Genomic DNA, 57,671 nt, shown 5'->3' with positions numbered 1-57,671 from the left:
TGTAGTCGGGGGCGGGCAGGGCGCGCCGGTCGACCTTGCCGTTGGCGGTCACGGGGAGGGCGTCGAGGACGACCACGGCGGCCGGGAGCATGTAGCTGGGCAGGCTGTCGGCGACGGCGGCGCGCAGCTCGGCGGGGGTGGCCCCGCCGGTGGCGTAGACCACCAGGCGCTTGTCGCCGGGCCGGTCCTCGCGGACCACGGCGAAGGCCTGGCCGACGGTCGGGAGGGCGGTGAACGCGCCCTCGACCTCGCCGAGTTCGATCCGGAAGCCGCGGATCTTCACCTGGTCGTCGGCCCGGCCGAGGAACTCCAGCACGCCGTCGGCGGTCCAGCGGACCAGGTCGCCGGTGCGGTACATCCGGCTACCCGGTTCGCCGAACGGGCAGGCCACGAAGCGCTCGGAGGTCAGCGCGGGGCGGCCGACGTAGCCGCGGGCCAGGCCCTCGCCGGCGATGTACAGCTCCCCGGCCACGCCGGCCGGCACCGGCCGCAGCGCGGTGTCCAGCACGTACGGCCGGGTGTTGTTCAGCGGGCTGCCGATCGGCACCACGGCGGGGACGGGCTCGCCCGGGCGCATGGTGAAGACGGTCTTGATGGCGGTGGTCTCGGTGGGCGCGTACACCGCGAGCACGTCGGTGTCCGGGCAGGCCCGGTGGATCCGGCGGACGGACTCCGGCGGGACGACGTCGCCGCCGGTCCACACCTGGCGCACGTCGCGGAAGGCGGCCGGGTTCTCGTCGGCCATCAGCCGCAGCAGGCCGGACGGGGCCTGGACCAGGGTCACCCGATGGGTGGTGACGGTCTCGGCGAGGCGGCGGATGTCCAGCTCGCCGGGCTCGGCGAGGACGATCGCCCCGCCGGTGACCAGCGGCGCCCAGATCTCGGTGGTGGAGGCGTCGAAGGCGGTGGGCGAGTGCAGCAGCACCCGCTCGTGGTGGCCGGCCCGGAAGTGCGGGTTGCCGAGCAGGTCGACCACGTTGCGGTGGGTGACGGCGACGCCCTTGGGCACCCCGGTCGAGCCGGAGGTGTACATCACGTAGACCAGCTGGCCGGGCAGCACCGGCACGGCCGGGTTGTCCGCCGCGGGGGCCTCGTCGAGCAGCGTCCCGGTGACCTCGACGGTGGCGAAGCCGCCGGTGGCGAGCACCGGGTGGCCCCGGTGGGCCGGGTCGACGAGCAGCAGGCCGGTGCGGGTGTCGGCGAGGATGTGCTGGAGCCGGTCCAGCGGGTAGCGGTCGTCCAGCGGGACGTACGTGCCGCCCGCCTTGGCGATCGCGAGGACGGCGGTGAGCAGCCCGGCGGAGCGCTCCATCAGTACCGCGACCGGCTGTTCGGTGCTCAGCCCGCGCTCCAGCAGCAGGGCGGCGAGCCGGTTGGCGCGGTCGTTCAGCTCGGCGTAGTCGAGCCGCTCGGTGTCGGAGACCAGGGCGAGGGCCTCGGGGGTGGCGGCGGCCTGGGCCTCGAACAGCCGGGGCAGGCTCTGCTCGGCGACCGGCGAGGCCGGCCCGTTCCAGCCGGTGAGGAGCCGCTCGCGCTCGGCCGGGTCGAGGATCTCGACGGTGCCGATCGGCGCCTCGGGGGCGGCGACGGCGGCGCGCAGCACGCGTACCAGCCGCTCGGCGAGGGAGACGGCGGTGGCGTGGTCGAAGAGGTCGGCGGCGTAGTCGACGGCGGCGCGCACGCCCAGGCAGGTGCCGTCGGGCGCGAGTCGCTCGACGAAGTTGAAGTTGAGGTCGAACTGGGCCTGCGCCTCGCCGACCTCGACCGGGGTGCCCACGGCGGCGCCGAAGGCGAGGTCGCCGGCCCGTTCCGCGTTCAGCGTGACGACGGTCTGGAAGAGCGGGTGGCGGGCGGGGGTGCGGGTCGGGTTGAGGTGTTCGACCAGGCGCTCGAAGGGGATGTCCTGGTGGTCGTAGGCGTCCAGGTTCGCCCGGCGGACCCGGTCGAGCAGCTCGTGGAAGCTGGGGTCGCCGGAGGTGTCGGTGCGCAGCAGCAGGGTGTTGACGAAGAAGCCGACCAGGTCGTCGAGGGCCTCGTCGGTGCGGCCGGCGACGGGGGTGCCGAGCGGCAGGTCGGTGCCGGCGCCGAGGCGGGTGTAGAGGGCGGCGACCGCGGCCTGCAGCGCCATGAACAGGCTGGCGTGCCGGCCGGAGGCCAACTCGGTGAGGGCGGTGTGCAGTTCGGCGTCCAGCTCGAAGTCGGCGGCGCCGCCGCGGCGGCTCGGCAGGGCCGGGCGCGGCCGGTCGTAGGGGAGTGCCAGCTCCTCCGGCAGGCCGGACAACTCCTGCTGCCAGTGGGCGAGTTGCAGGGAGACGACGCTCTCCGGGTCGTCCTCCTCGCCGAGCAGCTCGCGCTGCCAGAGGGTGTAGTCGGCGTACTGCACCGGCAGCGGCTCCCACTGCGGCTCGGTGCCGGCGAGGCGGGCCCGGTAGGCCTCGGCGAGGTCGCGGAAGAGCGGGGCCACCGACCAGCCGTCGCTGGCGATGTGGTGGGTGAGCAGCAGCAGGACGTGCTCGTCCGGCGCGGGCAGGGTGTACAGCCAGGCCCGGACCGGGAGGTCCGCGGCGAGGTCGAAGACCTGCCCGGCGGCCTCGCGCATCAGCTCGTGCAGCTCGGCCCCGCCGGCCGCCGGCACCCGGTGCAGCGGCGGGCGCCCCTCGGCGAGGATGTGCTGGTGGGGCTGGCCGTCGGTGGTGGGGAAGACGGTGCGCAGCACCTCGTGCCGCTCCACCACGTCCCCGAGCGCGCCCTCGAGGGCGGCGGCGTCGAGCTCACCGGTCAGCCGGAGGGCGAACGGAGTGTTGTAGAGGGCGCTCGGGCCCTCGAACTGTTCGATGAACCAGAGCCGCTGCTGGGCGAACGACAACGGGATCAAGGTCTGCCTCCGACTGGCGACGTACGGCTGCTGTGGCTGGTGGGGCCGCTCTGCCCGGTGGGGCGGGGCGGTCGTGGGGCGGGGCGGGCCGCCGCCGGTGGGCGGCCCGCGTCCCGCCGCCGGTCAGGCCTGCGGGCGGCGCATCGGCCGCAGGGCCGGGCGGGCCTTCTTCGGTGCGGGCGCCTGCTCGCCGCCGGGCAGGACGGCGGCGAGGGCGGCGACCGTGGGCGCGTCGAACAGCGTGCGGATCGGCAGCTCCGCGCCGAGCGTGGCGCGGATGCGGCTGACCAGCCGGGTGGCGAGCAGGGAGTGGCCGCCGAGGTCGAAGAAGCGGTCGTCGATGCTGACCGTCGGCACGCCCAGCACCTCGGCGAACAGGGCGCAGAGCTCCCGCTCGCGCTCGGTGCGCGGGGCGCGGCCCTCGGCCGCCCCGGCGTACTCGGGCGCGGGCAGGGCCCGGCGGTCGACCTTGCCGTTGGCGGTGACCGGCAGGCTGTCCAGGACGACCACGGCGGCCGGGAGCATGTAGCCGGCGAGGCGGTCCGCGACGAAGGCGCGCAGCTCGCCGTCGGTGGCCTTGCCGGTGGCGTACACCACCAGGCGCTTGTCGCCCGGCTGGTCCTCGCGGACCACCGCGAGCGCCTGGCCGACGCTCTCGTGGGCGGTGAACGCGGCCTCGACCTCGCCGAGTTCGATCCGGAAGCCGCGGATCTTCACCTGGTCGTCGGCGCGGCCGAGGAACTCCAGGACGCCTCCCCCAGCCTCCGGCCGGGGGGACCCCCATGCCGTCCAGCGGGCGAGGTCACCGGTGCGGTACATCCGGCCGCCCGCCTCGTCGAACGGGCAGGCGACGAAGCGTTCGGCGCTGAGCGCCGGGCGGCCGACGTAGCCGCGGGCCAGGCCGGCCCCGGCGATGTACAGCTCGCCCGCCACTCCGGCCGGCACCGGGCGCAGCCCGGCGTCCAGCACGTACAGCCGGGTGTTGGCCAGCGGGCGCCCGATCGGCACCGTGCTCGGTACCGCCGTGGCGTCCGGCATCGGGTACTGGGTGGCGCACAGGGTGGTCTCGGTCGGTCCGTAGAGCGCCCGCACCGCGATGCCGGGGACGGCCTCCAGTACCCGGCGCACGGCCGGGGCGGAGACCACGTCGCCGCCGGTCAGCACCTCGCGCACACCGGCGAAGATGGCCGGGTCCTCCTCCGCGATGACCCGGAACAGGCCGGCGGTGACGTGCACGTGGGTGAGCGCGTGGACCCGGACCAGGTCGCGGATGGCGGCCGCGTCCAGGTCGCCCTGCGGCGCGACGACCACCCGGCCGCCGGACAGCAGCGGCACCCAGATCTCGTAGGTCGAGGCGTCGAAGGCGTGCGGCGCGTGGAACAGCACCCGCAGGCCCTCGTCGTGCCGCCAGCACGGGTCGGTGGCGAGCTGCACCACGTCCCGGTGGGTGATCGCGATGCCCTTGGGCTCCCCGGTGGAGCCGGAGGTGAACATCACGTACGCGAGCTGCTCCGGGTGGGGCGCGGCCCGGTGGGCGAGCCGCTCGCGCGGACCGTCGAACCAGCCCTCGGTGAGCGGCAGGACGGGGCAGGGGGCGTCGGCGGCCAGCGGGTGGTCCCGGTGCGCCGGGTCGACCAGGACGAGCGCCGCGGCCGTCTCGGCGGTGATCCGCCGCAGCCGCTGGGCCGGGTGCCGGTCGTCCAGCGGGACGTACACGCCGCCCGCCTTGGCCACCGCGAGGATCGCCGTCAGCAGGTCGGCGGAGCGGTCCATCAGCAGCACCACCGGCGTCTCGGCGCCGACCCCGGCGGCGGCCAGGTGGGCCGCCAGGTGCTCGGCGCGGGAGTCCAGTTCGGCGTAGCTGAGGGTGGCGTCCGCGGTGACCACGGCCGGCGCGTCGGGGGTGGCGGCGGCCTGGGCCTCGAACAGCTCCGGCAGGGTCGCGTCCGGGACGGGCGCCGCGGTGGCGTTCCAGCCGGTGAGCAGCCGCTCGCGCTCGGCCGGGTCGAGGATCTCGATGCCGCCGATCGGCGCGTCCGGGGTGGCCACGGCGGCGCGCAGCACCCGCAGCAGCCGCTCGCCGAGGGCGGCGACGGTGGCGTGGTCGAAGAGGTCGACGGCGTACTCGACCGCCACCGTCAGGCCCGCCCGGGGGCCCTGCTCGGTGAAGCGGAAGGACAGGTCGAACTTGGCCACGTCCAGCTCGAAGGGGTGCTCCGCGCAGCCCAGGTCGCCGAAGGCGGCCGGCACCGAGACCCGGCTCTCCAGGGCCACCAGGGTCTGGAAGAGCGGGTGGCGGGCGGGGGTGCGGGTCGGGTTGAGGTGCTCGACCAGGCGCTCGAAGGGGATGTCCTGGTGGTCGTAGGCGTCCAGGTCGGTGCGGCGGACCCGGTCCAGCAGCTCCCGGAAGCTCGGGTCGCCGGAGGTGTCGGTGCGCAGCAGCAGGGTGTTGACGAAGAAGCCGACCAGGTCGTCGAGCGCTTCGTCGGTGCGGCCGGCGACGGGGGTGCCGAGCGGGAGGTCGGTGCCGGCGCCGAGGCGGGTGTAGAGGGCGGCCACCGCGGCCTGCAGCGCCATGAACAGGCTGGCGTTCTGCGCCGCCGCCAACTCGCCGAGCTTTCCGTGCAGTTCGGCGTCGACGGCGACCTCGACCAGGCCGCCCCGGTGCCCCGGCACGGCCGGGCGCGGCCGGTCGTAGGGCAGCGCCAGCTCCTCCGGTGCGTCGGCCAGGGCCTGCTGCCAGTAGGCGAGTTGGTCGTTCAGCAGGGCGCTGGGCCGCTCGTCGCTGCCGAGCAGTTCGCGCTGCCAGAGGGTGTAGTCGGCGTACTGCACGGGCAGCGGCCGCCACTGCGGCTCGGTGCCGGCGCAGCGGGCCCGGTAGGCCTCGGCGAGGTCGCGGAAGAGCGGCTCGACCGACCAGCCGTCGCTGGCGATGTGGTGCATCAGCACCAGCAGGACGTGCTCGTCGTGCGGCAGCGACAGCAGGGTGGCGCGCACCGGCAGGTCGCGGGCGAGGTCGAAGACCTCCTCGCCGGCGGTGACCAGCGCGGTCCGCAGCTCGGCCTCGTCGGCGACCTGCACCCGGTGCAGGGCCAAGTCGTCCGCACCGGTGACCAGTTGGTGCGGCTGTCCGTCGACGGTCGGGAAGACGGTGCGCATCACCTCGTGCCGCTCCACCACGTCCCGGACGGCCCGCTCCAGGGCGGCGGCGTCGACGGCGCCGGTGAGCCGGACCGCGACCGGGGTGTTGTAGAGCGCGCTCTGGCCCTCGAACTGCTCGATGAACCACAGGCGTTGCTGGGCGGAGGAGAGCGGCACGCGCTCCGGCCGCCCGGCCGGCCGCAGGGCCGGGCGGGCCGCGGCGGAGTCGGGCAGCGCTGCGGCCAGCAGGGCCACCGTCGGGTTGTCGAAGAGCGCGCGGATCGGCAGCTCGGCGCCGAGCCCGGCGCGGACGCGGCTGACCAGCTTGGTGGCGAGCAGCGAGTGCCCGCCGCGCTCGAAGAAGTTGTCGTCGATGCTGATCCGGGCGAGCCCGAGGACCTCGGCGAACAGCTCGCACAGGGCCCGCTCGGTGGCGTTGCGCGGCTGGCGTCCGCCGTCGGCGCCGTTGTAGTCGGGCGCGGGCAGGGCCTTGCGGTCCACCTTGCCGTTGGGGTTCACCGGCAGCTCGTCGAGGACGACGATCGCGGCCGGCAGCATGTAGCCGGGCAGCCGGTCGGTGACGAAGTCGCGCAGCTCCTCGGCCCGCACCTCGCCGGTGACGTACGCGACCAGGCGCTTGTCGCCCGGCTGGTCCTGGCGGACCGCCACGCAGACCTGGCCGACCGCCGGGTGGGCGGTGAACGCCGCCTCGACCTCGCCGAGTTCGATCCGGAAGCCGCGCAGCTTGACCTGGTCGTCCGCTCGACCGACGAACTCCAAGTCACCCGAAGGGGTCCAGCGGACCACGTCGCCGGTGCGGTACATCCGGCCGCCGGGCTCTCCGAACGGGCAGGCCACGAAGCGCTCGGAGGTCAGGCCGGGGCGGCGGACGTAGCCGCGGGCCAGGCCGTTGCCGCCGATGTACAGCTCGCCGGCCACCCCGACCGGCACCGGGCGCAGCCCGGCGTCCAGCACGTACAGCCGGTTGTTGGGCAGCGGTCGGCCGATCGGCACGACGGCGGGCACCTCGGCGGCCGAGGTCATCGGGAAGTGCGTCGCGAAGGTGGTCGTCTCGGTGGGCCCGTAGACGTTGACCAGCCGCAGTCCGGGGCAGCTGTCCAGGACCCGCCGCATGGCGACCGGCGAGGCGATGTCCCCGCCCGTCCACACCTCGTGCAGCCCGGCGAAGGTCTCCGGGGCCTCGGCGGCCAGCACGTTGAACAGGCCGACGCTGATCCAGGCGGAGGTGGTCCGCTCGTGGCCGATCACCGCCGCCAGCTCGGCGATGCCGAGCCGGCCGGCCGGGGCGATCACCAGCTGGCCGCCGGAGAGCAGCGGGGTCCAGATCTCGTAGGTGGAGGCGTCGAAGGCGGAGGGCGCGTGCACCGGCAGCCGCTCGTGGCCGCCGCCGGTGAACTGCCCGCCGAGGGCGAGGTCCACCACGCCGCGGTGGGTGACGGCGATGCCCTTGGGTACGCCGGTCGAGCCCGAGGTGTGCATCACGTACACCAACTGGTCGGCGCGCTGCGGCAGTCCGAGGTTCTCCGGGTGCTCCTCGGCGTGCGGGTCGAGCACCGTCAGGCCGGCCAGCGCGGGGTGCTCGCGGTGCGCGTCGTCGGCCAGCACCAGCTCGGCCCCGGCGTCCGCGAGGACGGTCCGCAGCCGGTCCGCCGGCTGGGCGTCGTCCAGCGGCACGTAGAGGCCGCCGGCCTTGAGTACCGCCAGGATCGCCACCACCTGGGCGGCCGAGCGGTCGATCATCAGCGCGACCGGCGTCTCCCGGACGACCCCGGCCTCGACCAGCCGCAGCGCCAGGCCGTTGGCCCGGGCGTTGAGCTGGGCGTAGGTCAGCTCGGCGTCGTCGGCGGTGAGCGCGATCGCGTCCGGGGCGGCGGCGGCCCGCGCCTCGAACAGCTCGGGAAGTGAGCCCTCCGGCAGCGGGGTGCCGGTGCCGCTCCACTCGGTGACCAGCTCGGCGCGCTCGGCTGCCGTCAACACCTCGACGGTGCCGACGAGTTCGGCCGGGTCGGCGACGATCCGGTCGAGCAGGGCGAGGAAGCGGTCCAGCAGGGCGCGGGCCTCGTCGGCGGTGAAGGCGTCCGGCTGGTGGTCCAGGCGCAGCTGGAGACCGTCGCCGGGGGTGAGGGCCAGCACCAGCGGGTAGTGGGCGCTGTCGACGTCCTCGACGAGGGTGACGCCGGTCGCGCCACTCGGGTCGGCGCCGTCCAGGGCGGACGGGTCCGGGTAGTTGCCGTACACCGTGACGGTGTCGAACAGGCTTCCCATGCCGGCGAGTTGCTGGATCTCGGTGAGGCTGAGGTGCTGGTGGTCCAGCAGCGTGGACTGCTCGTGCTGCAGGCGCAGCAGCAGCTGGCCCCAGCTCTCCGCCTGGTCCAGCCGCACCCGCACCGGTACGGTGTTGATGAGCAGGCCCATCATCCGCTCCACGCCCGGCAGGTCGTGCGGGCGGCCGGAGACGGTGGTGCCGAACAGCACGTCCTCGCGGCCGGTGAGCCGGGCCAGCAGCACGCCCCAGGCCGCCTGGACCAGGGTGTTGAGGGTGACGCCGTAGCGGCGGGCGGTACGGGCGAGGGCCTCGGTGCGCTCCGGGGTGAGCCCGGTGTGCAGGCGCAGCGGCAGCTGCGGGGTGGCGGCGGAGCGGCCGGGCGCGAGCAGGGTGGGCTCGTCGGCGCCGGCCAGCGCCTGGGCCCAGGCGGCGCGGGCGGCCACGCCGTCGCGCCGGGTGATCCAGCGCAGGTACTCGCGGTACGGGGCGGCCGGGGCCATCGGCTGCTCGAAGTACAGGCCCCACAGCTCCTCGGCGAACAGCGGGGTGGACCAGCCGTCCAGCAGGATGTGGTGCGCGGAGGCGATCAGCTGGTGCTGCCCCGGGGCGAGTCTGAGCAGGGTGTAGCGCAGCAGCGGCGGGCGGTCCAGGTCGAAGCGGCGGCCGTACTCGGCGGCGGCGATCCGGGCGGCCTCCGCCCGCGGGTCGGCGTGGTCGCTCAGGTCGAGGACGGTGAAGGGCAGTTCGACGCCGTCCGGGACGACCTGCACCGGCGGGCCGTCGTGCCGCTGGTGGAACGCGGCCCTGAGGTTCGGCTGGCGGACCAGCAGCGCCTCGGCGGCGGCGCGCAGCCGGTCGGCGTCCACCGGGCCGGTCAGGTCGAAGGTCACCACCGAGGTGTAGACGTCCGCGCCCTCGGCGTCGTACGCCGAGTGGAAGGCCATGCCCTGCTGGAGCGGCGAGGTGGGCCAGACGTCCACCAGGCGGGCCGGGGCGTGGTGGGCGGCGAGCGCGTCCACCTCGTCCTGGGTCAGCTCGACCAGCGGGAAGTCGGAGGGGGTGTGCCCGCCCGCGTCCGGCCGCTCGGCGTGCTCGGCGAGCGCGCCCAGCGCGGCGAACCAGGCCTCGGCGAAGGCGCGCACCCGCTCCCCGGAGAGCAGCCCGGAGGCGTACGACCACTGGGCGACCAGCAGCGGGCCCTGCGGGGTGTCCACGGTGGTGGCGTCCAGGCCGAGCACCCGGCCGAGCGCGAGGCCCGTCGCGGCGCCCTCGGACATCGCCTCGGTGCCGGCCAGCACGTCCTCGGCGGTGACGCCCTCGGGCGCGAAGCGGCCCAGGTAGTTGAACTCGATCTGCGGGTCGGCGCGGTCGGCGAGGACGGCGGCGGTCTCCGGGTTGAGGTGGCGCAGCAGGCCGAAGCCGATGCCGTTGTCCGGGACGGCCCGCAGCTGCTCCTTCACCCGGCCGAGGGCCCGGCCGAGCGCGGGGCTGGCCGCGGTGACCTCGGACCAGTCCAGTGCCCCGGGGGCGAGCCGGACGGGGTAGACGGAGGTGAACCAGCCGGCGGTGCGGTGGAGGTCGACGCCCTCCACGATCTCCTCGCGGCCGTGGCCCTCCACGGTGACCAGCACCGCGCCGTCGGGCCCGGTGGTCTCCCGGCCGCGCCAGTGGCCGAGGGCCAGCGCCAGCGCCGTCAGCAGCACGTCGTTGACCTGGGCGTGGTAGGCGGCGGTGACCTTGGTGAGCAGCGCCTGGGTGGTCTCGGCGGGCAGCACCAGCCGCAGCAGGCCCTCGGTGGCGTAGGTGTCCCGCGAAGGGTCCAGCGGGCGGTCGCCGAGCAGCGGGTCCGGGGTGGCCAACGCGGACTGCCAGAGCGGGAGTTCGGCGGCGCGGCGGTCGGTGTTGGCCTCGGTGGTGAGCCGCTGGGCCCAGCGGCGGAAGGAGGTGGGCACCGGCGCGAGCTCGACGGCCCGGCCCTCGCGGAGCGCGTCGAGCGCGCCCAGCAGGTCCTCCTCGACGATGCGCCAGGTGACGCCGTCCACCACCAGGTGGTGGATCACCAGCAGCAGCTGCGAGGGCAGCTCCGGGCCGGCGTCGAAGCGCACGGCCCGCACCATCCGGCCGTCCTCGGGCGACAGCCGCTCGCGGGCGGCCTCGGTCGCGGCGCGCAGCGCCCCGGCGGTGGCCGGGCCCTCGACCAGGCTCAGTACGTCGGCCGCGGCGACGGCGCCGGGCTCCGGCACGTGCAGCGTCCAGGGGCGCTCGGCGAGCGGGGAGGTGCGGGCGCGGAACAGGTCGTGGTGGTCGAGCAGGGCCTGGACGGCGGCGGCCAGGTGCTCCCGGGTGGTGCCGGCGGGCAGGGTGAGCAGGGTCGACTGGTAGAAGCTCTCGACCGCGCCGTGCTGCGCGGCCAGCCAGTGCACGATGGGCGTCGGCGGCACCTCGCCGAGGCCGGCCCCGGCGGGCTCGACGACGACCGGGCCCTCCAGCGGACGGGCGATCAGCGCCAGCGCCTCGACGGTCGGGGCGAGGAACACCTCGCGCGGGGTGAGCTGGAGGCCCGCGTGCCGGGCCCGGGAGACCAGCTGGATGGCGACGATGGAGTCCCCGCCGAGCTCGAAGAAGGACTCCGTGACGCCCACCCGCGGCAGGCCCAGCACCTCGCCGAACAGCCGGACCAGGGTGTGCTCCAGCTCCCCGACGGGGGCGCGGCCGTCCTCCTCGCCGGCGCCGAACACCGGCGCGGGCAGGGCGCGCTTGTCCACCTTGCCGTTGGGCGTCAGCGGCAGCCGGTCGAGCACCACGACGGTGGGCACCATGTGGTCGGGCAGCCGCTCGGCGCAGTACGCCCGCAGCTCGGCCGGGTCGGCGGCGCCGACGGTGTAGCCGACCAGGCGGCGCTCGCCGGGGCGGTCCTCGCGGACCAGCACCACGGCCTGGCGCACCTCGGGGTGGGCGGAGAGGGTCTGCTCGATCTCGCCGAGCTCCACCCGGAAGCCGCGGATCTTCACCTGGTCGTCGGCCCGGCCGAGGAAGTCCAGCTGGCCGTCCGGGCGGTAGCTGCCGAGGTCGCCGGTGCGGTACATCCGGCTCCCGGGCTCGCCGTACGGGTCGGCCACGAAGCGCTCGGCGGTCAGGCCGGGGCGGTTGAGGTAGCCGCGGGCCAGGTGCGGGCCGGCCAGGTACAGCTCGCCCACGGTGCCCGGCTCGACCCGGCGCAGCCGCTCGTCCAGCACATGGACGCGCACGTCCTGGCAGGGCCGGCCGATCGGCGGCTGCTCCTCGCCGGTGAGCGGCTCGCTCATGGAGACGATGACGGTGGCCTCGGTCGGCCCGTAGCTGTTGAGCATCAGCCGGCCGCGGCCGCAGCGGGCGGCCAGCTCGCGGGAGACGGCCTCGCCGCCGCCGATCAGGGTGCGCAGCGAGGGCATCGGCAGATCGGGCAGGGTGGAGATCATCGCGGTGGCGATGTCGGCGTGGGTGACGCCGAACCGGTCGATCAGGGCGGCCAGCGGCTCGCCGACCAACTGGCTCTGCTCGCGGGGCAGGACGAGCGCGGCGCCGGTGGTGAGAGCGACGCACAGGTCGGAGACGGAGACGTCGAAGCTGAGCGAGGAGGCCTGGAGCACCCGGCTGCCGGGGCCGACCCCGGTGGCGGCGACCTGGGTGCCGATCATGCTGGGCAGCCCGGTGTGGGTGACGGCCACGCCCTTGGGCACGCCGGTGGAGCCGGAGGTGTAGATGACGTACGCGGTGTTCAGCGCGCTCAGCGGCCGCACCCGCTCGGCGGCGGTGAACGGGGTGTCCGGCTGGGCGTCGAGTTCGGCCCGGTGCTCGGGGGAGTCGAGCGGCAGGAGCGGGGCGCCGGTCCCGGGCAGCTGCCCGGCGGCCTCGGCGGTGGTGAGCACCAGGGCGGCGCGGGAGTCGGTCAGCATGTGGCGCAGCCGCTCGGCCGGGTAGGCCGGGTCGGCGGGCAGCCAGGCGGCGCCGGTCTTGGCGACGGCGAGGATCGCGGCGACCGCCTCGGGGGACTTCGGCAGGGCCAGCGCGACGACGTCCTCGGTGCCCAGGCCGCGGGCGGCCAGCACCCGGGCCAGCCGGTTGGCGCGGGCGTCCAGCTCGGCGTACGTGAGGGTGGTGCCCTCGGCGTACAGCGCGGGGGCGTCGGGGGTGCGGGCGACCTGGGCGTCGACCAGCTCGGTGAGGGTCGGACGGGCGTCGGGACGGGCGCGGCACAGGACCTCGGCCGATTCCGGCCGCTGCTCGGATCTGTGCGTCTGCTGGACCCCGGACATGTGACTCTCTCCCTCGTGCGGCTGGCCCCCGCGGCGGCGGGAGCGGCGAGCTGGGTTGACCTCGGGGCGGTCAGCCCGGCGGTCGGCGGAGCGATGTTGCGGTCGTCTTGCGGTGCTGGGGGCGTGCTTCGGGTGACGGCCGTGCGGCGCGGTGCGGTGGTGTGGCGCGGTGCGGTGGTGTGGCCGTGCGGCGCGGTGTGGCCGTGCGGAGGGTGCCGGCGCGCCGGCGCTGTTCGATGCACGCGCGTAGATGTCGGACACGGGACCGCGCCGACGGCGTGACGGGGCCGTACGGCGGTGGTGGGGTGCTGCGGTGGCTCGCGAGGATGAGACGGCTCGCGGTGGTGCCAAGGCTCGCGGCGGTGCGGTGCGGTGCGATCCGTCCGTGCCGCAGTGGTGCGGTGCGATCCGTGCCGCGGGTGGTGCCGGCGGCCGGGGGAGGGCCGGGGAGCGGCCGGGTGAGCGGCGGCTCGGGCGCGGTGCGACGCCGGGTGAGCGGCGGTCTGCTCCGCGGTCTCCTCCGCCGCGGTCTTCTCCGCGGTCGGCGCCGAGGCGGTGTGGCCGGGTGAGCGGCCGCTCGGCGGGGATCCCCGTACGGAAGCCGGGTGTTCAGCCCTCCGACGGTCGGTGGGCGGTGGCCGAGGTCAGTGCTCGGACAGCTGCGCGATCAGGCTCTTCGGCCGCAGGTCCTGCCAGTTCTGCTCGACGTAGTCGAGGCAGTCCTGCCGTCCGGCGGCACCGAACACCTGCTGCCAGCCGGCGGGCACCGGGCTGAAGGCCGGCCAGAGCGAGTGCTGGCCCTCGTCGTTGACCAGGACGAGGTAGCTGGCCTCGGGGTCCTCGAACGGGTTCGCCATCGTCGGTTCCTCTCTGATCAGGTCTGTTCGGAGCGGTGCGAAAAGGTGGGGATCGGGTGGTCGACGGAGCCGAGGCTCACGGACCCCAGCCGGAGTCCCCGCAGAGGGAGTCGTGGGCGGTGAGGGAAACCACGGACAGGCGCGGCCGGTCGTGGAGTCGGAGGCCCACCACGGCGGCCGGTCGAACGGTGCGCATCCCGGGCATCTTGTGGACGCGGACGGCAAGGCTTGGCATCGCGAATTCCTCTTCCTGAGGAGGGCGGTCTGCCCTCTTCGCTCTGAAACGCATCCTGCCGAAGGCCCAAACGTGCTTGGAAGCTCTCTTTGTGATCGTGAACACGCAATGCGGGAACCGGAAGCCCGGGCAGATCGTGTCAAAAACAGACAGACATGATCCAACCCCCGCCTGGCTCTGTCAGATCAGTGGTGGGAGCAGTGCGGAGACGGGCACCCCGGCGCGCCGCGGCGAGCCCCGGCGCAGCTCCTCCCGGACGGCGGGCCAGTCCTCGACCCCCGGCCGCCCCGCCCCGGCCGGCGACTCCAGGGCGAGCGTCGCCAGGTAGGCGCGCTTGAGCGCGGCCCGTTCGTCCTGCACCCGGCCCGCGGACTGCTCGATCCGGCGCAGCCGGGCGTGCAGCCGCTCCAGCGCGCCCCCGCCCGTCAGCAGCCGCCGCGCCTCCGGGCCGAAGCGGAAACCGGGCGCCAGCAGCGGCCAGCCCGAGCGCCACACCCGGAACACCTCGCGGTGGCTCGGCCCCCACTCCCGCTCGGCCTCGGCCAGCCGCTCCAGCGCGGCCGCCTCGGTCGCCGCCGTACAGGTCCCGCGCAGCGCCCGCGACAGCGCCGCCCAGTCCTCGCCGGGCGCGTGCCGCAGCGCCGCGTGCAGCAGGTGGGCCACCGAGCCGTGCACCACGGTGCTCGGCCACTGCTCGGCCGCCGCCTCGGCCAGCGCCGCACCGGTGCCGCCGACCAGCACCCAGACCTCGCGCACCCCGCGCTCGGCGAGCCCGGCCAGCACCTGCGGCCACTGCTCCCCGTCCGCGGCCGGCCACAGGCCCAGCACCTCGCGCCGGCCCTCGACGGAGACCCCGAGCGCCAGGTGCACCAGCGGCCCGCCCGAGCGGCCGCTGCGCACCGAGTCGACGAAGACCACCGGGTAGACCGGGTCGAGCCGCCGCCCGCGCCGCTCGGCGAGCTCGTCGAGCACCTGGTCGGTGATGGCCGAGACGGTCTCCCTGCTCAACTCCACCCCGTACACCTCGGCCAGGTGCGCCACCAGCTCGCCCGAACTGAGGCCGCGCGCGGTCAACGAGATCACCAGCCGGTCGAGCCCGGGCAGCCGCCGGGCCCGGGGGAGGACGGCCTTGGGGGTGAAGCTGCCCTCGCGGTCCCGGGGCACCCGCACCTCGACCGGGCCGATCTCGGTGAGCAGCCGTCTGGCCCGGGCGCCGTTGCGGCCGTTGGTGCCGGGACCGGACCCGGAGCCGGAGTCCGAGTCGGAGCCTGAGCCGCGCAGGTGCTCCTGGAGTTCGAGCTCCAGAGCACCCTCGATCAGCTGCTTGGCGAAGGCCTGGAGGATCCCGCCGTCGCCCAGCAGCCGGACCGCGCCGGAGCCGACCTGCGCGGCGGCGGCCTCCGCGAACTGTCGTACCAGGCGCTGGTCCACCAGGCCGGCGAGGGCGGCGGGCGGTGTCGCTGGGTCGGAATCAGCTCGCAACTGGGGGTGCCTTCCGTCTGTAGGCCGTTCCACGCGCCGACCGCCCGCTCCGGGCGCCCCGCCGGGGCGCCAGGTGCGATGTGCCGGCAATCCCCCGGGTCACCGCTGCCGGGCGCGGCCGTGATCGTGACCGCCACCGTCGGCTCCCCCTCCTGCGTGCTCGCCCGACTACTGTCAGCCGATGATTTCCGCGCCCATTGGGCGTACACTCACGGCTGTCGGAGCCCGGGGGGCGGCGTCCGAACGGCAGTCACCTCCATCTTGCCGGTTCTGATGCCTGGCGGTAGCCGGTACGGGCATTCGTGAAACCGCAATGCCGAAGCCGGAAGGATGCCCAGATGTGCCCAACCCAGGACAACTGCGCGGAAAGGGGAACACCCCAGCTCTGCGACCGGGGCATCGAGTTCTACCGCACGGCGCTGGCCGAGGGGGAGGCGACCGGTGAAGCCCCCGAATGCCTGCTCGCCATGGGGCTGCTGCGCCCGCTGCCCGGCTCCGGTGACCGGCTGGCCCCCGTCCCGCCCGACATCGCCGTCACCGGGTTAGCGCGTCCGCTCGAACTCGCCGTACTGGCGCACCAGGAACGGCTCGCCGCGCTGCACACCTCCTTCCACACCGCCGAGCACGCCTACCGCGACGTCATGCGGCGGGCCAAACTGCCGATCCGGCTGCTGGCGGGCGAGGAGATCAACCCCGCACTGGAGAAGGCCGTCGCCGCCTGCTCCGAGGAACTGCTCACCGCCCAGCCGGGCGGCGGCCGCGGGCCCGAGCAGCTCGGCGACGCGCTCCCGCGCGACCTCGCCCTGGCCGGCCGGGGCGTGCGCCAGCGCACCCTCTACCAGCACACCGTGCGCTCGCACGGCCCGACGCTGGCCTACATCGAGCAGGTCACCGCCCAGGGCGCCCAGGTGCGGACCCTGAACGAGGTCTTCGACCGGGTGATCATCTGCGACCGCACCACCGCCTTCATCCCGGCCGGCGCCGACCGCGAGGCCGCGGCCATGCTCATCGAACTCCCGCCGCTCGTCGAGTACCTGCTCAAGATCTTCGAGCTGATGTGGGAGCGCGCCGAGCCCGTCACCTACCAGCACGGCCACCACCGCCCCCGGCTGCTGACCGCCCGCACCCGCCAGAACGTCCTGCGCCTGATGGTCAACGGCTACACCGACGAGGCCATCGCCTCCCGCCTCGGCATGAGCACCCGCACCGTCTCCAGCCACATCCAGAAGGCCAGCGAACTCCTCGGCAGCCGCAGCCGCGGCCACCTCGGCTACATCATCGCCCGCCAGGGCGTCCTCGACGAGCCCCTCGACGAACTCTGACGAGGGGGCCGCCGGCCCGGGGTCTGGAAACGCCGCCGCCGGCCCCGGTGGGGCCCGGTGGCGGCGCGGGTGCGGCCCGGGTCAGGCGAGGGTGGCGACGGCGGCCCTGACCTTGTCGGCGATGGCGGCCGGGAGGGGGACGTAGCCCTTGTCGCCGATGGCCTTCTGGGCGCCGTCGCCGACGGTGTAGGTGAGGAAGGACTTGAGGGCGGCGAGGGTGTCGGCCTTGTTGCCCTTGTCGCAGGCGATCTCGTAGGTGACGAGGACGATCGGGTAGGCGTTTTCGGCCTTGGTGCCGTAGTCGAGGGAGAGCGCGAGGTCTCCGTCGGTGCCGGCCACGGTGGAGGAGGCGATGGTGGCGGCCGCGTTGGCGGTGGTGGCCTCGACGGGTTTGGCGGCGCCGGTGGAGATCCTGGCGCTCTTCAGGTTGTTGACCTGGGCGTAGGACAGCTCCGCGTAGCCGATGGAGTTCTTGACCTGCTTGATCTGGGCGGAGACGCCGGCGCTGCCGTTGGCGGACTGGCCGTCCCTGCCCTTCCACGCCTTGTCCGGCGCCGCGCCCCAGGCCCCGCCGGAGGTCTTGGCGAAGTAGGAGGTCAGGTTGTAGGTGGTGCCGGAGTCGTCCGAGCGGTGGAAGGACTGGATCTCCGCGTCCGGCAGCTTGGTGCCCGGGTTGAGGGCGGCGATCGCCTGGTCGTTCCACTTGGTGATCTGCGAGTCGAAGATCTTCGCGGCGGTCGGGCCGTCCAGCACCAGGTTGTCGACGCCGTCCAGGTTGTAGACCAGCGAGACGAGGCCGCCGACCATCGGCAGGTCGATCGCCCGGCCGGCGGTGCAGACCGACTTGGAGGCGTCGACGTCGGCGGGCTTGAGCACGTAGTCGGTGCCCGCGAAGGCGACCTTGCCCTGGTTGAACTGCTGGACGCCCGCGCCGGATCCGCCGCCGCTGTAGTTGACGGTGGTGCCGGAACAGGCGGCGTTGTAGGCGGTCTTCCAGACGTCCATCGCGTTGCCCTGCGCGGTGGAGCCGGCGCCGAGGAGGTTGCCGCCCTTGGCTCCGCAGGCGATCGAGGCGGCGCTCGCTTCGGTGGGCCCGGGCTTCTCGTCCCCGCAGGCGGTGAGCGTCAGTGCGCCGGCCAGCGCCACCGCGCTCAGGGCGAGGGTGGTGGACCGGCGGTTGCGCTGGAGCATCAGTGGTTCCCTCTCGTCGAAACGGTTCTGGTTCACGGTGCTCGTGCAGGGTTCCGGCGGGCGGCTGTGCGGTCGGGCGGTGCGGTCGGGCGGTGCCGTCGGGCGGTGCGGTCACACGGCCGGCGCCGGGGAACGAACGACGCTAGGCGGCCGAGGTGAACGTGGTTTCCGGCGGCCGGTGAATCCGGGGTTAACCGAGGGCGGTCGGCGGGGAACGCGACGGCCGGCGCCCGGGCGCCCACTCTTATGACAACGGCATTGACGTGTGCGGGCGCCGCCGGTTTCATGGCTCGCACTTCCCGCCCGCGTCACCCCCTCCGACCGGTGCGGGAGTTCCCCCACACGCGCACCCCACGACCAAGGCGGTGATCCGTTGGCATCGACGGTGAAGGACACGGGCGGCAGCCCGAGAGCGGACGCACGAGCCTCCCACGTCGCGATGCGACAGTCGCTCGGCCTGCTGGACGGAGCGGCGATCGCCGCCTCCAGCACGGCCGCCACCAGCAGCATCGGGATCGGCCTGGGCCTGATGGCCGGGGTGGTCGGCCTGCACCTGCCGGCGATCATGCTGCTGGCCTTCCTGCCGGTGCTCGCCATCGCCGGCGGCTACGGGCGGCTGAACGCCGTCGATCCGGACGCGGGCAGCAGCTACCGCTGGGTCGGCCGCACCCTCAGCCCCTGGCTGGGCTTCCTGACCGGGTGGGTGAACACCGTGGGGACCGTGGTCTTCATGGCGTACACCACGACCGTCACCGGCTCCTCGGTCATCCAACTGCTCGACCAGGCCCACCTGCGCAGCGTCGCCGGGCTGCGGCTCGACGCCGACTCGACCGTCCAGTGCACCCTGCTCGGCCTGGTGGTGCTGGTGGTCGCCGCGCTGGTCGCGGTGCGCGGGCTGGACCTGGCGGCCCGGCTGCAGAAGGCACTGCTGGTCTTCGAGTACGCCGTGCTGCTCGGCTTCTGCGGCTACGGGCTGTTCGCCGGGGACCAGCCGTTCTCGCTCCAGTGGTACAACCCCTTCGACATCCCCTCCTTCGGCGCGGTCGCGCAGGGCATGGTGCTCGCGGTCTTCTGCTACTGGGGCTTCGAGTCGGTGTTCAGCGTCGGCGAGGAGGTCCGCGACCCGCGCGACGCCTCCCGGGGCGGCCTGATCGCCCTGGTGGTGATGCTGCTGCTCTTCCTGCTCGCCGGCACCGCGTTCCAACGGGTGCTGCCGTTGGACGAGTTGGCCGACAACGGCGCCCACGGGCTGACCTACTTCGGTACCAAGCTCGCCCAACAGCCGCTGGCCGCACTGCCGTTGATCGCGCTGATGTTCTCCGCGGTGGCCTCGCTGCAGTCCTCGGTGATCCCGACCGCCCGCGGGATGTACGCGATGGGACGCGACCGGGTGCTCGGCCCGGTCTGGACCCGGCTGCACCCCCGCCACGCCACCCCCGCCGTCGGCACCCTGCTGATCACCGGCATCGCCGTCCTGCTGGCACTCTGCTCGGTCGCCATCCCGACCGTCAACGACCTCATCTCGGCCGCCGTCAACGCCATCGGCATCGTCGTCGCGCTCTACTACGCGCTGACCGCCGTCGCCGCCGCCGTCCGGTTCCGCGGCCTGCTGCGCACCGCCCCGCTGGAGGGGCTGCGCGCGGTGGTCGGACCGCTGCTGGGCGCGGCGGCGCTGCTCGCCGTCGGCGGCTACCTCGCCTGGACCTTCTACGACTCCACGGACCACTTCGAACTCGCCGCCGACAACGGGTGGTTCGAGCTGTCCGTGGTGATCCTGATGATCGTCAGCGGGCTGCCGGCGGCGGCCTGGGCCCGCTGGCGGCGGCGCTCGCCGTACTTCCTGGGGGAGACCTCCGGGTAGGGCCCGTACGGCGCATGATGCGTGAAGCACGAAGCACGACCAAGCACGACCACCCGAGAACGGAGCACCACCCATGACCGAGGCCGATCTGGTCTTCACCCACGGCCCCGTCCACACCGGCGACGCCGCCCGCACCCGGGCGAGCGCCCTGGCCGTGACCGGCGAACGGATCACCGCCGTCGGGCACGACGAGGTCCGGGAGCTGATCGGGCCGAGGACCGAGGTCGTCGACCTCACCGGCAAGCTGCTGCTGCCCGGCTTCCAGGACGCCCACATCCACGCGGTGGGCGGCGGCGCGGAGCTGGCGTCCTGCGACCTCACCGGCACCGTCGGCGTCGCCGACTACCTGGCGCGCGTCCGGGCGTACGCCGAGGCGAACCCGGAGCAGGAGTGGATCACCGGCAGCGGCTGGTCGATGGAGAGCTTCGAGGGCGGCCTGCCCACCCGGCAACTGCTCGACTCCGTCGTCCCCGACCGCCCGGTCTACCTCACCAACCGCGACCACCACGGCGCCTGGGCCAACACCCGGGCGCTGGAACTCGCCGGCCTCACCGCCGACACCCCCGACCCGGCCGACGGCCGGATCGAGCGGGAGGCCGACGGCACCCCCGGCGGCACCCTCCAGGAGGGCGCCACCGCCCTGGTCGCCCGACTGATCCCGCCCTCGACCGCCGCCGACCGGCTGGACGGGCTGCTGCGCGCCCAGCGCCTGCTGCACTCGCTCGGCATCACCGGCTGGCAGGACGCCCTGCTCGGCGAGTTCAACGGCATGCCCGACCCCTCCGACGCCTACCTGGCCGCCGCCCGCTCCGGCGCGCTGACCGCCCGGGTGACCGGCGCGCTCTGGTGGCAGCGCGACCGGGGCGCCGAGCAGATCCCCGAACTCGTCCGGCGTCGCGCCGAGTTGAGCCATGGCCGGTTCCGGGCCGGATCGGTGAAGATCATGCAGGACGGCATCGCGGAGAACTTCACCGCCGCGATGACCAGCCCCTACCTGGACGGCTGCGGCTGCGCCACCGCCAACACCGGCCTCAGCTTCGTCGACCCGGCGGCGCTGCGCGGGTACGTCACCGAACTGGACGCGCTCGACTTCCAGGTGCACTTCCACGCGCTCGGCGACCGGGCCGTGCGCGAGGCGCTGGACGCCGTCGAGGCCGCCCGCACCGCCAACGGCCGGCGCGACACCCGCCACCACCTCGCCCACCTCCAGGTGGTCCACCCGGACGACCTCCCGCGCTTCGCCCGGCTCGGCGCCGTCGCCAACATCCAGCCGCTCTGGGCCGCCCACGAGCCGCAGATGGACGAGCTCACCATCCCCTTCCTCGGGCCGGAGCGGGCCGCCTGGCAGTACCCGTTCGGTGCCCTCCAGCGGGCCGGCGCCACCCTGGCGGCGGGCAGCGACTGGCCGGTGAGCAGCCCGGACCCGCTGGCGGGGCTGCACGTGGCGGTCAACCGGATGGAGCCGGAGGCCACCGACGGACGGGTCTTCCTGCCCGAACAGCGGCTCGACCTGTTCTCCGCGATCGCCGCCTACACGGCCGGCAGCGCCCACCTGAACGGCCACGACGACGCCGGGGTGCTGGCGGCCGGGAACCTGGCCGACCTCGTCGTGCTCGACCGCGACATCCTCACCGGGCCGCCGGAGGAGATCGCCCACGCCCGGGTGCTGCGGACGTACGTCGGCGGGGAGCTGGTGCACGCGGCGCAGTGAGCCGGCCCGGGGCCGGAACGGCCGCCGGTGGTGAGCCCGGGGGGCCCACCACCGGCGGCCGGCCGCGTTCCGGCGCGCAGCGGCGCGTCCCCGTCCTCGTCCTCAGCCGCCCTCGTCCTCAGTCGCCCGCCGCCCGCAGCCGGGCCTCGGCGGCCTCCAGCAGGAGGTCCAGGGCGTACGGGTACCCGCTGCGGCGCATGTCGCTGGTGAGCAGGTGGGCGGTGGCCGCGATGTGCGGGTGGTCGGCGGCGTCGAGCCGGGCGTAGGAGCCCTGCCAGACGTGGAGGTCGGCGTTCTGGGCGGCGGCCGGGAGGGCGAGCGTGGCGGCGTCCAGGGCGGCGAAGCCGAGGCTCTGGTCGACGAAGGCGTGGTAGATCCGGACGGCCTCGGGGTCGGGGAAGCCCGCCGTGCGCAGGACGCCGAGGATCGCCTCGACGGCGGCGATCTCGTGGGTGCGGCCGGTGGTGCGGTGGGCGGCGAGGATGGCGGCCTGCGGGTGGGCCTGGTAGCTGGCGTGGATGCGCAGGCCGATGGCGCGCAGGTCGGCGCGCCAGTCGCCGGTGGGCCGCCAGCCGAGCTGGGCGCGGCCGATCAGTTCGTCGGCGATGGCGAGCAGCAGGTCGTCGGTGCTGTGGAAGTAGCGGTAGACCGCGCTCGGGTCGGCGCCGAGGGCCGCGCCGAGCCGGCGCACCGTGAGCGCCTCGGCGCCGTGCCCGCCGATCAGCCGGATCGCCGTGTCGACGATCAGCTCGGCGGACAGCACCACGCCCTGCTTGGTGGGGCGGCGCCGGCGCCGCTGCGGTTCGGGCACTACGCGGTCGGTCATCCACCGAGGTTATGCCAACACCGTTGACATAGGCCAGAGGGCGGGTGGCGTGGGCCGGAGGGCGGGCACCTTCCGCCCCCGGCCGGCGGTCGGGCTCAGCCCTCGTCGTGGTCCGGGGCCCAGGCGGTGCCGTTGTGGAAGTAGTTCGGCGCGCCGTGCCTGCCCACGGTCCGGAACGGCTGCTGGTCGCCGAGGCCCACCCGCGTGGTGCCGCTGCGGCCGTCCTTGCCGGTCCACACCAGTTCGAGGAACCAGCTGACGTCCTGGGACCGGGTGGAGGCGTCCACGTCGATCACCTGCGGGTCGTTGGCCGAGATCCGGTACGGGAAGTCCTTCGCGGTGGCGGTCTTCCGTTCGCCCTCCTTGCCCGGGACGGGGACGGGGCGCGGCGTGGCCGCGTCGAGGTCCACCGCGAAGGCCGCCGGTTCGAGCCCGCCGCCGCAGCCGGACCCGGGCGTGTAGGCGTTCCACTTGGGTGCGGGCCGGGTGCTGACCACCTGCACGTACATGGCGTTCAGCACGACGGTGTCCGAGTCGGCGCCCAGGGCGGTCAGCTCGATGCGCAGGTGCCCGGCGGGCACCATGCGCTGGGAGGCCGCCCAGCTGTCGATCCGGCCGGAGGACGACGGGGGCGGGGTCACCTGGGCGGGGGAGCGGGCGGAGAGGAACCACTGGTTGCAGAGACTGCCCCAGTTGTTGTTGAGGACACTGACGTGGAACGGCGGGGGGAGCTCCTCGGGGACCGCCGAGGCGGCCGCGGCCGCGGTGTCCGCGGCGGCGGGGTCCGAGGGGGCGGCCGGCGCCGGGGCGTCGGTGGGCGCGCTGCCGGCCGCCGCACCGGCGGCGACGGACGGTGCGACAGCAGAGGAGACGGCCGAGGGGGTGGAGGTGCGCGGGGTGCCGCCGGCTTCGCGCAGGACGAGGCCGGAGACCACGGCGGCCAGCACGGCCACGGCGGTCGCGCTCAGCAGCACCCGGGTGCGGGTGCGGCGGCGCGGCCCGGCGGGCGGGGCCGAGGGGGTCGCGCTCGTCACCTCGGCTTCCTCCTCCGGTAGGGCGGCTGACGGCCGGTCGGGCCCGGCGGCCGGCCGGTGCTCCGGCTCCTGGCCGGGCTCCTGACCGGGCTTCGGTCCGGGCGTCGGATCGGGTTCCTGGCCGGGCGTCGGATCAGGCCCGGGTTCCGGCTGGGCCTCCGGCCGCGGTGCGGGTGCCGGTCCGGTGCCGGCCGGGGCGCCCGCGGCGGAGGACTCCCGGCGGCGGGCCGCGTCGGCCAGGATCCAGCGGCGGTGCAACTCGACCAGTTCCTCGGCGCCGGCCCCGCAGACCCGGGCCAGCCGTTCCACCGGCGCGTACTCGGTCGGTACGGCGGCGCCGTTGCAGTAGCGGTGCAGGGTGGAGGTGCTGACGTGCAGCCGAGTGGCCAGGGCCCCGTAGCTGCGGCCCGAACGCTCCTTGAGTTCGCGCAGCATCGCCGCGAACTCCTCGGTCTCCACACTCATCTGCTGCCCTTCCCCCACCCCGGGTCGGTCCGGGATGCCGTCGATCCGCGGATCACCGTACCGGGAGCGGGGGGAGCGCAACGCAGCAGGTCAGCTCCGGCCGGCCGTCTCGGTGGAGGAGGCCGCGTCGGCGACGTCGTCCCGGTACAGGCCGACCTTGGGCTGCTTGCCGACCTTCGCGCCGGCGCCGAGCGGGAAGGTCCGGGTGTCGGAGTTGGGCATCTGGTCGTCGGCCAGGACGTTCAGCTGGTCCACGTCGGCCACGCCGCCGCTGCCGGGGTTGAGGTCCACCACCGCGTAGGTGCTCTTGCCGGGGGCCAGCGCGTGGGCCGGCGGGCCGCCCAGCCCGCCCGGAACCAGCGGAGTGAGGTCGTCGCCGTGGTTGGGGGCCTTCGAGCTCCCGAGGTTGACGAGCGGGTAGTAGCTCAGACCGCAGTAGGTGCCGCCCTGGTTGTGCACCTCGATCACCCGCTGGTCGGGCGACCCGGTCCTGGTGGTCACCTTGACCGTCAGCTTGTCGGCCTTGCAGGAGTGGGTGTAGGCGTAGGCCTCATCGCCACCGGCCGCGGCCGCGCCGCCCGTGGCGGGGACCACGGGGGTCTTGGGGCGGGCCGTGCCGGCTCCGGCGGGAGCCGCCGGGGCGGGAGCAGCGGCCGTCGGCTGGGCGGCGGGGGCCGCCGGAGCCGGGGCCCCGGGAGCGGGGGCGGCGGTGCCGGGCGCGGCGGCCGAGGCGGACTGGGCGGGCTTCGCCGCGTCGCCGCCGTCGGGCCCACAGGCGGTCAGGGTGAGGGCGGCGCCCAGGGCGAGGGCGGCCGGGACGAACAGGGCACGGCGAGCGGACATGGAGGTTCCCCCGTAACGGATCGCGGACGGAGCCGCGGATGAAGGAGTGGACGGGGCGGCGGGCCATCGGCACCGGCCGCTGGGCAGAACTCTGGTCCGCCGTCCGCCCGGTCCGCCAGGCTTCCCGGCCAGGCCGGGACACTGGAACGGTTCCACCCCCTCCGACCTGCGGTTTCGTGCCCGCCTGGAACGGACTACCGGAACGTTCCGCGGGCCCTTCGCGGGGGCCGGCGCGGGAACGGAACCCCTGGGGACCGGGTGAACCGTGTGAACCGGGGGAACTGCTGTGTCATCAGATGTCATCAGCCGGAACTGATGGGAGACAGAGATGATTCTGGTCGTGTTCAGGTCGCGCTTCTCGGAGCAGGTCGACGGCGACTACCGGACGACGGACGACCACCTCGCCGAGAAGGCGCGGGCGGTCTACGGCGACGACCTCGTCCGGGTCAAGAGCTACGAGGCCGAGGACGGCGAACGCCTGACCCTGGTGTGGTGGCGCAACCCGGAGACGCTGGCGCAGTGGCGCGCCGACCTGGAGCACCGGAACGCCCAGCAGCAGGGGCGGGACAAGTGGTACTCGTTCTACGAGTTGAGCGTCACCGACGTGCTCCGGACCAGCTCGACCCTGGAGCCGGAGGCGTACCCGGCGCGCTGACCCCGGCGCGAACGCCCGGCGCGACCGCCCGGCGCACGCCCCGGGGCCGCCGTCGGATCTTCCCGGCCCCGGGCGCGCGGGCGCACCTCGGTACGATCCCTGTATGGGTGGTGCGCGGGATGAGGCCTGGGACGCGGAGGCGGCGGAGCGGGCGGTGGCGGTGCTGAAGGCGGTGGCGGACCCGTCGCGCTACCGGCTGCTGTGGGCGTTGAGCGGCCGGGAGCTGCCGGTGAGCGAGCTGGCCGAGCTGCTGGGGGCGCACGTGGCGGCGACCTCGCAGCACCTGGCGAAGCTGCGGGCGGCCGGACTGGTGGTGGCCCGGCGGGAGGGCACGCGGATCTTCTACCGGGCCACCGAGGTGCGCGGGCTGCTCACCGAGGCCGCGCTGATCGCCCAGGACCTGCCCGACCGTCGCGACGGCGGCGACGACGGAGCCGCTCCGGCCGGTGCGACCGCCCCGCAGCCCTTCGCCCGCGCGGCCCGCGCGGTGCGCCGCCGCCCGGCGACCGGGTAACCGGCGGTCCGGTCCGGCGCCCCGGCGGCCCAGCCGGTCCGGCTCCCCAGCCGCGGGTCCGGCTCCCCGGTCGCCAACCGGCCCGGCTCCCCGGGGGCGCCGGCCCGGATCAGCCCGTGCCCGCCGGGATCTCGCCGTCGCGGATGGCCTGGGCGTGGCGGAACATCGCGTCGGTCTCGGTGGCCAGCACGCCGCCGAGGAGCAGCCGCGGGGAGTAGAAGGACCTGGCGGCGTCGGCGACGGCGGTCGCGGAGAGGTCGATCTGATCCAGACCGGTGCGGCGCAGCCCTTCGATCGAGGTCCCCCACACGACCCGTCGGATCCCGGCCCACGCGCAGGCGCTCATGCACATCGGGCAGGGCTCCGCGGTCGTGTACAGGGTCGTGGCGCCCCAGTCGGGGTCGTCCGCCCGCTGCGCGTGGTCCTCGATGGCGACCATCTCCCCGTGGTACGTCGGGTTCTCCGCGGCGGCGGCGACCCCGCGGGCCACCACCACCCCGGCCCGGACGATCACCGCTCCGAAGGGGTAGCGCTCCAGCTTGCGGCCCTCGACGATCGCCTGGGCCATGAAGTACTCGTGGCCGCGCCGCTGCTCCCGCTCCTGCGGCTGTGACCGGGGCCGCGGCTCCGGTCGCGCGACCGGAACGGCGTGCGCGGCGTACGGAACGGCCCCGGCCGCGGCGGCGGTTCCGAGGAAGGAGCGCCTGTCCAACATCCCTGTGTTCTCCGTCCGGTCGACGTGCCGGCACGACGGGTGCGCCGGCCCCGACGGCATTCTGCGCGGGCGGGGGCACGGGGCGCCGGGGTTCGCCGGTACTGCCGGCCGAGCGCCACCCGGCGCCGCTACTGCAGCCGGTACTCCTGCCGGTCGGCGTCGTACGCGAAGAGCCCCGCGTAGCGGCCCCAGTCGGTGGCGGTCTCCAGTTGCCGGTCGGTCTGCTCGACGGTGTAGTGGCGGCCGAGCAGGTCGCGCAGGAAGCCGGTGCGGACGGTGGCGCCGGGCCGGCCGCCGAGGCTGTTGGCGATCAGCTTGACCAGCGGGACCTCCAGGGCCGCGGCGGCGAACACCGCGCGGGAGTCCTGGGCGTCGGCCCCGGCGTAGGCGGCGCCGGTCTCGGTGAGCAGCAGGTCGTCGCCGTGGACCTCGGCGAGCCCGAGCAGGTCGAGGGCGTCGACCTGGGGGAGCAGGTCGTCGATGTCCAGGCCGAGTTCGTCGGCGAGCCCGGCCAGGTCGCAGCTCCCGCCGCGGTGGGCGACCGTCTCGGCGAGACCGGAGAGGCCGTCGACGCTCGCGGGGGGCAGCGGGGTGCTGGCGACGGTGCGCCGATCGGGGTCGGGGTCGTGGCCGGTGCGGCCGGCCGGTCGGGTGTCCATGGGCCGGCCGGTCATGATCCGGTACACCCGGTCCACCAGTTCGTCGAAGGCCGCCGATTCGCGGTCCCGCGGCCGCTCCAGGGCGACCTCGACGGTCTCCCTGATGGTTCCGTACGGGCGGGCGCCGAGGACCACGACGCGGTCGGCCATCAGCACCGCCTCCTCGATGTTGTGGGTGACCAGGACGACGGCCCGGGTGGGGAACTGGCCGGAGTCCCACAGCTCCATCAGCTCGCCGCGCAGGTTCTCGGCGGTGAGCACGTCGAGGGCGGAGAACGGCTCGTCCATCATCAGCACGTCCGGTTCGACGACCAGCGCCCGGGCGAATCCGACCCGCTGGCGCATCCCGCCGGAGAGCTCCTTGGGGTAGGCGGACGCGAAGCCGGTCAGGCCGATCAGGTCGATGGCCTGGGCGGCGGCCCGGGCACGCTCCCGGGGCGGCACCCCGCGGGCCTCCAGGCCGAGCTCGACGTTCTGCCGGACGGTCAGCCAGGGCAGCAGCGCGAAGGTCTGGAAGACCAGCGCGGTGCCGGGGTTGGCGCCGGTGAGCGGGGTGCCGCGGTAGCGGACGGTGCCGGAGCTGGGCGGGACCAGCCCGGCCAGGCAGCGCAGCAGGGTGGACTTGCCGGAGCCCGAGCGCCCGAGCACGGCGACGATCTCGCCGGCCCGCACGGTGAGGTCGATGCCGGAGAGCACCGGCAGTTCGCCGGCCGCCCCGGCGTAGGCCTTGGTCAGGCCGGCGGCCTCCAGCAGCACCTCCTGGTCCCCCCCGTCCCCTTCGGGAACCGGAGCGGGGCCAGGAGCGGGAACGGGAGCGGTGGCGGCGGTGGTGGCGCGGGGGCGGAACGGGAAGCGCATCGGCGGACTCCGGACTACAGCGAGTAGCGGCGCTCGGCCAGCCGGTACAGCCGGCGCCAGAGCAGACGGTTGAGGACGACGACGTACAGGCTCATCACCGCGACTCCGGCGAGCAGGCGCGGGTGGTCACCGTGCTCGGCGGCCCGGGCGATGTACGCGCCGAGGCCGGTCGCGGTCAGCGTGGTGGAGCCGAAGGTGACCACCTCGGCGACGATGGACGCGTTCCAGGCGCCGCCCGAGGCGGTGATGCCGCCGGTGACGTACGCCGGGAAGACCGCCGGGATGATCAGCCGCCGCCAGCGCTGCCAGCCGCGCACGCCGAGGTCGTCCATCGCCTCGCGCAGGTCCGTGGGCACGGCCATGGCACCGGCGATGGCGTTGAACAGGATGTACCACTGGGAGCCGAGGGCCATCAGCAGGATGCCGCCGAGGTCGATCGACACCCCGGTGCGCAGCAGCAGCCAGACCACTAGGGGGAAGAGGAAGTTGGCCGGGAAGCCGGCCAGCACCTGGACGACGGGCTGGGCGATCCTGGTCAGCCGGGGCGAGAAGCCGATCTTCACACCGATCGGCACCCAGACCACGGTGGCCACCGCGACCAGCACGAGCACCCGGGCGAGGGTGGCCAGGCCCAGCAGCAGCGGCTCGCCGAAGACGCCGAGGCCGGTGCGGTCGGCGAGGTAGCGGCCCAGGTCGAGGACGCCCCACAGCACGATGCCGCCCGCGACCAGGGCGAAGGCCACGTCCCCGGCCCGCCGTCGGCCGGGGCGGGCCGCCGGCGGGCGGGCGGCGGTGCCGAAGACCCGCCCGGCCCGGTTCAGCACCCGTCCGGCCGGGCGCAGCGCCCCGCCGAGCGCGGCGGGCAGCCGGGAGCGGCGCAGCAGGTCCAGTACGACCGAGCGCTGCACCTCGGTGGCCTCGGACTGCTCGTTCTTGAAGCGCTCGGCCCAGGCGGTGAGCGGCCGCCAGAACAGGAAGTTGACGCCGATCACCAGTACCACCATGGTGGCGATCGCCCAGCCGACCCGGCCGAGGTCCCCGGCGGCGATGGCCGCGCCCGCGTACGAGCCGACCCCGGGCAGCGCGTACCGTCGGCCGTCCACGGTGATCGCCTCGGAGGCGACCAGGAAGAACCAGCCGCCACCGAAGCCGAGCATGCCGTTCCAGACCAGGCCGATCATCCCCGAGGGCAGCTCGACCTTCCAGAACCGCGTCCACCGGCTGAAACCGAACGAGCGGGACAGCTCGTCGAGTTCGCGTGGCATCGAGACCAGCGCCTGGTAGAAGGCGAAGGTCATGTTCCAGGCCTGGGAGGTGAAGATGGCGAACACGGCGGCGCACTCGAGGCCGAGCACCGAGCCGGGGAAGAGCGCGAGGAAGCCGGCGACCGCGACGCTCAGGAAGGCGAGCACCGGCACCGACTGGAGGATGTCCAGCGCCGGGATCAGCACCCGCTCCAGCCGGCGGCTGCGGGCGGCGGCGTAGGCGTAGCAGAAGGTGAAGACGACCGAGACGGCGAGCGCGGCGAACATCCGCAGCAGCGAGCGCACCGCGTCGTACGGCAGCCGGGCCGGGTCGGTGTCGACGGCCGCGTCCCGGACGGCGGAGAACCGGACGGAGCCGCCCTGGCCGAGTCGCAGCACCAGGTAGAGCAGCACCAGGACGGCGGCCGCGACGACCAGGTCCACCCACACCCGCCCGCCGAGGAGGCTCGCCGTCCGGACGGGCAACAGGCCCGCGGACCGGCCGCCGGGCAGCGGCCTCAGGGAGCGGCCGCCCGGCATTGGGCTCCGGGAGCGGCCCGGGGCGGGCTTCAGCAGGGTCATGGCGGTACCTCCGGCGCAAACCCGGGCAGTCTGCTCCCTCGGTACGTCCGTATGCAAACCCGTCCCGCATGCCGTACCGCATGACGTACCGCCCGGGGCCCGTCCGGCTAGGGCCTGTCCGACGACTGCCGCCGCCCGCTGCCGGCCAGCAGCAGGGCGAGCAGCAGCCCGGCGACCGAGGCGCCGACGAGCGCGCCGGACAGGAACAGCCGCAGCGGGTGGGGCGCGAGGCCGACGGCGAGGCCCTCGGTGGTGATCAGCAACAGGACGCCGCACAGCGCGGTGCCTCTGCCGGTCCGGGGGAACAGGACGGTTCGGGTCATCGCGGGGCCCTCCTTCGATGGGTGTCGTGTCCCTCTGCGGGGCGGCCGGGCGGTCAGGCCGTCCTGGCCAGCCGGGGGTCGTACTTGTAGCCGATCTGCCGGACGGTGGCGATCGCCTCCCGGTGCCCGGGGCCGAGCTTGCGCCGGATCCGGGCGATGTGGGTGGCGACGGTGCGGGAGTCGCCGGTGTCGGTGCGGCCCCAGACGTTCTCCATCAGCTGGCGCCGGGAGTGCACCCGCAGCGGGTTGCCGACCAGGTGGGCGAGCAGCTCGAACTCCAGGTACGGCATGGTGACCTGGCGGCCCTCGACGGTGACGGTGCGCTGCTCGGTGTCCACCACCAGGCCGGGCGCGGGGAAGGGGCGCGGGGCCGGGCGCCGGTTCGGGGCGGGTGCGGGGTGGTCCGAGAAGAGGGCGTCGATCCTGGGGTAGCGCAGGGCCATGGTGGTCGGACTCCTTCGGGGTCGGGGCGAGCGGGGCGGATGTCGGGGGGCGACCGTCGGGGCGGCGGACGGGGAGGTGGTGGTGCCGGTCCGCCGGCCCGGCCCGCGGCTCAGTGGTCGAGCGCGGTCTGGACGATCTTGACGACGACCATCGCCATCGCGAGCAGCAGGTAGGCGCGCAGCGCGCCCATGCCGACCTTGCGGGCGGTGGACATCACCGGCTTGCCGAGGGTCTCCAGCGGGGGCATCCGCCAGTTCTCCCGGCCGGTGCGGTCATGGGGGTACCCCCGGCCGGAGGCTGGGAGAGGGTCCTCCTTGGTGCCGCGGCGCCCGGCGGTGAAGGAGTACCCGGCGACGAGGACTCCGGCGACGCCGCAGCCCGCCATGATCCACAGGATGGCCTCGGAGCTGATGTCCGGCCAGACCACGGCGGCGGTGAGGATCAGCGAGAGCATCACCAGGACGCCGACCACCGCCGCGGTGAAGGCGTTGGTCTTGGGACCGTTCACCCATGGGCCGAGGACGGCCTTGTCGTTGCAGAGCAGGAGGAGGAAGACGGTGGCGGAGGGCAGCAGGACGCCGGCGAGGACCTGGACGAACTGGGTCATCAGGCCCTGGGTGTAGTCGGTGGAGAGCAGCGTGATCGCCGCCGCCGCGACGACCAGGCCCGCGTAGATCCCGTAGAAGCCCTTGGCGCCCTTCACCCCGCGGTGCAGCGAGTGCTTGATGCCGAAGACGTCGCCGATCGCGTACGCGGTGGACAGGGAGACCGCGAAGGCGCCGATGATCGAGGCGTCCAGCAGCGCGACGGCGAACAGCACGCCGGCCAGGTGCCCGGCCTTGTCCTCGATGCCCCGGGCGACGGCGGCCGCGTCGGAGAACTGGCCGAAGCCGTCGGTGCCCGCGAAGGCGGCGGCGGTGAGGCCCATCATGGCGGCGGCGCCGACGATGACGATCACGATGCCGATCCAGAGGTCGGCCTTCTCGTACTTCATGAAGCGGGGGGTGATCCGCTTGTCGATGACGTAGGACTGCTGGAAGAACAGCTGCCACGGGGCGACGGTGGTGCCGACGATGGAGACGATGACCAGCATCACGGCGGCGAGTTCGCCGGTGCCGCCGGGCATGCTGGGCACGACGAAGTCGTGGGCCATCTGCGAGGTCCTGGGGTGGATCATGAAGTAGATCGGGACCAGCAGCAGCGAGCCTATGCACAGGGTGACGGCGACCCGCTCGAAGCGCTGGAAGGAGCCGGTGAAGGCCGAGGCGATGATGATCCCGGCCGCCAGCACCACCGAGGCGACCTTCGGCAGGCCCAGGTACCCGGCCGCGAGCGTCACCCCGATGAACTCGGTGACCAGCGTCAGGGCGTTCAGCAGGAACAGGTCGATGACGCTGAACGCGCCCCAGAACCTGCCGAAGCGCTCCAGGATCAGTCGGGCGTGGCCGACGCCGGTGACGGCGCCCAGGCGCAGCACCATCTCCTGGTTGACGTAGAGCACCGGGACGAGCATCAGCAGCGTCCACAGCAGCTTGGTGCCGTAGTTCTGCCCGGCCTGGCCGTAGGTGGAGAAGGCGCCGGCGTCGTTGTCGCCGACCATCACGATCAGGCCGGGGCCGACGATCGCGAGCAGGGTCTTCAGCCGGGCCGACAGGCCGTGGCGCGGGGTGTCGTCGTCGAGCCTGATGGTGCCGAGCGCACCCTTGATGTCGCCGATGTGCGCGTCGTCGAGGACGGCCGAACGCGGCTCGGGGGCAGTGGAGTTGAGAGTGGCGTGGGTGGTCATGACGTTTCCTCCCTGGGCCCCGGGCAGGCGGGGCGGGTCGGAGGCAGGCGGCAGCGCTCCCTGCAGGCGGGCACGGCGCATCGACACGCGGCGGCGCGGCCCGTACGCGGGCGTGCGGGCACGGCTCGGCCGCGTGTGGAAACGACGTGTCGTCGTGGCTGACGGGTCCCCGTGATTGACGGATCGTCAGGACGTCGTGCAGGGAAAGGTGTTACCGCATGCCGGAGGTGTACGAGGGCAAGCGGGGGTAGGGGCAACTGTGGCCCGGACTACTGCAATCCATGTCTCTCGCCTCCTCCCGGCCGGCGCACCCCGTGGTGCGTGTCATCGACGCGGCAAGGAGTTCACCGGCCCGCGGAACGCGACCGCCGGTTCACCCCAACTCGTCCGAGCTTAGCCCTGCTCGGAGGCAATACTTGCGCACTTGGTTAAATCTTTACCTTCAGGCCGCCTTCGTCACGGTCACCTTCAGGTGCTTCATGATCGGCTGGTCGCCCTGGGTGCTGTAGTCGCCGATCGCGCACATCCCGTTCAACTCCGGCATGTACCCGGCCGCGCGGGACGTCGTACGGGACGGCCAGGTAGCCGTGCACCGAGCGGTCACGCCGTCGGCAGGCTGCCGAGCACGGCGGCCACCTCCGTGCGCCGGGCGACCTCCAGCAGCGCGCGGGCCATCACCGAGCCGGGCTCCCGGGCGGCGATCACCAGCCCGATCGGCGCGCTGTGCGCCGGCTCCGCGAGCGGGACGGCCCGCATCCCGTGCGGCACGCCGAACACGTGCAGCCACGCGTACGGCACCACGCTCGCCCAGTGCCCGGTGCGGACGTGGGCGAAGAGCGAGGCCACCGAGTCGGTCTCGACCCGCGGCGTCGGCTCCAGCCCGAGGCCGGCGAACACCTCGTCCAGCACCCGGCGGCCCTGCATGCCCGGGTGCAGCAGGCACAGCGGCAGCCGGGCGGCCTGCGCCCACGTCACCCGCGGGTGCTGGGCCAACTCGTCGGCCGCGCCGGTCAGCAGGACGTACCGCTCCTCGTACAGCGGGAGTGCGCGCAGGTCCTCGTGGCCCGGCCCGGGCAGGTAGGTGACGCCCGCGTCGATCTCGAAGTTCCGTACCAGGCGCAGGAGTTCATCGGAGCGCAGATCGGTGGACAGCTCCACGGCGGCCAGCGGGTGGGCGGTGCAGAACGGCCCGGTGAGCAGCGACACGGCGCCCGAGGCGGTCGGCACCGAGCCGATCCGCAGCCGTCCGCTCAGACCGGTGCGCAGCGCGTCCACCTCGTCCCGCAGGGCGTCCCGGTCGGCCAGGATGCGCTGCGCCCGCAGCACGATCCGCTCGCCCTCGGGGGTCAGGCCCTCGTAGGCGCGGCCGCGCCGCACCAGCAGCACCCCGAGTTCGTCCTCCAGCTTGCGCAGCGCCTCGGACAGGGCCGGCTGGGAGACGTGGCAGGCCTGGGCGGCGCGCGCGAAGTGGCGCTCCCGGGAGAGCGCCACGAGGTACTCGAGCTGGCGGAACAGCATCGCCTACTCGATCCCGGGGACGGCGGTGGCGGGGGCGGCGGTGCCGGTGGCGGCGGTCGTGGGGCCGTCGGTCGTGGGGCCGTCGGTGTCGATGCGGTCGGTGCGGGTGTAGACGTTCATCGAATCGCCGCGCAGGAAGCCGACCAGGGTCAGCCCGCTCTCCTCGGCGAGGTCCACGGCCAGCGAGGACGGCGCGGAGACCGCCGCGAGCACCGGGATGCCCGCCATCACGGCCTTCTGCACCAGCTCGAAGGAGGCCCGGCCGCTGACCATCAGCACCGTGCCGCGGGCCGGCAGCAGGCCCTCGCGCAGGGCGTGGCCGACCACCTTGTCCACCGCGTTGTGCCGGCCCACGTCCTCGCGCAGGCAGAGCAGCCGCCCGTCGGCGTCGAACAGCCCGGCCGCGTGCAGACCGCCGGTGCTGTCGAAGACCTTCTGGGCGGCGCGCAGCCGGTCGGGCAGCGCGGAGAGCAGTGCGGGGGTCACCCGCAGCCCGTCCTCGGCGACGCTCCACGGCGCGGTGGTGCGCACCGCGTCCAGGCTGGCCTTGCCGCACAGGCCGCAGGAGGAGGTGGTGTAGAAGTTGCGCTCCAGCGAGGCGTCGGGGGCGGGCACGCCGGGGGCGAGCAGGACGTCCACCACGTTGTAGGTGTTGCCGCCGTCGGCGGTGGCGCCGGCGCAGTAGCGGATGCCGGCCACCTGCTCGGCGGCGTGCACCACGCCCTCGCTGACCAGGAAGCCGGCCGCCAGGTCGAAGTCGCTGCCGGGGGTGCGCATGGTCACCGTCAGCGCACGCCCGCCGACCCGGATCTCCATCGGCTCCTCGGCCGCCAGGGTGTCGGGACGGTACGAGGGCGTGCCCTGGCGCAGGCGCAGCACTCTGCGGGGTACGGTCACTCGGCCCATGCTCGTCGGCTCCTCGGTGCTCTCCGTCAGGTCTGTACGGATGAATCCTCCCTCCTGGCGGCGGTGCGCGGATCGGGTGGGTCCGGCAGGTGGCGGCGGCTGTGCGCCGCGGTGACCGCCAGGCAGAGCAGACCGACGGCCGCCATGCCCGCCAGCAGCGCCGGGTAGGAGGCGTGGCCGGCGGTGCCGGCGAGCAGCAGCGGGGTGAGGAAGCCGCTGGAGGTGGTGCTCTGGTAGAGCGAGGCGGAGGTCGGCCCGGAGGCGGGCGGGGTCAGCCGCTCCACCTCGTGCAGCCCCGCGCCGAGCGTCAGCCCGTACCCGGTGCCGAGGACGACGGCGGCGGCCACCACCAGGCCCACCGAGTCCCGGGCGGCGGCGAGCGCGCCGAGCAGCAGTCCGGCGATCACGGTGGCCATCGCGGTGAGGGTGGCCCGGGCGCTGTCCGCGTCGTCCAGCCGGGCGGCGAAGGGCTGGGCGACCACGCCCGTGGCCAGGGTCAGCGCCGCGACCAGACCGCTGAACAGCGGCGCGTAGCCGGGCACCCGGTCGGCGACCAGCGGCGGCAGCACCACGTACGCCACGGTGGCGGCGCCGAGCACGGCCGGGCTGGCGGGCAGGACGACGTAGCGGAACCGGGGGTGGCGGACGGCGGCCGTGCGGGGCGGCGGCGTGCCGTGCGCCGGTCCGGTGCCGTCGCTTTTGCCGGGTCCCGCGCCGGGTCGCGCGCCGCGTCCGTCGCCGTTGCCGCAGCCGCGGCCGCGGGCGGTCTCCGGGAGCCCGCGGGTGGCCCGCAGCACCAGCAGGCAGCCCAGCGTCTGGGCGAGGGCGGGCAGCACCGTCGGGGCGGGCAGCCACTCGGCGATCACCCCGGAGGCCAGCGCACCCGCCGCGAAGCCCGTACCGGTGGCGTACATCGCCCGGCGGGCGCTCCGCTCGGGCGGGACGCCGGGCCCGGACAGCTCGCGCAGCCAGGCCGTCCCGGCGAGGAACACCAGCCCGGCCGCGAAGCCGGTGGCCAGCCGGGCGGCGTACACCGACGGCTCGTCCGACAGGGCCAGGACCACGCTGGCGGCGGCGGACAGGCCCAGCGCACCGCGCACCGTCCGCCGCCGTCCGTACCGCTCCGCGGCCGGTCCGGCCAGCAGCAGACCGGGCACCAGGCCGAGCAGGTAGACCGAGAACATCGCGGCCAGCGAGAGCGCCGACCAGTCGGTGCGCGCCCGGTACACGGAGGCCAGCGCGGTGAACTGATTGGCGCCCCAGGCGGCGACGGCGACGGCGGCGGCCGCCGGGAGCCAATCGCCGGTGGGGTGCGGCACGGGCATTTCATCGGTACCGCCCATGCGCTGTTCTGCCCCGTTCCCGACTTTCCGGCCATTCCTGGATTTCCGCAGGTCCAGTGTGTGGTCCGTCGTTCCGGAGCGTCAAAGAGGCAGTTCCTGTGAGCCGATAGGCGACACCTATCGGCTGAATTCCCGAACGCCCTTCCACGAATACCCCGGAAGTGCGATCGGGAATTCCGTGATTCCGCCCGGGCTACGCCGTGTCGCCCACCGACAGCACCACCGCGCTGTCCGCGCCGGCCGGAGTCTCGTAGTGCACCGTCTCCCCGGCGTGGCGGCCCAGCAGTGCCTTCCCGAGCGGGCTGTCGAAGGTGACCAGGGTGAGGTCCCGTTCCTCCGCCAACTCCGAGATCTCGACGGTCTCCTCCGTGCCGTCGCCGAACCGCACGGTCACCGTCGACCCCACCCCGACCACGTGCGTGGACGGCTCCCCGGCCACCTCGGCCTCCCGCAGCCGCGTCTCCAGCTCGGTGATCCGCCGGTCCAGGCGGGTCACCTCCGACGCCCGCTGCAACTCGTCCGCCGCGTCCGCCCGGTCCCCCGTCGGCTCCACCCCGCGTAGCGTCGCCGCCACCTTCCCCCGGTCCGCCCGCAGCTGCGCCAACTCCTCCCGCACCGCACGCAGACCCTCGGCACTGATCGGTTCCGGCCCACCGCTCATCCCAAGCTCCCGGGGCTGCTCGTCAACGCTCGAACACCGGCCGCCTTCCATTACCCCACCGCACGGCGACCGGGGCAACTTCCGGGCGGATCGACCACCTTCGGCCCCTCACCGAGCGTCACCCGCAGTCCCGCAGTCCCGAGGCCGCGCGGGTCACCGGGCGGGCGAGTGCGCCGGGACGACCGGTTCGAGGAAGTCGCTGGGCGCCCCGTGCCAGGAGACGAAGAGGGCTTCCCGTGCGCGCGTGCACGCCACGAAGAGCAGGCTCAGTTCGCTGTCCAGGTCCTCGCGGTGCTGCAGCGGGTCCGTGTCCTGCGGGGTGACCGCGCTGGGCATGGGCAGCATCCCGTCGCTCACGCCCGCCACGGCGACGCAGCGGAACTCCAGTCCCTTCATCCGGTGCATGGTCCCGACCCGGACACCGGGGGAGGGCGCGCCGCCGAGCAGGTGGGCCGGCGTCCCGCTCCGTTCCAGGGCCCGGGCGATGTCGCGGCCGAGTCGGGCGGTGCGCACGGCGACTCCGATGTCCGCCGGGCTCACGCCCGAGGCGGTCCACTCCTCGACGCGCGCGACCAGGGCCCGGATCTCCTCGGCCTGGTCGGGGTGGCCGAACACCTCGGGGTGCGCGCCGTGCAGGGTCGAGTGGTAGCCGGCCAGCGAGTCCTCCCCGCCGTCCATGTCGTCCGGGCGTTCGCCGGTGAGCAGGGACGCGGACCAGCTGAGGATCTCCTGCGTCGTCCGGTAGTTGATCCGCAGTCGGAAGGAACGGCCGACCACCTGGATGCCGAGCGAGCGCAGCGAGACCTTGTTCCCGTAGATCCGCTGGTGCGGATCGCCGGCGAGGAACAGGTCGTCCGGCCCGACGGCCACGAGGGCGCGCAGGAAACGCCACTGGACGGGGTGCAGGTCCTGCGCCTCGTCGATCACCACGTGCCGGAACGGGCGGGCGTCCCGTTCGTCGAGGGCCCGCGCGGCCTGCGCGCAGACCTGGAGGAACGTCAACTCCCCGGCCTGGCGCAGCTCCTCCTCGAACGCGGCCACCACCCGCCACAGCCGGGTCCGCTCCGCGGCCCCGAGGGCCTTGCCGCGTCCGGAGCGCGGTGCCCGCAGGTACTGCTCGTGGCTCTCGATCGCCTGGGCCAGGACGACCTGTCGCCACTCCTGGTCGAGGAACACGTCGGTGAACCCGGCGCCGAGCCGACGGGCGACCCGTCCCCAGCGGGCGAGGACCGCGTGCTGCTGGAAGAGGACCTTCGCCGGGGCGCCGCGGGGGGAACGCCGCAGGACCTCCTCGGCCAGCGCGTCGACGGTGACCACCCGGACCTTCGCCAGGATCCGCTCGTTCGTGACGAGCAGTGCGAGGCAGCGCTCCAGCTCCGCGGCGAGGTCCTCGGAGAAGGTGGTCAGCAGAATCGATCCGTCAGGCGCGTCCTGCGGCAACCGGCGTGCCAGGTGGTACGCCCGGTGCAGGGCCACCACCGTCTTCCCGGTCCCGGGGCCACCCGTCACCCGGGCCGGCCCGCTGTACGACTCCCGGTAGGCGACCCGGTACTGGGCCGGGTGCAGGAAGATCCGCCAGGCGTCGAAGGGGCGTTCCAGGATCTCCAGCAGTTCCTCGGGCCCGGACACCAGGGCGACCCGGCCGCGCGCGCGGGCCATGGCCGAGACCAGACCGCCGGCGGGCTGTTCGACGCTCGTGGGGGCGGCCGCCCGGGCGTACGCCTGGACGATCTCACGGTCGATCTCGGCCGGCTCCATCCCGCTCGCGAGGCCGATCAGGACGTCGAACTGCTGCTCCGGCAGCACGCGGTGGAGCGCCTCCAGGTGGGCCTCGTCGGGGAGCAGCCGGATGATCGGCAGGATCTCCTCGTCGACGCCCAGGCTGCGCAGGACCTTGTCGGAGCGGTCGGCGAAGAGCCTCCGGGGCTCGTCGGCGGCCAGCACCCTCAGCGACCGGGAGGCCCGTTCCAGCGCGACGTCGTTGCGGATCTCGACGCCCTGGGTGGCGGCGTTGACCGAGGCCCGGTGCTTGGTGGCCCAGTCGTTGGCCTTGTCGTGCGGAAGGACCTTCAGCAGGAGGTAGCCGTCGCCCCGGTCGGCCTTGAGGACGACCCCGCGCCAGAAGTCGGTGATCCGGATGGTCCGGATCCGGGGGTCCCGCTGGTTGGTGAGCTTCTCCAGGTGCACGCCGCTGTGGGTGGCCGCGGTGAACTTCTCGAAGGTCTCGAAGACCCGCCGCTGCACCGGCTTCTCCAGCGCCGCGAACTCCATCAGGAAGTCCCGGTGCATGCCCAGCGTCGCCACCCCGGCCCCCCTCGCGCTCCCGGCCCGTCCGCGCGGCCGGGCAGTGCGCCTCACTGTACTGGCCCCGGTGATCACTCGCGGCGGGCCGCCCGGTGGGGGCCCCTGCGGGGTGGCGGTGATCACCTTCGGGGGTGGAGGCGGGGCGAAAACGCAGGTCGGGGGCGTGGGCGGGGAGGGCCGGGCGGGGACCGGCGGTCGGGGCGCGGGCGGGCGAAGCTACCATGTGGGCAACACCCTCAGCTCGAAAGATGGACTTGTGACTGTCAACGACGACGTGTTCACGGACTGGAAGAACCGCGAGGAGATCGCGGAGTCGATGATCCCGATCATCGGGCGCCTGCACCGGGAGCGGGACGTCACCGTCCTGCTCCACAGCCGGTCCCTGGTGAACAAGTCGGTGGTCAGCATCCTCAAGACGCACCGCTTCGCCCGGCAGATAGCCGGCGAGGAGCTCTCGGTCACCGAGACGATGCCGTTCCTGGAGGCCCTGACCGCCCTGGACCTCGGCCCCTCGCAGATCGACCTCGGGATGCTCGCCTCGACCTACAAGGCGGACGACCGGGGCCTGTCGGTGGCGGAGTTCACCGCCCAGGCCGTCGTCGGCGCCACCGGCGAGAACAAGCTGGCGTGCCGGTCCGGGCAGGACGTCGTGCTGTACGGGTTCGGCCGGATCGGCCGTCTGGTCGCCCGGCTGCTGGTCGAGAAGGCCTCGGCCAACGGCCTGCGGCTGAAGGCCATCGTCGTGCGCAACAGCGGCGGCGACGACCTGGTCAAGCGCGCCTCGCTGCTGCGCCGTGACTCCATCCACGGCCAGTTCCAGGGCACGATCACCGTCGACGAGGCGAACAACAAGATCATCGCCAACGGCAACGAGATCACGGTGATCTACTCCGACGACCCGACCAAGGTCGACTACACGGAGTACGGGATCAAGGACGCGATCCTGATCGACAACACCGGCCGCTGGCGCGACCGCGAGGGTCTGTCGAAGCACCTGCGCCCCGGCATCGCCAAGGTCGTGCTGACCGCCCCGGGCAAGGGCGACGTCCCGAACATCGTGCACGGCGTGAACCACGACACGATCAAGCCGGACGAGCAGATCCTGTCCTGCGCCTCCTGCACCACCAACGCCATCGTCCCGCCGCTGAAGGCGATGGAGGACGAGTACGGCGTGGTCCGCGGCCACGTGGAGACCGTCCACTCGTTCACCAACGACCAGAACCTGCTGGACAACTACCACAAGGCCGACCGCCGTGGCCGCTCGGCGCCGCTGAACATGGTGATCACCGAGACCGGTGCCGCCTCGGCCGTCGCCAAGGCCCTGCCGGACCTCGAGGCGAAGATCACCGGCAGCTCGATCCGCGTCCCGGTGCCGGACGTCTCCATCGCGATCCTCAACCTCCAGCTGAAGCGGGAGACCAACCGCGAGGACGTCCTGGAGTACCTGCGGAACGTCTCGCTGACCTCCCCGCTGAAGCGCCAGATCGACTTCACCGACTCGCCCGACGCCGTCTCCAGCGACTTCATCGGCTCGCGCCACGCCTCCATCGTGGACGCCGGCGCGACCAAGGTCGAGGGCGACAACGCGATCCTCTACCTGTGGTACGACAACGAGTTCGGCTACTCGTGCCAGGTGATCCGGGTCGTCCAGTACATCTCGGGCGTCGAGTACCCGACCTTCCCGGTTCCGGCGGTCTGATCCACCGGTAGGGCAGGACGGCACGGCAGTGCGGTGGGGGGGGGGGGGGGGGGGGGACCCCCCCCCCCCCGGGGGGGGGGGGGGGGGGGGGGGGTGGGGGGGGGGGGGGCCCCCCCGCGCCCCCCCCCCCACCGGCGTTCGGGGGCGGGGCTGCGGCTATCTTGAGCAGTCACTGACAGGACTGGGGAGGCGACGGGGATGGCTGGTCGGAGGGTGCTCGCCGCGGTGGCGGCGGCCGGGGTGCTGACGGGTGTGCTGGCCGGGTGCTCCTCCGGGGGGTCGAACAGCCGTGGCGGGACGGCGGCTTCGGCCGCGTCCGGTCCGGCGTCGGCGGCGCCCACGGCCGCCTCGGCCGTGGCCGCCCCCGGGTCCGCCCCGGCCGCCGCCGACGCCCCCACCGGGCTCCCGGCGGCCGCCTCCGCGTCGGCCCCCGCGCCCGCCCCGGCCGCCGAGGCGCCGCACGGGGACCTGGAGGCGGCGCTGCTGGACGACAAGGTGGTCGGACAGGTGCTGCCGGACGGCAAGGCGATGCCCGGGTGGGAGGAGGAGAAGCGCAGGGTCGACACCGCCGACCACAAGGTCACCTGCACCGGTGCCGCGGCCGCCTCCTGCGCCGGAAAGCCGCTGAGCGGGTCGGTCCGGTACTCCTCGGGGGACGTCGTCGTGCGCTTCCTGGTGGACACCCTGCCCAGCCGGGACGCGGCGGCGCAGCGGCTGAAGGAGAACTACGCCTCGTACGCCGCCGGGCCGTTCAGGAAGGTCGACACCCCGGCGCTGGGCAGCGAGAGCCAGGCCTTCCAGGGGCCGCTGGCCGAGGGCGAGGGCGTCGGCATCGTGGTGCGCTCGGGCACCGTGGTGGCGAGCGTGACCAGTGAGGGCGGTCCGGCGGACGTGGCCGCCACCCGGCGGTTCGCGGTGATGCTGGTGCAGCGCATCGAGCAGGCGCAGGCCGGGAGGACACCGGACGCCGGGCTCGCCGCGGGCTGAGGCCCCCTCCCCGCACGCGCAGGGCGCTGGGCTGGGCAAACGGATGTCAGTCGGCCGTGATATGTACCTTCTCGTGGTCACAGTGCGGCCATGCGAAAGATACCGATGACGTTCGAGGGGGCCAGACATGCCGCTGTTCCGACGCCGCTCCGGTGGGGAGGGCGCGCAGGACGGAGCCGGGCGGCGCGGGTTCGGCTTCGGCCGCCGGGGCACCGGATCGCCCGCGGCGGCCGGTGCCGGCGAGCCGCGGCTCGACCCGACGTACGGGGACGAGACGGTCCGCCTGGCGCTCCGCCAGGCCGCCGCCGGGGACTGGCCCGCGCTGCGCCCCGTGCTGGCCGCCGCCGACGGTGCCGACCTGTCCTTCCTGGTCGGGGCGATATCCGACGTGCCCAGGGTCGAGCAGTGGACGGCCCGCGCGCTGGCCGACACCCCGGACGACGCGCTGCTGCTGGTGCTGTCCGGCGCCCGGCACGTCGTCTGGGGCTGGGAGGCCAGGACGAGCGCCCGGGCCAAGGACGTCACCGAGGAGCGCTGGAAGGTGTTCCACGAGCGGCTGGACACCGCCGAGGAGCAGCTGCTGGAGGCCGCCGAGCGCGAGCCGTCCTGGCACGCCCCCTGGAGCTTCCTGCAGACGAGCGCCATGGGGGCCTCGCTCGGCGCGGACGTCGCCACCGTCCGCTTCGAGGCCGCCGTGCGCCGGGCGCCCGGGAACGCCGGCTCGCACCGCGCCCGGCTGCAGCAGCTGAGCGCCAAGTGGGGCGGCTCGCACGAGGAGATGCACGAGTTCGCCCGCACCGCGATGCTCGCCGCACCCGAGGGCAGCCAGCTCGGCGAGCTGGTGGCGCTCGCGCACCTGGAGCACTGGCTGGCCCTCCCGGACGGCGAGGACCGCGCGTACCTGACCAGCCCCGCCGTGGTCGGCGAGCTGCAGGAGGCGGCCTTCCGGTCCGTCCTGCACCCCGACTTCACGCCGGTGCGCGGCTGGCAGACGAGCTTCAACGCCTTCGCGATGGCCTTCTCCCTCGCCGACCAGCCCAAGACGGCACGCCTGCTGTTCGAGGCGCTGGACGGCTTCGTGACCGAGGCGCCGTGGCACTACGTGTCGCGCGATCCGGTCAAGGCCTTCCGCGCCCACCGGGACCGCTGCACGTCGTACTGGCGCTGAGCCGTACCCCGTCGGCGCCACCCGCCCGTCACGGCACCTGCCTGTCACGGCACCCGCCCGTCACCCGTCGACCACGTCATCCACCGTCATCCACCGTCATCCACCCCGCGATCGAAAGAGCCTCCGGTGTCCCCTACCGACAACCCGACGAGTGCGCACACCTTCCAGGTGGACCTGCGCGGCCTGGTGGACCTGCTCTCCCACCACCTCTACTCCAGCCCGCGGGTCTACCTGCGCGAGCTGCTGCAGAACGCCGTGGACGCGATCTCCGCCCGCCGCGCCCTCGATCCCGGGGCGCCGGCCAGGATCACCGTCCGCGCCGACGACGAGCTGTCCGTCACCGACACCGGCATCGGCCTGACCGAGCAGGACGTCCACACCTTCCTCGCCACCATCGGCCGCAGCTCCAAGCGCGACGCCGACGGCCGGCTCGACGGCGCCGGGCTGGCCCGGGCCCGCGGCGACTTCATCGGCCAGTTCGGCATCGGCCTGCTCGCCTGCTTCGTGGTCGCCGACGAGATCACCGTGGTCACCCGCTCCGCCGCCACCCCCGACGCCCCGGCGATCGAGTGGCGCGGCAGCTCCGACGGCAGCTACACCATCCGCACCCTGCCCGCCTCGGCCAAGCCCGAGCCCGGCACCACCGTCACGCTGGCCCCGCGCGCCGACGCCGCCGAGTGGACCCGCCCCGGCCGGGTCGTCACCCTCGCCCGGGACTTCGGCAGCCTGCTGCGCCACGACGTCACCGTGATCGACGGCAACGGCACCGAGCACCGGATCAACCGCACCCCGCCGTGGGCCGAGCGCCACGCCTCCCCGATCGCCCGGCGCGACGCCCTCACCGAGTACTGCCGCGCGGCCTTCGACTTCACCCCGCTCGACACCATCGAGCTGGACCTGCCGCTGGTCGGCCTGCGCGGCGTCGCGTACGTCCTGCCGGACGCCGCCCCGCCCTCGCGCCGCAACGGCCACCGGGTGCACCTCAAGGGCATGCTGCTCTCCGACCAGGCCGACGAACTGCTGCCGGACTGGGCGTTCTTCGTCCGCTGCGTCGTCGACACCGACGGGCTGCGCCCCACCGCGTCCCGCGAGGGCCTGTACGCCGACGAGACGCTGGCCGCCGTCCGCGACGCGCTCGGCGCCCGGATCCGCGACTGGCTGACCGGCCTGTCCGCGAGCGACCCGGCCCTGCTGCACCGCTTCCTGTCCGTCCATCACCTGGCCGTCAAGGAACTCGCCCGCTACGACGACGAGTTGCTGCGGATGATGCTGCCCTGGCTGCCGTTCGAGACCACCGACGGCAACGTCACCCTGGACGAGTTCGCCCGCAGCCACCCGGTGGTGCTGGTGACCCGCACGGTCGAGGAGTTCCGGCAGGTCGCCCCGATCGCCGGCGCGGCCGGACTCGGCGTGGTCAACGGCGGCTACACCTACGACCACGACCTGGTGCACCGGCTGCCCGAGATCCGCCCCGGGGTCTCCGTCTCCGACCTCGACCCGGGCACCGTCACCGCGCACCTGGACACCGTCGACCCGGCCGCCGAACTGGCCGCCAACGCCTTCCTGGCGATCGCCCGCGAGGTGGTCGGCCGGTTCGACTGCGACGTCGCGCTGCGCAGCTTCCACCCGACCAACGCGCCCGCCCTGCTGCTCGACAACCGGGAGGCCAGGCACGAGCGCACCCGCGCCGAACTCGCCGACGAGGCCGACGGGTTGTGGGCCGACATCCTCGGCTCGCTGCGCGCCGAGGCGCCCCGCGCCCAGCTGGTGCTGAACCACCTCAATCCGCTGGTGCGCCGCGCCGCCACCGTCACCAGCCGCGAGCTGGCCGTCACCGCCGTCGAGGCGCTGTACGGGCAGGCCGTGCTGATGACCCGCCGGCCGCTCAAGGCCAGCGAGTCCGCCCTGCTCAACCGCTCGTTCATCAGCCTGCTCGACCACGCGATGCTCGGCCACGAGGCGGCCGGCGCGGCGGGTTCCCCCGGCGGCGCGAAGTCCGGTGGCGAGAAGTCCGACGGCGAGAAGGAGGCGTGATGCTGGACACCACCGACGCGGTGATGGCCGCGCTGCGCGAGAACGACGCCCGCCCGTACGGCCGGACCAGGACCGTCACCGCCGAGGAACTCGTCGACGCCGCCGAGCAGTTCGAGGACACCGGGGTCCGCTCGATGGCCCTGCTGGAACTGATGGAGGCCTACGAGTACGACGGCGAGCGCAGCAAGAGCCCGGTCGTCTTCGCCCGCATCCTCAAGCTCTGGGACACCGACCCGGACGGCTTCGGCGAATGGGCCCGGCACCAGGTGCTCTGGCGCTTCAAGTGGGTCGCCGACGCGCTCAAGGACACCCCGGACGTCCCGCTCGCGGCGATCCGGCGCTGGCACACCGAACTGCGCGACCGCTACCGCGCGGCCGGCCACGACCTCCAGCCCTACTACGCCCAGCGCTACCACCTGGCCGTGCAGACCGGCATCGGGGTGCAGGACGCCTACGAGCTGTGGGCGGCGCGCCTGCGATCCGAGCTGAGCGACTGCCACGCCTGCGAGACCCGCGCCCGCGCCCGGCACCTCATCGCCGCCGGGGACGACGCCCGGGCGCTGGAGGTGCTCGCCCCGGTGCTGGACGGCCGCAGCGGCTGCGAGCAGGAGCCCCACCTCAGCCAGGCCACCGCGCTGCTCGCCCAGCTGCGCCAGGGCCGGCTGGACGAGGCCGTCTCCGGCCACCTCGCCGGCTACCGCAACTCCCGCGGCAAGGCCTCGATGCTGAGCGCCCTCGGCCTGCACGTCGAGTTCTGCGCGCTGTCCGGCAACGAGCCGCGCGGCCTCGAACTGCTCGCCGAGAACCGCGGCCTGTTCGCCGTCACGGGGGAGCCGGCGGCCCTGCTGGACTTCCTGACCGGCGTCGAGGTGCTGCTCGGTCGGCTCGCCCGGACCGGCCACGGTGACCTGGCGGTCAGCGGCTCGGCCGGCACCACCTGGACGGTGGACTCCCTGCTCGTCCACGTGCGCACCGAGGCCGACGCCCTGGCCGCCCGCTTCGACGCCCGCAACGGCACCGACGCGGTCGGCGCCGCGCGGCGCGCCCGGCTGGCTGTCGAGCCGCTGCTCGCCGAGCCGCTGGCGTTGGGCGTGCGGGCCGCCGCGGCGCCCGGGCTGTCCGCCGCCCCGGCCGTCGCCCCCGCGCCGCGCCGGGCGGTCGAGCCGGAGCCGGAGGACTTCACCGCCCTGGTGCTGCGCGCCCGCGAGCTGGAGGTGCTCGGCCACCCGGACTCCGACCGGCTGTGGAAGCGGGTCGCCGAGCGCGTCGAGGCCGCCGGCTTCGTCCACCCGGAGAGTGCCGAGCTGGGCGGTCCCGGGCGGCTGCGCGCCGAACTCGCCGAGCAGCGCGCCCACGAGGCGCTCCAGCGCGACGCGTACGCCGAGGGCAAGGCCGGACTGCTGGCCGCCGCCGACCTGTTCGAGGAGGCCGGGCTGGCCGGGTCGGCGCTGATGTGCCGCACCCGGACGCTGATCGCGGACCTGGACGAGAGCGACGGCGACGGCGACGTCAAGGGTGACGGCGACGGCGAGGGCAGCGGCGCCCGGAGGCCCGACTGGGCGGCGCTCGACGCGGCGCTCGTCCGCGCCGAGGAGCTGCGCACCGGCGGTGAACTGACCGACGACGACTACCTGATCGTGCTGCAGACCCGCGCCTACGCCGCCCACCACGACCTGGTCGAGACGCTGCCCGAGCCCGCCGCCGAGGTGGCCGAGCGCTTCGAGGCGGCCGTCGGGGCGTACTGGCGGGCGGCCGTGGAGCTCGGCTCCGAGCGGCGGGCCGCCACCTCCCGGCAGTACATCGCGGACGCCGCCGCCCGGGCGGGCCGGCTGGCCGAGGCGGAGACCGAACTGCGGGAGGTGCTCGGCCGGTTGGACGCCGCCGAGCTGCCCTGGCACACCCCGCGGGTGCTCGGCCTGCTGGGCCAGGTACTGCTGCAGGGCGACGAGCCCGGCCAGGCGGTCGAGGTGTTCCACCGGGCGCTGGCCGAGGCCGTCCGCTGGGGCGACGACTCCTACCCGTTCGCGCCGACGTACATGATGCTCGGTCACTCCTGCCTCCGGGTGGGCGACCTCGGCGGCGCGGTCCGCGCACTGTCGGAGGCGGCCGCGCGCTACGACCGCAAGGGCGCCGAGGCGGTCGAGGAGGCCGCCCAGGTGCGCCTGCAGCTGGCCGACGTGCTGCGCGACACCGGCCGGGCGGCGGACGCGGTGGCCGTGCTGGAGTCGGTGCTGCTGGACGCGTCGGCGGCCCGGCTGGACGGCCGGATGCTCGCCCAGGCCCGGCTGGACCTCGCCCGGGGCCTGTCCGAGCTGGAGGAGTACCGGGACGCCGCCGAGGAGTACCTGCGGCTGGCCGACCAGGTGGCCGGCTGGGAGGAGCAGGAGACCCACACCATGGTCGCCTGCGAGGCCACCGTGGCGCTCGCCCGGGCCGAGCGCTGGGACGCCGCCGACGCGGCACTGGCCCGGGCCCGCGAGGCTCACGGCAAGGCCCCCCAGGTGGACCAACTGGCAGCCACCCTGCGGGAGTTGGTGCGGCTGACGACGCGGGTGAAGGGCGCGGAGGGGCTGTCGGCCGCGCTCGCCCTGCTGGCCGAGGCGGACGCGCTCGGCGAGGCCGCCGAGCGGGCCGGCATGGAGTACAACTCCTGGTACCTGCGCGGCGGTTCGCACTACGAGCGGGCACGCGCGCTGGCCGTCGCCGGGCGGCACGAGGAGGCGCTGGCCGAGGTCGAGCGGGCCATCCCGGAGTACGAGGCGGGCGGCGGGCAGGCCGAGTCGCCGCGGGCGGAGGCCGTCCGGCTGGCCGCGCTGATCGAGGGCAGCGACCTCGGCCGCACGGACGCGGCGGTGGCCCGGCTGACGGCCGGCATCGCGCGCTGCGAGGCGGCCGGTCTGCCGGAGGCCGCGGAGATCCTGGCGGACCTGCGGGAGCAGTTCGCGGGCGAGTGACGCCCCGCGTCCTGTCGGTGGGGCGGGGGCCCGGGCCCCCCCCCCACCGGCGGCCGTTCCGTCAGCAGGGCCCGTCGTCGGCCCAGACGCCCCACTGGCCGCCGGCGCCCGGCACCTCGTTCACCGTCCACCACTTGGCGTGGTAGTCGTGCCCGTTGTACGAGACCTTGGCGCCGCCGTTGTAGGTGGTGCTCGCGCTCCACGCCGGGGCGGTGCAGCTGCCCGGGGTGGTCGGGGGAGTCGTCGGCGGGGTGGTGGGCGGCGTGGTCGGCGGGGTCGCGCCGGCGAACCGCACCGTGTACCTGGTGAAGTCCCAGTCGTTCTGCACCACGCTGGAGCAGGAGCCGGACAGCCCCGGGTCGACGTTGCCCGCGCACTGGCGGTCCCGGTTGACCGACCAGTACGTGTAGCGGGCCAGGCCGTGTGCGGTGGCGAAGTCCAGCATGGTCTGGAAGTCGGACTGGTGGAAGTACTCGGCGGCGTCGGTGCGGCCGTTCATCATCGACACGCCCTCGTGGGCGTACGCGGTGGCCTCGTTCCAGCCGAAGGTGGTCTGCAGGATCTGGTTGAACTTCACCAGCGCGTCGGTCTGCGCCGCGGCGCCGTTGAAGCCGCCGTCGAACGGCATGATCGAGTAGTTGTCCGGCGTGAAGCCCTGCGACTTGGCCTCGTTGAGCATCTGGGTGCCGAACCAGCCGGTGCCCGCGTTGGTGCCGGCGGTGGTGATCGACACGTACAGGCCGGGATTGTTCTGCCGGAGGATCCGTGCCGCGCCGATCTCGTTGTGGATGGCCGCGGTGTTCTCGTACTCCGGCTCCTCCAGGTCGAAGTCGATCGCCTTGAGGCCGTACTTGGTGATCACCTTCTGGTACCCGGCGGCGGTCGCCTCGGGCGTGCCGCAGACCTGGCCCAGCTTGGTGCCGCCGTACCCGCCGACCGACACCGAGACGTCCCCGCCCTTGCCGCGGACGGTCTGGATGACGCCCGGCATGGTGGTGTCGGTGTCGATCGAGGAGGTGCCGCCCCAGGCGGGCGAACAGCTGTTGCCCTGCGCCAGGATGAACGCCAGCTGGAAGGCCTTCTGGCCGGTGGCGTCCATGACGGCGGCGGCGTCCGGCGGGCTGTTGTCCTCCGGCATCAGGTACGGCGCCGAGGCGTACCAGTTGCTGCCGAGCCCTCCGGCGGCAGCGCCGGCCGGGCCGGTGGTGTCCGCGGCGGCGGAGCCGGTGCCGGCCAGTGCGGCGACACCGCCGGCGACCAGGCCGAGCACGCCCGCCACGGCGAGCGCGGCCCGGCGGGAGCGGCGCGAGCGGCGGGAGCGGCGTTCCCGCGGCGCGGGTGGGGTGCGGTGTGGGGGAAGAGCGCGTTCCATCGGAAGCCTTTCCAGGACACGGCGGTGGGGGAGGGCGGGCCTGGTCACGCCGGGTGTGGGGGTGGCGTGCCGGCCGAACGGGCCGTCGGCGGCGGGTGGTTGCCGAAGGCCCTCACTGGTATAGACCTGTCACGAAGGGCGGTCAACCCCAAAAGGGTCAAGCCGCGTCCGGCCGACCGGCATGCTCGGCGGTGCCGCCGACGACGCCGAGATGGCGCTGGAGGACCTGGGCGCGGCCGGACTTCTGCCCCCGAGGCCGAACGGGCGGGGCTGCACGACCTCAGGTGGTCCTGCGGCGGCATAGGGGTGACGGCAACGGCCGGGGCGCCGAAACGGCGTGGATCAGCGCATTCCGCCCCACCGCTCCTCCCCGTCGCCGGGAGCCCCGTCAGCCGCGGGTGAATCCACGCGACCGGTGGGGAGCCGTTGCGGCAGATCAGGCCCTGGCGGCGGGGCCCGCTCCGGCCCTGACGGCGGGGCTCGGTCAGGCCCTGACGGCGGGGCCCGCTCCGGCCTTGGCGGCGGGGCCCCTCAGGTCCTGCCGACGAGGTCCGCGCCCACGCCCGCCAGCAGACCGCTGACCGCCGGGGACCACGGGCGGCCGCTCGGCCCGGTGAGCGTCAGCGTCCGGTGGACGGCGGGGCGGATCGGGACCAGCACGCAGTCGGCCGGGAGCATGGTCAGCGCCAGCGCGGGCATCACCGACACCCCGACGCCCGCGTGCACCATGCCGATCAGGGTGTTCAGGTCGCGGATGCGGTGTCGCGGAGTGAAGCGGACCCCGGCCCGTCGGTAGGCCTCGCGGACGTGGCGCTCGCAGCCGCCCTCCGAGAGCAGGAAGTCGTCGTCCTCCAACTCGGCCACGTGGACGGTCGGTTCGCCGGCCAGCGGGTGGTCGCGGCGCAGCAGCACGTGCATGGAGTCGGCGCCGAGCGCGACCGCCCCGGGCGGCAGCCGGCCGGCGTCCACCAGCACGGCGGCGTCCACCGTGCCCGCCTCCAGCCAGGCCGCCAGCTCGTCGTCCTCGCCCTCGAAGACCCGGACGGTCAGCTGCGGGTGGGCCGCCCGCCAGTCCTTGAGCAGTCCGGGCAGCAGTGCCTGGCAGACGGTGGTCGGCGCCGCCAGCCGTATGGTGCCGGTCAGGCCGCCGGAGTGCCGGGTGGCGATCGCGCGGACGGCGGCGGCCGAGGCGACGGCCGTCCGGGCGTGCGGCAGGACCTGTTCGCCCAGTGGGGTGGCGCGGCACGGGCTGCCGCGCCACAGCACGGGCGCGCCGAGGGCCCGTTCCAGGGCGGCGACGGCGTGCGAGACCGCGGACTGGCTGATGCCCAACTCGTCGGCGGCCGCGCCGAAGCCGCCGGTGTCGGCGACCGCGACCAGGGCCCTGAGCTGGGCCAGGTTGACGTCCGAGGCCATGAGACTTCCTCATCGCGAGTGCAATGCCACTTGTTGGACTCATGGTGCGGCGCCGGGCCAGTCTCTGTCCAGCTGATGGCACGGACTCGGACACGGGAGTCGGACATGGAGGTGGTGGGGATGCGGCGCTGGCTGCCGGGCTTCGTGGCCCTGTCGGCGATCTGGGGCGCGAGCTTCGCCCTGATCAAGGTGGCGGTCGACGCGGGGGTGCCGCCGCTCTGGGTGGCTCTGTGGCGCTGCCTGCTGGGCGCGGCCGCGCTGTGGGTGATCCTCGCGGTGCGCGGCGAGCGGGTCCCGCGCGACCGGGCGCTGTGGGGCCACTCGGCGGTGGTGGCGGTGCTGCTCAACGCCGTGCCGTTCACCCTCTTCCCGTTCGGCGAGACCAGGGTCAGCTCGCTGCTCGCCGGGGTGATGAACGCGACCACCCCGCTGTTCACCCTGCTGTTCGCGGTGCTGACCGTCCCCGAGGAGCGCCGCCCGGGCGCCCGGCGGCTGGCCGGACTCGGGCTCGGCTTCCTCGGCGTGCTCACCGTGCTCGGGGTCTGGCGCGGCCTCGGTGCCGGGGCGACGACCGGCGCGCTGGCCTGCCTGGCCGCCACCTGCTGCTACGGCGCCGGCTACGTCTACCTGCGCCGCTTCCTGTCCGGCCGCTCGGAGTCGGTGGCCGCCCTGTCCGTGCTCCAGATCACCTGTGCCGCCGTCGAGCTGGCCCTGGTCGCGCCGCTCGCCGCGGGCGTCCCGCACTGGCCCGGGGCCGGCGCCGCGCTCGCCCTGCTGGTGCTCGGCGTGCTCGGCACCGGTCTGGCGTACCTGCTCAACATGGCGCTGGTGCGCAGTGCGGGGACGACCGTGGCCTCCGCCGTCACGTACGCGATGCCGCTCTGGTCGACGGCGCTCGGCGCGGCCGTCCTGCACGAGCCGGTGGGCTGGAACGCCCTGGCCGGCGGCGCGCTGGTGATCGTGGCCGTCGCGCTGACCAGACCGCGCCGGGCCCGGGCGGAGGCCCAGGAGGCAGCCCGGGAGGCAGCCCGGGCGAAGGCCCCGGCGTAGGCCCGGGTGGCGGCCCCGGGCGGAGCCCCGAAAGGCCGTCCGACGTTCCGTTAGGGTTGACCGGGTGAGCGAGGGGAGCAGCGAGGGGGAGCGGCGGTCCGCGTCCGTCCGCGAGGCACTGTGGGCGCACCCGCTGCGCTTCCCCTTCACCCGCCGGGTGCCGCGCTGCTGGGCGTACCTGCTGGGCAGCGCCCTGCTCGGGCCGGTGCAGCTGGTGGTCCTCGCGGCGCTGCTGGTGCTCGGCGTGGGCCTGTCGGTGGTCGGCATCGGGCTGCCGGTGCTGCTCGCCCTGGCACTCGCGGGCATCCCGGCCGCCACCGCGGCCCGGTGGCGGCTGCGACTGGTCGAGCCGGTCCCGCTGCCCGACCCGCACCGAAGCCTGCCCGGGGCGGGCCGCCGCGCCCGCATCCGCACCCGGCTGCGCGAGCGGGCCACCTGGCGCGAGCTCGCCCACGCGGTACTCGCCTCGACGGTGCTGGCCGCCGCCGCGCTCGGCTTCACCGTCCTCCTGGTGCTCTCCGGCCTGTACGCGCTCTCCCCGCTGGTGGTCTGGGCGCTCGCGCCGGAGACGGTGATGCTGATCCCCGGGCACGCCGCCCACGGGCCGCTCGCCGCCCTGCCGTTCACCGCCGCCGGGCTGGCCGGCCTGCTGCTCTGCGCCTACGCCGGGGCGCTGCTGACCGCCGCCGAGGTCGCCCTGGCCCGCTTCCTGCTCGGGCCCCGGGAGGACGACCTCGGCCGCCAGGTGCTCGAACTCACCCGATCCCGTGCCCGGTTGGCCGACGCCTTCGAGGCCGAGCGGCGCCGGATCGAGCGCGACCTGCACGACGGAGCGCAGCAGCAGCTGGTCGCGCTGAGCATGACCCTGGGGCTCGCCGAGTACGAGCTGCGCGAGCGGGACGGCCGGGCGGCGGAACTCGTCACCCGGGCGCGCGGCGAGGCCCGGCAGGCGCTGGAGCAGCTGCGCGGGCTGGTGCGCGGCATCCACCCGCAGGTGCTCACCGACCACGGGCTCGCCGCCGCCGTGGACGAGGTCGCCCAGCGCCACCCGATTCCGGTGGCCACCGACATCGAGCTCCCGGAGCGGCTGCCCGCCCCCGTGGAGACCACCGCCTACTTCACCGTCACCGAGGCGCTCACCAACGCCGCCAAGCACAGCGGTGCCACCGCGATCACCGTCCACGGGCGGGTCTCGCGCGGCCGGCTGGTCGTCCAGGTGACCGACGACGGCCGCGGCGGGGCCGACCCGGCCGCCGGGGCCGGGCTGGCGGGGCTCGCCGACCGGGTGGCACTGCTGAGAGGACGGCTGATGGTGACGAGCCCGACGGGCGGCCCGACGACGCTGCGGCTGGAGGTGCCGTGCTCCGGGTCGTGATCGCCGAGGACGCGGTGCTGCTGCGCGCCGGACTGGTCGAACTCCTCGCCCTCGGCGGCCACGTGGTGACCGCCGCCGTCGGCGACGCCCGGGCGCTGGCGGCGGCCGTCGACGCCGACCGTCCCGACATCGTGCTCACCGACGTCCGGATGCCCCCCGACCACACCGACGAGGGCCTGCGCGCCGCCCTCGCCCTGCGCGAGCGCCACCCGGGCCTGCCCGTCCTGGTCCTCTCCCAGTACGTGGCCACCCCGTACGCGACCCGGCTGCTCGCCGCCGCCGGCGCCCAACCGGCCGGTCTGGGCTACCTGTTGAAGGACCGGGTCGGCGACGTCGCGGAGTTCCTGGACGCGCTGCGGCGGGTCGCCGGCGGGGAGACGGTGATCGACCCCGAGGTGGTCCGGGTGCTGCTGCGCGGCCAGTCCGTCGACCGCCCGCTCGCCCGCCTCACCCCGCGCGAGCGCGAGGTGCTCGCGCTGATCGCCGAAGGCCTCAACAACCAGGCCGTGGCAGGCCGGTTGAGCATCACCGAGGCCTCGGTGGTGAAGCACTGCGGGAACATCTTCATGAAGCTGGACCTGGACCCGACGGAGGGCAACCGGCGGGTGCTCGCGGTGCTGGCCCACCTGCGCGGGGAGTGAGCGGCCGGCCCGCCGGATGACGGATCACCCCCTTGTCAGGGCGGTCGCGGTGCCGGAACGATGGCGTCATGGCAAGGACACGGGAACCGCAGAGCGCGCTCGTCAACCGACTGCTCAAGGGCGAGGCGACCAAGGACGACACCACGACGGCCCAGGCGAACTTCCTGCTGTGGCTGCGCCAGGAGTGGGCCGGGGACGGCGACCAGGCGCTGACGGCCTGTCAGGACATGCTGACGCAGGCCGGCGGCGAGGAGTGGCGGGCACTGCCGGAGCGTGATCTGTCCGCCCACGTCTGGCTGTTCAGCTTCTCCTGCCCGAGCCGGGACGACCTGGCCGGCCAGGCGCGGAACTGGGTGACGGCCGTCCACGCCAACGGCGGGGCCCCGGCGATCGCCCGCCTGGTCAGGCACCTGCGGGGGCAGCCGGAGTGACGTGCGCGGCCGGAGCGCTGCCCGCAGTGGCCGGGGCGTCCGCAGTGGCCGGGGCGCCTGGAGCGGCCGGCGTGTCCTGACGGGCCGGGGCGCCCGCAGTGGCCGGGGTGTGCCGGGCGGCCGCGTCGGGCAGGGGCACGGCGGGGTCGAGCAGCTCGGTGAGCCGCCGCGCCGAGGCCTCCCAGGTCCAGTGCTCCTCGGCCCAGCGCCGCCCCGCCGCCCCCATCCGGGCGCGCTCGGCGGGCGGGGCCAGCAGGATCCGGGTCAGGGCGGCGGCCACCTCGGCGGGGGCCCGGCCGTCGACCACCGCGCCGGTGACACCGTCCAGGACGGTGTCCGGGGCGCCGCCGGAGCGGCCGGCCACCACCGGCAGGCCGGCGGCCGCCGCCTCCAGGAAGACGATGCCCAGGCCCTCGGCCTCCAGACCCAGCCGGCGGGTGCGGCACGGCATCGCGAAGACGTCCGCCCCGGCGTAGTGCGCGGCGGTCGCGGCGTGGTCGAGGCCGCCGGTGAACACCACGCTGCCCGGCTCGGTGAGCCGGCGGGCGAGGCCCCGCAGCCGGCCCTCGTCCGGGCCCCGGCCGACCAGCACCAGGGTGGTCCCGGGCACGGCCCGGCGGACCGCGGGCAGCGCCCGGATCAGCACGTCCTGGCCCTTGCGCGGGACCAGCCGCGCCACGCAGAGGACCACCGGGGCGGTCGCCGGGCTCCCGGCGCCGGCGGGCCGGAACACCGACGGGTCGACCCCCGGCACCAGGCGCGCCAGCCGGGCGTCCGGCCCGAGCGCGGGCGCGATCCGGGCGCGGGTGTAGGCGCCGAGGTAGGTCACCACGTCCGTACCGCGGCCGATCCGGCGCAGCAGGCCGCGGGCGCCCGGGGTGCGGGCCCACCAGATCTCGTGGCCGTGCGTGGTGGCGACGGTGCGGCGGATGCCCGGCGCCAGCCGCCGCAGGCCGGGCGCCATCGCGGCGAGCGGGGCCGCGGCGCCGAACCAGACCCGGTCGCAGCCGTGGGCACGGGCGATCTCCGCGGCCCGGCGGGTGGCCCGCGGGGTCGGCAGCAGCACGCGGGCGCGGTCGCGGATCACCGGGTAGGGGAGAGCGGCGTCGTGGCGCTCGGCGCCCGGTTCGGCCGAGGTGTAGACCACGACGTCGTGACCGGGGACGCGGTCGGCCATGGCCCGGACGAAGGTCTCGATGCCGCCCTGGCGCGGCGGGAAGTCGTTGGTGACGACGAGGGTGGTGCCCATGGCAGGCCTTTCGAAGCGGAGGACGAGGAGGAGAGCAGGACGAGGACGAGCGGCAGCGCGAGGTAGCCGAACCGCCCGGCGGGCGCCAGCAGGAAGGCCGCCGACAGCCCCAGGGCCAGCCGGTGCGCCGCGGCGGACGCGGTGCGTGGCGGGCGGGTGAGCAGCGAGGCCCCGACGGCGAGCCCGGCGAGCAGCAGCAGGCCGACGGCGGCGTACCAGCCCATCGGGCCGAGATCGGCGAGCAGCCGCCCGGGCAGCGGGCTGGCGGCCGGGGTCGCCAGCCGGCCGCGCCCGGTGGGGAAGGCGAACACCTGCTCCACCAGCGGCCCGGGCGCGCGCAGCGCCACCGGCAGCACCGCGACCGCCGCCGCGCCCACCGCGACGGCCGTCCCGCGCAGCGCCGCGCGCCGTCCGGCGGCGGCCGCCAGCAGGGCCGCGACCACGGCGAGCGCCGGCCAGGCCGTCCACTTCAGCGAGCAGGCGGCGGCCAGCGCCGCCCCGGCCGCCACCGGCCGCCGTTCGGCGGCGCGGACCAGGGCGAGCCGGCACAGGCCGATGAGCGGCAGGTCGACCCCGCTGACGCAGAGCGGCAGCGCGACCACCGGCGAGGCGGTGAGCGCGGCGGCGCCGAGCCGGCGCCCGGCGGGCACCGTCCGCAGCACGCAGAGCAGGAAGACGGCCGCGCACCAGAGCCGGGCGTCACCCAGCGGCGAACCGCCCAGCAGCGCCCGGGGCAGGCCCAGCAGGGCCATCCCCGGGAGGTACGGGTCGTACTCCTCGACGGACTGCGGGTCGGCCAGGTACGGCGTGCCGGTGTGCAGCAGCAGTGACCCGGAGCGCTCGATCACCCCGACCTCGCTCTGCCCCTTCCCGGTCGGCACCAGCACGAGCAGCGGCACCAGCACCGCCCCGACGGCCGCGACCGCCACCGACAGTTCGGGCCCGCGCCGCCGTGCCGTCGCCACGACGAGCGCCGCGAGCAGGTACCCGCCGGCCGCCCAGGCCCCCCAACTCCGGTGCGGCCCGAGCCCGGACACCAGCGGGAACGCCCCCGCCCACCCCGCCGCGGCCAGCCACCCGCCGCACCACCACCACGCCCGTTTCGTCACTCCTTCATTGCATCGCCGCAGGCCGGCGGGGTCAGCACGGTCAAGTCGAGTCCCGTGGTCGGGTTTCCCCTACCTCCGCCAGGGCGCCGCACCTGTCCACGGCACCGGCCCGCTGCCGCGGGCGGCGAGCCGGTCCGTCCGGCCCGGGAACCGAACGCCCCCGGCCTGCGCTGACGTTCGGTGGCAGGCGGATTACTGATCGTCCCGACGGGCCCGCTATCCTCGCCGTGTGCTGAGGTCGTGGGATGCGGCGGTGGAGCGGGCGCAGGACCGGCTGGCGGCGGGGCCGCGGCTGCGGGCGGCCGGGCCGGGGGAGGAACGGCGGTTCGCGCTCTGGGACTTGGCGTCCCTGGTGGAGGGCGGGCTGGGCGAGCTGGTGGACCCGGACGGGCTGGCGCCGCAGGCGGAGCGCGGGTGGCGGGAGCGGCTGGGGGAGAGCGGGCGGGAGTGGCCCGGCGGTGAGCTGTACCGGCGCCGCTACTGGATCCAGGACGACGGCGGCACGGTCGTCGGCACCGTCGCGGTGGACAACTGGACGAAGGGCCCGAGCCAGCTCGCCGTCTCCTCCCTCTACGTGACGCCGGAGGCGCGCGGCCGCGGCCTGGCCGCCGCCGCGCTGGACGAGGTCTACGCGGCGGCCACCGCCGAGGGCCTGCCCGGGTTCCGGCTGGAGGCGCACTGGGCCTGGCAGCCGGCGGTCCGCTACTACCTGCGCCGGGGCCTGTGGGTGGTGGGCTGGAAGCGCTCGCTGTCCTTCGCCCGGATGCCCCAACTCCCCGCGCACCGGGTGCGGGAGGAGGACGGCCGGCTGCTCCTGCTGGTCGAGGACCGGCTGCGCGGCTGGGTGCCGATACTGACGGCCGGGCAGGAGGGCCGCTGGCTGCGGCTGGACGAGACGGCGGACTACCGGGGCTGCGACGGCTGGGTGCACGAGTACGCCCGCTCCACGCTCGCCCTGTGCCTGGCACTGGCCGGCCGGCCGCTGGTGTGCGGCCCGCAGTGGTGGGCGGAGGCGTGGCGCTGGTCGGACGCCGGGGAGCCGGAGGGCCTGGCGTACCGGATCGAGGAGTTCGAACGGGCGGCCTTGGCGGCGGGCCGGCCGGTGGCGAGCCCGTACCGCCCGGTGCCGCTGCCGGAGTCCCCGCTCCCGCAGTCCCCGCTCCCGCAGTCCCCGCTCCCGCAGTCCCCGCTCCCGCAGTCCCCGCTCCCGCAGTCCCCGCTCCCGCAGTCCCCGCTCCCGCAGTCCCGT

The 57,671-nt window shown here is 74.8% G+C and carries 39 protein-coding genes (1 of these 39 running past the window's edge); 15 read left to right on the top strand and 24 right to left on the bottom strand.

Annotation, left to right across the window (positions count from 1 at the left end):
• The 5 genes from ACGF0D_RS25350 to ACGF0D_RS25330 form a co-directional block, all read right to left on the bottom strand.
• Positions 1-2,875, bottom strand: the start of a protein-coding gene (locus ACGF0D_RS25350; protein WP_392919906.1) for an amino acid adenylation domain-containing protein. It extends 4,208 nt beyond the left edge of the window; only the first 2,875 of its 7,083 coding nucleotides appear in the window; the start codon lies at positions 2,873-2,875; its stop codon lies beyond the left edge, outside the window.
• A gap of 123 nt (positions 2,876-2,998) precedes the next feature.
• Positions 2,999-12,598 carry an amino acid adenylation domain-containing protein gene (locus tag ACGF0D_RS25345; RefSeq protein ID WP_392919903.1) on the bottom strand — a complete coding sequence of 3,200 codons (9,600 nt, stop codon included), beginning with the start codon at positions 12,596-12,598 and terminating at the stop codon, positions 2,999-3,001.
• A 644-nt stretch (positions 12,599-13,242) separates the two neighbouring features.
• A complete protein-coding gene (locus ACGF0D_RS25340) occupies positions 13,243-13,455 on the bottom strand; it encodes an MbtH family protein (RefSeq protein ID WP_392872619.1) in 213 nt (70 codons plus the stop codon).
• A gap of 76 nt (positions 13,456-13,531) precedes the next feature.
• Positions 13,532-13,690: a hypothetical protein gene (locus ACGF0D_RS25335; RefSeq protein WP_392872616.1), complete on the bottom strand. Its 159-nt coding sequence runs from the start codon at positions 13,688-13,690 to the stop codon at positions 13,532-13,534.
• Positions 13,691-13,870: 180 nt separating this feature from the next.
• Positions 13,871-15,172 carry an IS256 family transposase gene (locus ACGF0D_RS25330; protein WP_392872613.1) on the bottom strand — a complete coding sequence of 434 codons (1,302 nt, stop codon included), beginning with the start codon at positions 15,170-15,172 and terminating at the stop codon, positions 13,871-13,873.
• A 338-nt stretch (positions 15,173-15,510) separates the two neighbouring features.
• Between ACGF0D_RS25330 and ACGF0D_RS25325 the strand changes: the two genes are divergently transcribed.
• Positions 15,511-16,494: a LuxR C-terminal-related transcriptional regulator gene (locus tag ACGF0D_RS25325; RefSeq protein ID WP_392872610.1), complete on the top strand. Its 984-nt coding sequence runs from the start codon at positions 15,511-15,513 to the stop codon at positions 16,492-16,494.
• An 81-nt stretch (positions 16,495-16,575) separates the two neighbouring features.
• On the opposite strand, the gene pstS is transcribed toward ACGF0D_RS25325, so the two are convergent.
• A complete protein-coding gene (gene pstS / locus ACGF0D_RS25320; RefSeq protein ID WP_392919928.1) occupies positions 16,576-17,688 on the bottom strand; it encodes a phosphate ABC transporter substrate-binding protein PstS in 1,113 nt (370 codons plus the stop codon).
• Positions 17,689-18,124: 436 nt separating this feature from the next.
• On the opposite strand from pstS, the gene ACGF0D_RS25315 reads away from it, so the two are divergent.
• Together ACGF0D_RS25315 and ACGF0D_RS25310 are read left to right on the top strand one after the other, a co-directional pair.
• Entirely contained in the window at positions 18,125-19,546 is a 1,422-nt protein-coding gene (locus ACGF0D_RS25315; protein WP_392919900.1) for an APC family permease, read from the top strand.
• Between the two features lie 73 nt (positions 19,547-19,619).
• A complete protein-coding gene (locus ACGF0D_RS25310) occupies positions 19,620-21,257 on the top strand; it encodes an amidohydrolase (RefSeq protein ID WP_392919897.1) in 1,638 nt (545 codons plus the stop codon).
• 118 nt (positions 21,258-21,375) lie between these two features.
• Here ACGF0D_RS25310 and ACGF0D_RS25305 read toward each other — a convergent pair whose 3' ends face one another.
• The 3 genes from ACGF0D_RS25305 to ACGF0D_RS25295 all read right to left on the bottom strand — a co-directional run bounded on the left by ACGF0D_RS25305 (position 21,376) and on the right by ACGF0D_RS25295 (position 24,425).
• Entirely contained in the window at positions 21,376-22,083 is a 708-nt protein-coding gene (locus ACGF0D_RS25305; RefSeq protein WP_392872601.1) for a TetR/AcrR family transcriptional regulator, read from the bottom strand.
• A gap of 95 nt (positions 22,084-22,178) precedes the next feature.
• A complete protein-coding gene (locus ACGF0D_RS25300) occupies positions 22,179-23,582 on the bottom strand; it encodes a helix-turn-helix domain-containing protein (protein ID WP_392919894.1) in 1,404 nt (467 codons plus the stop codon).
• Between the two features lie 90 nt (positions 23,583-23,672).
• Entirely contained in the window at positions 23,673-24,425 is a 753-nt protein-coding gene (locus ACGF0D_RS25295; protein ID WP_392919891.1) for a hypothetical protein, read from the bottom strand.
• A gap of 328 nt (positions 24,426-24,753) precedes the next feature.
• Between ACGF0D_RS25295 and ACGF0D_RS25290 the strand changes: the two genes are divergently transcribed.
• Positions 24,754-25,080: an antibiotic biosynthesis monooxygenase family protein gene (locus tag ACGF0D_RS25290; RefSeq protein ID WP_392919888.1), complete on the top strand. Its 327-nt coding sequence runs from the start codon at positions 24,754-24,756 to the stop codon at positions 25,078-25,080.
• Positions 25,081-25,183: 103 nt separating this feature from the next.
• Positions 25,184-25,594 carry an ArsR/SmtB family transcription factor gene (locus tag ACGF0D_RS25285; RefSeq protein WP_392919885.1) on the top strand — a complete coding sequence of 137 codons (411 nt, stop codon included), beginning with the start codon at positions 25,184-25,186 and terminating at the stop codon, positions 25,592-25,594.
• A 109-nt stretch (positions 25,595-25,703) separates the two neighbouring features.
• Here the strand turns inward: ACGF0D_RS25285 and ACGF0D_RS25280 are convergent, their stop codons facing one another.
• From ACGF0D_RS25280 to ACGF0D_RS25230, 11 genes are all read right to left on the bottom strand, one after another.
• Positions 25,704-26,309: a deaminase gene (locus ACGF0D_RS25280; protein WP_392919883.1), complete on the bottom strand. Its 606-nt coding sequence runs from the start codon at positions 26,307-26,309 to the stop codon at positions 25,704-25,706.
• 128 nt (positions 26,310-26,437) lie between these two features.
• Positions 26,438-27,826 (bottom strand): nitrate/sulfonate/bicarbonate ABC transporter ATP-binding protein, encoded by a 1,389-nt coding sequence (locus ACGF0D_RS25275; protein ID WP_392919880.1) that lies wholly within the window; start codon positions 27,824-27,826, stop codon positions 26,438-26,440.
• Between the two features lie 14 nt (positions 27,827-27,840).
• Complete coding sequence (locus tag ACGF0D_RS25270; RefSeq protein ID WP_392872582.1) at positions 27,841-29,652, bottom strand: ABC transporter permease; 1,812 nt, start codon at positions 29,650-29,652, stop codon at positions 27,841-27,843.
• Between the two features lie 107 nt (positions 29,653-29,759).
• Positions 29,760-29,975, bottom strand: coding sequence for a hypothetical protein (locus ACGF0D_RS25265; protein ID WP_392872579.1), 216 nt, complete (start codon positions 29,973-29,975; stop codon positions 29,760-29,762).
• Between the two features lie 53 nt (positions 29,976-30,028).
• Positions 30,029-30,418 carry a winged helix-turn-helix domain-containing protein gene (locus ACGF0D_RS25260; RefSeq protein ID WP_392872577.1) on the bottom strand — a complete coding sequence of 130 codons (390 nt, stop codon included), beginning with the start codon at positions 30,416-30,418 and terminating at the stop codon, positions 30,029-30,031.
• Between the two features lie 110 nt (positions 30,419-30,528).
• Complete coding sequence (locus tag ACGF0D_RS25255; protein ID WP_392919877.1) at positions 30,529-32,205, bottom strand: NRAMP family divalent metal transporter; 1,677 nt, start codon at positions 32,203-32,205, stop codon at positions 30,529-30,531.
• Between the two features lie 600 nt (positions 32,206-32,805).
• Positions 32,806-33,723, bottom strand: coding sequence for a LysR family transcriptional regulator (locus ACGF0D_RS25250; RefSeq protein ID WP_392919874.1), 918 nt, complete (start codon positions 33,721-33,723; stop codon positions 32,806-32,808).
• 3 nt (positions 33,724-33,726) lie between these two features.
• Positions 33,727-34,629 (bottom strand): formate dehydrogenase accessory sulfurtransferase FdhD, encoded by a 903-nt coding sequence (gene fdhD / locus ACGF0D_RS25245; RefSeq protein ID WP_392919871.1) that lies wholly within the window; start codon positions 34,627-34,629, stop codon positions 33,727-33,729.
• 26 nt (positions 34,630-34,655) lie between these two features.
• Positions 34,656-35,948 (bottom strand): MFS transporter, encoded by a 1,293-nt coding sequence (locus ACGF0D_RS25240; RefSeq protein WP_392919868.1) that lies wholly within the window; start codon positions 35,946-35,948, stop codon positions 34,656-34,658.
• A gap of 217 nt (positions 35,949-36,165) precedes the next feature.
• Positions 36,166-36,633, bottom strand: coding sequence for a GreA/GreB family elongation factor (locus ACGF0D_RS25235; RefSeq protein WP_392919865.1), 468 nt, complete (start codon positions 36,631-36,633; stop codon positions 36,166-36,168).
• Between the two features lie 153 nt (positions 36,634-36,786).
• Positions 36,787-38,922: a UvrD-helicase domain-containing protein gene (locus ACGF0D_RS25230; RefSeq protein WP_392919925.1), complete on the bottom strand. Its 2,136-nt coding sequence runs from the start codon at positions 38,920-38,922 to the stop codon at positions 36,787-36,789.
• Positions 38,923-39,193: 271 nt separating this feature from the next.
• Here ACGF0D_RS25230 and ACGF0D_RS25225 point away from each other — a divergent pair, with 271 nt between their 5' ends.
• The 5 genes from ACGF0D_RS25225 to ACGF0D_RS25205 all read left to right on the top strand — a co-directional run bounded on the left by ACGF0D_RS25225 (position 39,194) and on the right by ACGF0D_RS25205 (position 47,779).
• The gene (locus ACGF0D_RS25225) at positions 39,194-40,636 is read left to right on the top strand and encodes a glyceraldehyde-3-phosphate dehydrogenase (protein ID WP_392872549.1); all 1,443 of its coding nucleotides are present in this window, start codon (positions 39,194-39,196) and stop codon (positions 40,634-40,636) included.
• A gap of 198 nt (positions 40,637-40,834) precedes the next feature.
• Positions 40,835-41,623 (top strand): hypothetical protein, encoded by a 789-nt coding sequence (locus tag ACGF0D_RS25220; RefSeq protein WP_392919862.1) that lies wholly within the window; start codon positions 40,835-40,837, stop codon positions 41,621-41,623.
• A 127-nt stretch (positions 41,624-41,750) separates the two neighbouring features.
• The gene (locus ACGF0D_RS25215) at positions 41,751-42,791 is read left to right on the top strand and encodes a hypothetical protein (RefSeq protein WP_392872508.1); all 1,041 of its coding nucleotides are present in this window, start codon (positions 41,751-41,753) and stop codon (positions 42,789-42,791) included.
• A gap of 126 nt (positions 42,792-42,917) precedes the next feature.
• Positions 42,918-44,825 carry an HSP90 family protein gene (locus ACGF0D_RS25210; RefSeq protein ID WP_392919859.1) on the top strand — a complete coding sequence of 636 codons (1,908 nt, stop codon included), beginning with the start codon at positions 42,918-42,920 and terminating at the stop codon, positions 44,823-44,825.
• On the top strand, positions 44,825-47,779 hold the full coding sequence (locus tag ACGF0D_RS25205; RefSeq protein ID WP_392919856.1) for a hypothetical protein: 2,955 nt from the start codon (positions 44,825-44,827) through the stop codon (positions 47,777-47,779). Before ACGF0D_RS25210 ends, ACGF0D_RS25205 begins: the two co-directional genes overlap by 1 nt.
• A gap of 61 nt (positions 47,780-47,840) precedes the next feature.
• Here the strand turns inward: ACGF0D_RS25205 and ACGF0D_RS25200 are convergent, their stop codons facing one another.
• The gene (locus ACGF0D_RS25200; protein ID WP_392919854.1) at positions 47,841-49,151 is read right to left on the bottom strand and encodes a carbohydrate-binding protein; all 1,311 of its coding nucleotides are present in this window, start codon (positions 49,149-49,151) and stop codon (positions 47,841-47,843) included.
• A gap of 531 nt (positions 49,152-49,682) precedes the next feature.
• Positions 49,683-50,567 carry a LysR family transcriptional regulator gene (locus ACGF0D_RS25195; RefSeq protein ID WP_392919851.1) on the bottom strand — a complete coding sequence of 295 codons (885 nt, stop codon included), beginning with the start codon at positions 50,565-50,567 and terminating at the stop codon, positions 49,683-49,685.
• 105 nt (positions 50,568-50,672) lie between these two features.
• Here ACGF0D_RS25195 and ACGF0D_RS25190 point away from each other — a divergent pair, with 105 nt between their 5' ends.
• From ACGF0D_RS25190 to ACGF0D_RS25175, 4 genes are all read left to right on the top strand, one after another.
• The gene (locus ACGF0D_RS25190; RefSeq protein WP_392919849.1) at positions 50,673-51,617 is read left to right on the top strand and encodes a DMT family transporter; all 945 of its coding nucleotides are present in this window, start codon (positions 50,673-50,675) and stop codon (positions 51,615-51,617) included.
• A 64-nt stretch (positions 51,618-51,681) separates the two neighbouring features.
• Positions 51,682-52,992, top strand: coding sequence for a sensor histidine kinase (locus tag ACGF0D_RS25185; RefSeq protein ID WP_392919847.1), 1,311 nt, complete (start codon positions 51,682-51,684; stop codon positions 52,990-52,992).
• On the top strand, positions 52,977-53,633 hold the full coding sequence (locus ACGF0D_RS25180; RefSeq protein WP_392872487.1) for a response regulator: 657 nt from the start codon (positions 52,977-52,979) through the stop codon (positions 53,631-53,633). Before ACGF0D_RS25185 ends, ACGF0D_RS25180 begins: the two co-directional genes overlap by 16 nt.
• Before the next feature lie 68 nt (positions 53,634-53,701).
• Positions 53,702-54,064: a hypothetical protein gene (locus tag ACGF0D_RS25175; RefSeq protein ID WP_392872484.1), complete on the top strand. Its 363-nt coding sequence runs from the start codon at positions 53,702-53,704 to the stop codon at positions 54,062-54,064.
• Here the strand turns inward: ACGF0D_RS25175 and ACGF0D_RS25170 are convergent.
• A complete protein-coding gene (locus ACGF0D_RS25170; RefSeq protein ID WP_392919922.1) occupies positions 54,036-55,262 on the bottom strand; it encodes a glycosyltransferase family 4 protein in 1,227 nt (408 codons plus the stop codon). The genes ACGF0D_RS25175 and ACGF0D_RS25170 overlap by 29 nt on opposite strands.
• Positions 55,148-56,422 (bottom strand): hypothetical protein, encoded by a 1,275-nt coding sequence (locus ACGF0D_RS25165; RefSeq protein ID WP_392919844.1) that lies wholly within the window; start codon positions 56,420-56,422, stop codon positions 55,148-55,150. The genes ACGF0D_RS25170 and ACGF0D_RS25165 overlap by 115 nt, the downstream gene beginning before the upstream one ends.
• Before the next feature lie 229 nt (positions 56,423-56,651).
• Here ACGF0D_RS25165 and ACGF0D_RS25160 point away from each other — a divergent pair.
• Positions 56,652-57,671, top strand: a 1,020-nt coding sequence (locus ACGF0D_RS25160; protein WP_392919841.1) for a GNAT family N-acetyltransferase, incomplete at its 3' end; no start/stop codon positions are given.

Origin of the sequence: Kitasatospora sp. NPDC048298, from assembly GCF_043201465.1 — a bacterium.
Classification (GTDB): Bacteria; Actinomycetota; Actinomycetes; order Streptomycetales; family Streptomycetaceae; genus Kitasatospora.
The sequence above is the reverse complement of the archived record's forward strand: the minus strand, read 5'-3'. Positions and strand labels throughout refer to the sequence as shown.

What these genes read in the sequence shown, in the direction of transcription:
- ACGF0D_RS25345 (WP_392919903.1), bottom strand. Translation starts at nt 12,598, where the DNA reads ATGTCCGGGGTCCAGCAGACGCACAGATCCGAGCAGCGGCCGGAATCG.
- ACGF0D_RS25340 (WP_392872619.1), bottom strand. Translation starts at nt 13,455, where the DNA reads ATGGCGAACCCGTTCGAGGACCCCGAGGCCAGCTACCTCGTCCTGGTC.
- ACGF0D_RS25335 (WP_392872616.1), bottom strand. Translation starts at nt 13,690, where the DNA reads ATGCCAAGCCTTGCCGTCCGCGTCCACAAGATGCCCGGGATGCGCACC.
- ACGF0D_RS25325 (WP_392872610.1), top strand. Translation starts at nt 15,511, where the DNA reads ATGTGCCCAACCCAGGACAACTGCGCGGAAAGGGGAACACCCCAGCTC.
- ACGF0D_RS25315 (WP_392919900.1), top strand. Translation starts at nt 18,125, where the DNA reads ATGCGACAGTCGCTCGGCCTGCTGGACGGAGCGGCGATCGCCGCCTCC.
- ACGF0D_RS25310 (WP_392919897.1), top strand. Translation starts at nt 19,620, where the DNA reads ATGACCGAGGCCGATCTGGTCTTCACCCACGGCCCCGTCCACACCGGC.
- ACGF0D_RS25305 (WP_392872601.1), bottom strand. Translation starts at nt 22,083, where the DNA reads ATGACCGACCGCGTAGTGCCCGAACCGCAGCGGCGCCGGCGCCGCCCC.
- ACGF0D_RS25300 (WP_392919894.1), bottom strand. Translation starts at nt 23,582, where the DNA reads ATGAGTGTGGAGACCGAGGAGTTCGCGGCGATGCTGCGCGAACTCAAG.
- ACGF0D_RS25295 (WP_392919891.1), bottom strand. Translation starts at nt 24,425, where the DNA reads ATGTCCGCTCGCCGTGCCCTGTTCGTCCCGGCCGCCCTCGCCCTGGGC.
- ACGF0D_RS25290 (WP_392919888.1), top strand. Translation starts at nt 24,754, where the DNA reads ATGATTCTGGTCGTGTTCAGGTCGCGCTTCTCGGAGCAGGTCGACGGC.
- ACGF0D_RS25285 (WP_392919885.1), top strand. Translation starts at nt 25,184, where the DNA reads ATGGGTGGTGCGCGGGATGAGGCCTGGGACGCGGAGGCGGCGGAGCGG.
- ACGF0D_RS25280 (WP_392919883.1), bottom strand. Translation starts at nt 26,309, where the DNA reads ATGTTGGACAGGCGCTCCTTCCTCGGAACCGCCGCCGCGGCCGGGGCC.
- ACGF0D_RS25275 (WP_392919880.1), bottom strand. Translation starts at nt 27,826, where the DNA reads ATGCGCTTCCCGTTCCGCCCCCGCGCCACCACCGCCGCCACCGCTCCC.
- ACGF0D_RS25270 (WP_392872582.1), bottom strand. Translation starts at nt 29,652, where the DNA reads ATGACCCTGCTGAAGCCCGCCCCGGGCCGCTCCCGGAGCCCAATGCCG.
- ACGF0D_RS25265 (WP_392872579.1), bottom strand. Translation starts at nt 29,975, where the DNA reads ATGACCCGAACCGTCCTGTTCCCCCGGACCGGCAGAGGCACCGCGCTG.
- ACGF0D_RS25260 (WP_392872577.1), bottom strand. Translation starts at nt 30,418, where the DNA reads ATGGCCCTGCGCTACCCCAGGATCGACGCCCTCTTCTCGGACCACCCC.
- ACGF0D_RS25255 (WP_392919877.1), bottom strand. Translation starts at nt 32,205, where the DNA reads ATGACCACCCACGCCACTCTCAACTCCACTGCCCCCGAGCCGCGTTCG.
- ACGF0D_RS25250 (WP_392919874.1), bottom strand. Translation starts at nt 33,723, where the DNA reads ATGCTGTTCCGCCAGCTCGAGTACCTCGTGGCGCTCTCCCGGGAGCGC.
- fdhD (WP_392919871.1), bottom strand. Translation starts at nt 34,629, where the DNA reads ATGGGCCGAGTGACCGTACCCCGCAGAGTGCTGCGCCTGCGCCAGGGC.
- ACGF0D_RS25235 (WP_392919865.1), bottom strand. Translation starts at nt 36,633, where the DNA reads ATGAGCGGTGGGCCGGAACCGATCAGTGCCGAGGGTCTGCGTGCGGTG.
- ACGF0D_RS25230 (WP_392919925.1), bottom strand. Translation starts at nt 38,922, where the DNA reads ATGCACCGGGACTTCCTGATGGAGTTCGCGGCGCTGGAGAAGCCGGTG.
- ACGF0D_RS25220 (WP_392919862.1), top strand. Translation starts at nt 40,835, where the DNA reads ATGGCTGGTCGGAGGGTGCTCGCCGCGGTGGCGGCGGCCGGGGTGCTG.
- ACGF0D_RS25215 (WP_392872508.1), top strand. Translation starts at nt 41,751, where the DNA reads ATGCCGCTGTTCCGACGCCGCTCCGGTGGGGAGGGCGCGCAGGACGGA.
- ACGF0D_RS25205 (WP_392919856.1), top strand. Translation starts at nt 44,825, where the DNA reads ATGCTGGACACCACCGACGCGGTGATGGCCGCGCTGCGCGAGAACGAC.
- ACGF0D_RS25200 (WP_392919854.1), bottom strand. Translation starts at nt 49,151, where the DNA reads ATGGAACGCGCTCTTCCCCCACACCGCACCCCACCCGCGCCGCGGGAA.
- ACGF0D_RS25195 (WP_392919851.1), bottom strand. Translation starts at nt 50,567, where the DNA reads ATGGCCTCGGACGTCAACCTGGCCCAGCTCAGGGCCCTGGTCGCGGTC.
- ACGF0D_RS25190 (WP_392919849.1), top strand. Translation starts at nt 50,673, where the DNA reads ATGGAGGTGGTGGGGATGCGGCGCTGGCTGCCGGGCTTCGTGGCCCTG.
- ACGF0D_RS25175 (WP_392872484.1), top strand. Translation starts at nt 53,702, where the DNA reads ATGGCAAGGACACGGGAACCGCAGAGCGCGCTCGTCAACCGACTGCTC.